Raw genomic sequence first — 55,620 nt, 5'->3', positions numbered from 1 at the left:
GCCGTCGCAGTACATCGCGACCCAGGGCGCCGCGCTGGGTCGCGCCGGCCGGGTGCACGTGGACGACGACGGCACCGACATCTGGGTGGGTGGTGATTGCGTCCGCGTCATCGACGGAACGGTCGACATCTGACTCTGTGACATCGTTGGGTTCATGACCGAGGAGACGTTGAGCAACAAGGCGGCCAAGAAGCGGCGTCGTCGTGAGCCGCCCCCGGATCCTCAGCCGCTGCCCGGGCTCGTCGACGCACACACCCACCTTGCGGCCTGTGGTGGCCGGGATGCGGAGACGGTCCACGCGATCCTCGACCACGCCGCGGCGGTCGGGGTGGGTCAGGTGGTGACGGTGGCCGACGACATGGTCGATGCGCGCTGGGCGGTTGCGGCCGCCGAATGGGACGACCGCGCGTTCGCCGCCATCGCCCTGCACCCGATGCACGCGGGTGACCTGAACGACGAGACCGCTGCGGAACTGGAAGAGATGGCGCGGCATCCGCGAGTGGTGGCGATCGGCGAGACCGGGCTCGACTACTACTGGCCGGCGCGATCGGAGGACTGTGCCGATCCGGCGATTCAGCACGAGGCGTTCCGATGGCACATCGACCTCGCCAAACGCGTCGGCAAACCCCTGATGATCCACAATCGGGAGGCCGATCGTGACCTGCTCGACGTCCTCGCGGACGTCGGGGCGCCGGAGACCGTGATCATGCACTGCTTCTCCGGTGACCGAAATGTTGCTTCCGAATGCATAGATCGCGGGTATCTGCTGAGCTTTGCCGGAACTGTGAGCTTCGCCAATGCCGGAGAACTCCGAGCGGCGGCCGAGATCGTGCCCGACGATCAAGTACTGGTCGAGACCGACGCGCCGTTCCTGACCCCGGATCCCTATCGTGGCCAGCCCAATCAGTCCTATTGCCTGCCGTACACCGCCCGCGCGCTGGCGCAGGTCCGGGGCGTCGACGACGCCGAGATGGCGCGGGTGCTGGGCGACAACGCCAGAAGAATTTACCGACTGCCTTTGCAGTAATCAGGCCGGTTCGTTATCGTACTGTGATCCACCAGGTGCTCCGGGTATCCCACCAGGATTCCGGGGAGACATTCCGGCCACGAGGGGCTTACGGCCGTCGGGGATGTGTTGTGTCTAGCGCGTTGGTGGACGCCCGTGTAGTCGATCAGGATGTTTCACCTTGTCTGTGCTCTCGAAGATCAACGAGTCCAAGTCCACCCGTGCGCGTGTGGCGCTCGGAGCTGTGCTCGCGACCGTCGCCGCCGGTGGTGTCATGGGCATCGCCATGCACAAGAACGTCACGATCGACGTCGACGGCTCCACTCAGAACGTGTCGACGATGGCGTTGTCGGTGGAATCGCTCCTCTCCTCACAGGGCATCGACCCGGTCGACGGCGACAAGGTGACCCCGGCGCTCGACTCCGGCTTCGACGACGGCCAGACGATCACCGTGCACCGGAAGAAGACCCTCACCCTCGACATCGACGGTCGTTCCGAGGTTGTTACCACCAACGCGGTCACCATCGACCAACTGCTGGCCGAGCGCGGACTCGCGCACGCCGCAGATCTCCCGAACTTCCAGCCGCACGCCGCGATGCCGGTCAAGGGCGGCGTCGTCGATCTGGCCATGCCCAAGAAGGTGCAGCTGACCGACGGCACCGCGGTCTCGCGACCGACCGTTGCCGCCCAGACCGTCGCCGATCTGCTCGCGACCCTGGGTAATCCGCTGGTCGCCACCGACAAGGTGGTGCCCCCGGCGAACACCCCGGTCAGCGCGAACATGAAGATCAACGTGACGCGCATCCGCACCGAGACGTCGACCGTCAACGAAGCTGTCGCACCGCCAGAGGTCAAGAAGAACGATCCGACCCTCATCAAGGACCGCAAGGTCGTGGTGAAGAAGGGCAAGCCGGGTCAGGCGCGGGTGACTTACAACATCACCACCGTCAACGGCAAGGTCGTCAAGCGTGAGCGCCTGCAGTCGGTCGTACTGGCTGCGCCGGTCGCCGCGACCGTCCGCGTCGGCACCAAGCCGGGTGCACCGTTCGTGCCGTACGGCGTCTGGGACGCCCTCGCGCAGTGTGAGGCCACCGGCAACTGGGCCATCAACACCGGCAACGGCTTCTACGGCGGCGTCCAGTTCGACCAGAACACCTGGGATCGCTGGGGCGGCCAGGAGTACGCGCCGCGCGCCGACCTGGCGACACGCGAGGAGCAGATCGCCATCGCCAAGAAGACTCAGGCCGCACAGGGCTGGGGCGCCTGGCCCTCCTGCTCGTCCCGACTGGGTCTGCGCTGACCGACTCCGACGCACGCAGGGTCGGTCTCCTCGGTCCTGTAGAGATCCGACGTCTCGCCGACGAGGTGGGGGTGCGCCCCACCAAGACACTCGGGCAGAACTTCGTTCATGACGCCAATACGGTGCGACGTATCGTCGCCGTCTCGGGTGTTGGCCCCGACGACACCGTCCTCGAGGTCGGTCCCGGGCTCGGATCACTGACCCTCGCGCTGCTCGAGGTCGTCGGCCGGGTGGTGGCGGTGGAGATCGATCCTGTTCTCGCCGAGCTACTTCCGAGGACTGTCGCAGACCGCGCGCCGTCGCGCGTGGATCACTTCGAGGTGATCACCGCGGACGCGCTGCGTGTGTCGAGAAGTGATCTGCCGGTGCTGCCGACCGCGTTGGTCGCGAATCTGCCGTACAACGTCGCCGTTCCGGTGTTATTGCACCTTCTGGCCGAATTTCCGGAGATCACAACCGCTTTGGTGATGGTGCAGGCGGAAGTGGCCGATCGGCTCGCCGCCGGACCGGGCAGCCGCAAGTACGGGGTCCCCAGCGTGAAGGCGCGCTACCACGGCACGGTCAGTCGTGCCGGAGCGGTGGGCCGCAACGTCTTCTGGCCCGAGCCGAAGGTCGAATCGGGGCTGGTGCGCGTCGAACGGACGTCCACCTACCCGCAGGATGCCGAGTTGCGAGCGGATGTCTTCGCGGTCATCGACGCAGCATTTGCGCAGCGCCGCAAGACGATGCGCTCGGCACTCGCCGGCTGGGCCGGCTCACCCGCCGAGGCCGAACGCCGACTGCGCGCCGCCGACATCGATCCCGGAATCCGTGGTGAACGGCTGTCCGTCGACGATTTCGTGCGCCTGGCCCAAACGAACTAGGGCGTGTCTCCCAATCCCTCGCAGTGGGATTGGGAGGCACGCCCTAATTCGCTCGCTTTGTCCGGTTCCGGCTCGTACCCTGTTGCAACACAAGCCGATACCGAAGGGAGAGCGCGATGACAGTAGACACGCACGTGAAGACCCTACGCACAGGACGACTCGTCATGCGCCTTCCCGAAGAGCGCGACATCGAGCCGATCTTTCAGGCGTGTCAGGACCCGCTCATCCAGCGATTCACGCTGGTGCCGGTTCCGTATCGACGCTCGGACGCCGAATGGTTCGTTCGGGTGAACGCGCCGAACCCCGCCTCGGCGACCTGGTCGATCGAGGCCGCCGACGGGCATCTCGCCGGGACGATCGGGGTGTCGTTGAAGGGCGACGGGTCGGGTTCGGTCGGGTACTGGTGCGCGCCCGCCGATCGAGGCAACGGCTATCTGGGTGAAGCGCTGCATGCCGTCGTAGAGCACGCGTTCGACGACGAGGACGGGCTCGGGCTGCGGCGGGTGACGTGGCGAGCTCTGTGCGACAATGTCGTGTCGGCCCGCATGGCTGCGGCGGCCGGGTTCCGCTACACAGGGGTACGCACCGACAACCTGCGTGATGGCGACGAACGGATGCACACCGCCGAGCTCTGGGCAGCCGATGATCGGTCGCCGCAGATCTGGCCCGCGGACGTGGTCGGAATCTCGAAGTCGGGTGCCTGACGTCGCCGGGCAGCCTCGGTTAGGCTGATTTCTTGTGCCTCGCTCGTCCCTGTCGGTGGTGTCCGACTCCGTCACGGCGCGGGCTCCGTCGAAGGTCAATCTGCACCTGGGCGTGGGTCCGCGCCGGGCAGACGGCTACCACGACCTCGTCACGGTCTTCCAGGCCCTGTCGCTGCACGACGACGTGCGGGTAGCGCCGTCCACCGGCCTGCAGGTGACGGTGCGCGGCGAGGGTGCGTCGTCGGTGCCCGCCGACGACTCCAACCTGGCCGCACGAGCAGTGATCGCGCTCGCGCAGTGGGCCGGACGCGAACCCCGCGTCGACATCGACATCGACAAATCGATCCCGGTGGCCGGCGGCATGGCCGGTGGTAGCGCCGACGCGGCGGCAGCCCTCGTGGCCGCCGCCACGATGTGGAAACTCGACATCGACCGGGCGGAGCTGTCGGAGATCGCGGCGACGCTGGGCAGCGACGTGCCCTTCGCTCTCCATGGCACCACCGCGCTGGGGACCGGCCGGGGTGAGCAACTCATGTCGGTGCTGTCGCGTGGTGAGTTCCACTGGGTGCTGGCGTTGGCCCGAGAAGGGTTGTCGACGCCGCAGGTGTACGGCGAACTGGATCGGTTGCGCGACAGCCGATCTGACGGTTCCGAAGACGATGAGGATTTGCTGCGTTCGCCCGACGAATTGATGGTGGCGTTGGCTGCCGGCGACCCGGAAGCCGTCGCCCCGCTACTGCACAACGATCTGCAGCCGGCGGCCCTGAGTTTGCAGCCCACGCTGCGTCGAACGCTGCGCGCCGGGGTGGACGCGGGTGCGCTGAATGGCATCGTGTCGGGCTCCGGACCGACCTGTGCGTTCCTGTGCGCGGACGAGGATGCCGCGGTCAACGTCGCGGCGGAACTCTCCGGGGCCGGGGTCGCGCGTTCGGTGCGCACCGCGTCGGGACCGGCGGTCGGTGCGCGGGTGGTCAGTCCGGGCGTGTGATTCCCTGCCTCTCCCTGAGGCGCCCCCTCCGCTCCCTGAGGTGCGAGCGAAGCGAGCCTCGAAGGGCCTGGTGAGACGACCAATGTCCTCTCGCCAGGGGGCTTCGAGGCTCGCAGGCTCGCACCTCAGCCATCGGTGGGGGCTGCTCGCACCTAGCTGGCGGGGGTGCGGTGACGCTCGGTGGATCAACTGCCGAAGACGTTGATGGCGTTTCCGTAGGCGCGCAGCGACGCGATCGAACCGTTGTAGCGGTTCAGGTCGACGCGGGTGGGGACGCCGGGCAGGCGACCCGACGAGGTGTACTGCCAGAACCGCCAGGTGCGCCAGCCGCCGCGCGGCATCTGTGGGGCACTGCGGCCGTTGTACGACGCGATCCAGAGTGGGTGGTCGGCGAACTCGCGGGTCCCGCCCATCGCGGTGTTCCAGAAGTTCGGGTAGGTGTACAGGATCGTCTTGCGTCCGGTGAGCGGCTCGAGCGTCGCGAAGAACTCCCGCGCCCACGCGGCGAGAGCCCGCGGCCCGAGGCCGCCGCTGTGCTCGAAGTCGAGTACCGGCGGAAGGTCGAGAATGCCGTTCTGGCCGAGCACGATCGTCGCGTAGAAGATGGCTTGCGGTGCAGCGGGCCGACTGGGGTCGGCGTAGTGGTAGGTCCCGCGAATCAGTCCGGCGGCGCGCATGGCGAGACTGTCGGTGATGAAATACGGGTTCACGTACCAGGTCGACTCGGTGGCCTTCACCATCGCGATCTGTTGCCCGGCCGCGCGAACCGCGAACCAGTTGATCGACGCACCGCCCGGATGCTGATGGCTCGACACGTCGGGACCGATGGTCTGCGGAGCCGCGTCCGCGCCCGGGACCTGCGACAACCCGCCCACGACGAGGGCAGCGGTGAGTGTGACGGCGACCACGATTCGTCGGACAACCACAGGTCAACGCTAGGTGATGCGGTGGACTATTACAGTTGTTTCGTGCGACCGACACTCATCCGGCCCGTGGTGGCAGCGATCGTGGTGCTGCTCGCCGCCGCCTGGGGGGTCGCCGTCGTGCCGCCGCAGGCGTCGGCCGCGGCACCCACCCCCGGCTTTGTCTTCTCGGCACGGCCCCTCGCTGCCGACCAGTTGCCCTCGGGTGCGGCGCAGGGCACCGACCTCGTCTACGCGACTCTCGATCAGAACGGCCGCCCTGCCATGGCGAGCGGGGTCTTCTGGACGCCGCGCGGCACCCCGCCTGCCGGTGGATGGCCGGTGGTGTCGTGGGCGCACGGAACCACCGGCATCGCCGATGACTGCGCACCGAGTCGAACTCGGCACGGCGACGGTCTCGAAGCTCCCGTCCGAAAGGCGCTCGACGCCGGATACGCCGTCACCGCCACCGACTACGCCGGGATGGGATCGGCGGGGGAGACCGAGTACCTCGGTGGCCGGGCGGCCGCGCACGCGATCGTCGACATCATCCATGCCGCACGGTCGATCGATTCCTCACTGTCGACGCGGTGGGTGTCGACCGGGCATTCGCAGGGTGGGCATGCCGCGCTGTTCGCGGCCCGGTTCGCCGGCGAGTACGCGCCGGATCTGTCGCTGCGCGCGGCCGTTGCCATCGCCCCGGTGTCGTCGATCGAGAACTACTTCGGCCTCTTTGGCCCGCGCACACCGGGATTGGGCCGATTCAACGGATTCAGCGGACTGTTCCTCTACATCTTGGCCGGCCTCGACCACGCCCGCCGCGACCTCGGCATCGCCGACCACCTCACCGACAACGGCCGCCGCTACCTCGACGCCGCCCGCGAACAGTGCTACGGCGACCTGAACGAGTCGCTGCGGTCGACCTCACCGGGATCGTTGGTGGCCAAGCCTTTTGACGACAGCGCGTTCCGCGACGCCCTGCGTGACTACGCGGCGGTACCGACCGGTGGCTACTCCGTGCCGGTGCGCATCGAACACGGCTTCCTCGACCCCGTTCTGCCGTACTTCCTGAGCCGCGATCTCCGCAAGGAAATGCGCGACGACGGCACCGACGTCACGCTGAAGACCTACCTGCGAGCCGACCACACGACCGTCGTCGACGAGTCACTCGACGACACGATGCGGGCCATCAAGGACGGGTTCGCGCGGGACTGATCAGCCGATCAGCCCCGTCAGCCGATCAGTTCCGACAACTCCAGCCAGCGTTCCTCGAGTTCGGCGGTCTCCACCTCGACCGCCCGCAACGAACCGGCGAGTTCGTGCAGACCGGTGTGATCGCTCTGATCGTGCTCGGCCATCCGCTGATGCAGACGCTCGACCTCGACGCCCAACTTGTCGAGCCGCCGCTCGATGGACGACGCCTCCTTTTCTGCCGCGCGACGATCGGCGCCCGACAACGCCGGTGCACCAGCCGTATCGGGTTTCGGTGAAGCCACAACCGATTCCGACGCCGAGGCCTCGGCCCGCCGCAGTCGCAGGAACTCGTCGACGCCGCCCGGCAGATGTCGGAGTCGTCGGTGGAGGATGCCGTACTGCTGATCGGTGACGCGTTCGAGGAAGTACCGGTCGTGGGAGACGACGATCAAGGTGCCGGGCCACGAATCGAGCAGGTCCTCGAGCGCGGCCAGCATGTCGGTGTCGAGGTCGTTGGTCGGCTCGTCGAGGATGAGGACGTTGGGTGCGTCGAGCAGGATGAGCAACAGTTGCAGCCGGCGCTTCTGCCCGCCGGACAGATCGCGGACCGGGGTGGACAGCTGTGCACCGTCGAAGCCGAGTCGTTCGAGGAGCTGCGACGGTGAGAGTTCCTGCGCCTTGGAGCCCGACCCGAAGGTGTAGGTGCTGCGCAGGTCGGCCAGCACCACCCGCACCGGGTCGTCGAGGAAGGGGTCGAGGTCGTCGAGACGCTGGGTGAGTGTCGCGACCTTGACGGTCTTGCCGCGCTTGACCCGTCCGCCCGTCGGTTCCACCGTGCCGGCGATCAGACCGAGCAGCGTCGACTTGCCCGCGCCGTTGGCCCCGAGGATGCCGGTGCGTTCACCGGGTGCCAGTCGCCACTCGACGTCGTGCAGCACCTCGCGACCGTCGTAGGACACCGAGGCGTCGAGAAGGTCGACGACGTCCTTGCCGAGGCGTGCGACCGCGAGCGACTGCAGAGCGACGTTGTCGCGGATCTGCGGGACGTCGGCGATGAGTGCGTTGGCGGCGTCGACGCGGAACTTGGGTTTCGAGGTCCGGGCCGGGGCCCCGCGTCGTAGCCAGGCGAGTTCCTTGCGGGCGAGGTTCTGCCGGCGCGCCTCGATGGCGGCGGCCTGCCGGTCTCGTTCCACCCGCTGCAGGATGTAGGCCGCGTAGCCACCCTCGAAGGGTTCGACGATGCGGTCGTGCACCTCCCAGGTGGTGGTGCACACCTCGTCGAGGAACCACCGGTCGTGGGTGACCACCAGCAGCCCACCGGCGTTCGGCGGCCAGCGTTTCTTGAGATGCTCCGCGAGCCAGGTGATGGCCTCGACGTCGAGGTGGTTGGTCGGCTCGTCGAGGGCGAGGATGTCGTGATCGCCGGCGAGCAGCCGGGCCAGCGAGACGCGTCGCCGTTGCCCGCCGGACAGCGATTCGACCGGGGCGTTCCAGTCGACGTCGCCGAGCAGACCGGCGATGACGTCGCGGATTCGCGGGTCCGACGCCCATTCGTGTTCGGGTCGGTCGCCGACCACCACGTCGCCGACCGTTTGATCGCCGTCGAACACATCGGCCTGATCCAGCACACCTACTCGGACCCCGCCGCGGACCGTCACGCGGCCCGAGTCGGGCTCGCGCCGCCCGGCCAGCATCGCCAGCAGGCTGGACTTGCCGTCACCGTTGCGTCCGACGATGCCGATCCGGTCGCCCTCGTTGACGCCGAGGGACACCGAGTCGAAGACCTTGGTCGTCGGATACTCCAGGCCGAGGGCTTCTGCCCCGAGAAGATGTGCCACCCGACAACGCTAACCGAGGTGCGATTACCGCCTGATGGCGCCGTTCACCATCATCGCGATGGCCAGTGCGCCGGCCTGGTTGAGGTGGAACGGATAGGCGATGGTGTTGGACAACGCGGATTCGTACCAGGGGTTGATGAGGTTGCACGGATCGTGCCCGGCAGAGAGGCGATTGGCGTCGACGAAGGTTCCGTTCACTTTCACCGTCGCCCGCCACAGTGCACCGTTCGCGCGGTTGAACACCCGGTTCATGTAGCGGGTGTCGGGGTCGCTGAGCGGCACCATCGGCCAGCAGCCGTGGTTGCCCATGAAGCCACCGATGCCGACGACGATGATCTGTGCGCGGGGCGCCTTGCGTCGGATCGCCTTGAGCGCAGGCGTGACCCGGTTCTCCATCGTAGCGATTCGCGCGCGGACCTCGTTCTCGACGCTACGGCTGTGCCGGCAGCGTCGATCCTGGAACGGCGCGGTGGTGCATCGGGCGTAGATCCGGCCCCAGGCCATGTCGTTGCCGCCGATGCTGACGGTGATCAGCTCGGCGTCGCGCGGGACCAGATACAGCTGCGGCACCTTGTATCCGGCGTTGGTGCGCTGCCCGTAGGCATAGAGGTTGGCCGACTTCGCGCCGGCGCAGGACGTGTCGACGTAGCGGCGGGGAAGGGTCATCGCGGCGACGTAGAGCGGGTAGTTCAGCAACGACCGTTTGCAGCCGAGGAAGTAGTCGGGCGTCATGGAAAAGAACGCGCCCGACGCGCGGGAATCGCCCATCGCGACATAGGGGCCGTGGTTGTAGCGGACGGGCTGGGCGACCGGTTCGGCGTTGGGTTCGGCTTGAGCCGGCGACCACGCGGCGGACACCAAGGAAAGGACGAAAGCGGTCACCAGGACCAACGTCACGCCGCGCCCGATCCCCCGATGTGTCCCTCCTCGACGTACCACCCGAACCACTCGTCCACTCACTTTCGCCAACCAACATCTGGCACCGGCCCCGGCGCTCAGCAGATTCTAAGGCACGACCCACTTTCTCGGGTCAACTATGGCGTACGCCACATTTGCTCACCTGTCGCGGTACTCCCGCAGCAGGCCGCGGCTGATGATCTGCTTCTGGATCTCGCTCGTGCCCTCGCCGATCAGCAGGAACGGCGCCTCACGCATGAGACGTTCGATCTCGTATTCCTTCGAGTAGCCGTAGCCGCCATGGATGCGGAAGCTGGCCTGGGTGACCTCGGCGCAGTATTCGCTGGTCAGGTACTTGGCCATGCCCGCGGCGACGTCGTTGCGTTCCCCGGAGTCCTTGAGGCGTGCCGCGTTGACCATCATCAGGTGTCCGGCCTCCACCTTGGTGGCCATCTCGGCGAGCGAGAACGCCACAGCCTGGTGTTCGGCGATGGGCTTGCCGAAGGTGCTGCGCTGCTGCGCGTAGCGGACGGCGAGTTCGAAGGCCCGCTGCGCCACCCCGCACGCCCGGGCAGACACGTTCACGCGGCCGACCTCGACACCGTCCATCATGTGGGCGAAGCCGCGGCCGCTGACCCCGCCCAGAATGTCGGTTCGCTCAGCCCGGTAGTCGTCGAAGATGAGCTCGGTGGTGTCGATGCCCTTGTAACCCATCTTCTCGATCTTCCCGGGGATGGTGAGGCCCGGTTTGATCTCGCCGAAGCCCGACGGTTTCTCGATCAGGAAGGTCGTCAGATTGTGGTGTGGTTTCTCGGCACCTTCGTCGGTGCGGACCAGGGCGGCGACCAGGGTGGACGATGCGCCGTTGGTCAGCCACATCTTCTGTCCGTTGATCCGGTAGCCGTCGCCGTCGGCCTTGGCGGTCGTCTTGATGGCCGCGACGTCGGAACCGAGGTCGGGTTCGCTCATCGAGAAGGCGCCGCGCACCTCGCCGGTGGCCATGCGCGGCAAGAAGTGCTGCTTCTGTTCGTCGGTGCCGTGCTGGCGGATCATGTAGGCCACGATGAAGTGCGTGTTGATCACCCCGGACACGCTCATCCAGCCGCGCGCCAGTTCTTCCACACACAGCGCGTAGGTGAGCAGCGACTCGCCGAGGCCCCCGTACTCCTCGGGAATCATCAGGCCGAACAGACCCATCTCGCGCATGTCGGCCACGATCTTCTCGGGGTAGGCGTCGGCATGCTCGAGTTCGTTTGCGGCCGGGATGATCTCGCGGTCGACGTAGGACCGGACGGTGGCGAGGATGTCGCGCTGGAACTCGGTGAGATCGAGGGTCTGGGCGATGCGGGCCATGTGGTCAGCTCCGTTGCTTCTCGGCAGTGATGGCGCCGTGTGAGTGTCACACATCGCGGGACCCGGGGGTGGCCCGGGATGTGTGACGTGTAGAACGATTCTCGTTGCCACAACTTGCCCGAGAGGACCCACCCCATGCGTGAGATCGTCATCTGCGAACCGCTCCGCACACCGATCGGCCGGTATGGCGGGATGTTCGCGTCACTCACGGCCGTCGACCTGGGTGTCGCCGTGCTGACCGGCCTGCTGGAGCGGACGGGCCTGCTCGCCGATGCCGTCGACGACGTGATCCTCGGGCAGTGCAATCCCAACAGTGAGGCTCCGGCCATCGGACGTGTGGTGGCGCTCGACGCCGGGCTCGGGGTGAGCGTGCCCGGTATGCACGTCGATCGTCGGTGCGGTTCCGGCTTGCAGGCGGTGATCCAGGCCGGTCTGCAGGTCGCCGCCGGCGCCGACGACGTGGTGATCGCCGGTGGGACCGAGTCGATGAGCAACGCGTCGTTCTACTCGCTGGACATGCGGTGGGGCGGCGCGCGGTCGGGTGTCGAGGTGCACGACAGCCTCGCGCGCGCTCGCACGACGTCCGGTGGACGGAATCACCCGGTCGCGGGCGGGATGATCGAGACCGCGGAGAACCTGCGCCGGGAGTACGGCATCGAGCGCGTCGAGCAGGACGAGTTGTCGCTGGCATCGCACGAGCGCGCGGTCCGCGCCCAGCGCGACGGCATCTTCGCCGAGGAGATCATCCCGGTGCGGGTGGCCGGGCGTAAGGGCGAGACGATCATCGACACCGACGAGCACCCGCGCCCCGACATCTCGATGGACGCGCTGGCCAAGCTGAAACCGATTCTGGCGTCCTCGGATTCGGAGGCGACGGTCACCGCGGGCAATGCCAGCGGCCAGAACGACGCGGCGTCGATGTGCGTGGTGACGACACCCGACGTCGCACACCGTCACGGCCTGGTGCCGATGGTGCGCCTGGTGTCGTGGGCGACGGCGGGAGTACCGCCGGAGACGATGGGCATCGGTCCGGTGCCGGCGACCGCCAAGGCTCTGGGACTCGCCGGTCTCTCGCTCGACGACGTCGGCCTCATCGAGCTCAACGAGGCGTTCGCCGCGCAGGCGCTCGCGGTGACTCGTGAGTGGGGGTTCGGGACATTCGGTGCCGGAACGGGTTTCGACCGGACCAACGTCAACGGCTCCGGAATCTCGCTGGGCCACCCGGTCGGCGCCACCGGTGGGCGCATGCTGGCGACGCTAGCCCGCGAAATGCGTCGTCGCTCAGTGCGTTACGGACTCGAGACGATGTGTATCGGTGGTGGCCAGGGACTTGCCGCGGTGTTCGAACTGGTGGATTGAGCCGCCGCAGCGTGGGCCCGCATTTCCGCTCCCTGAGCTGAGCGGGAGTAGCGCTTGCCGCCACCGCTCCCTGATCCGAAGAGTTCGGTGACCGACGCTCTGACCTGGGCAAATACGCTTGCATCGTGCCGAAAAATCTAGGGGAAGAACTTCCTCCCCTAAGTTCCAAGTCGTCCCCGCGAAAATTTGTGGGGAGGACTCCAAGGGTCGGGGAAGAAGTTTCTTCCCCTATTTTCTGTGCGGTCCCAGGCCGGACGACCACCCTTGTCTGGGTGCTCGTCGGCGTGTCGCGAACCGAGAACCGCGTTCTTCCCGCCTCCACGATCGCCGACGACGTCGGCGGGTGGGTCGCTGATACCCAAATAGCCCATTTGCCCTGGTCACGACGCCACCCCCGTGGCCGCAACACTGAGGTTCAAGGCTCTCGGCCGGCGCCTGGATCACCTAGCCAGCGGTGGACGGCGGCTTCGAGGCTCTCGGCCGGCGGAGTGGGGTGGGTGCGCAAACCGGCTCAAGCAACCGGCGGCAACCCCAGCGAGCACGACGACGCGAAATCGTCGATCAGCCGGCCCGTGCGTTCAGGCTGGATGAGCGGAAACAGGTGGCTCGCACCGGGGATGACGGTGAGTGCGGTGGCGTCGGATACGGCTTCGAATCGGCGTTCGTGCGCGCGGAACGGATCGCGTCCGCCGTTGACGAGTGCGATGGGACCCGGGAATCGCCCCAGTTCGCCCAGTGCGTCGAAATGCCGTACCTCGCCGACCACGTCGGAGATCGCGGCCAGGGCCAGACCGCCGATCTCCATGTCGTCGGACACCTGACGACCGACGGTCACCCGGGTGAGCCAGCGGCTGATGGCGGCCGCCTCTTTCGGTAGGAAAGCGGTTGCCGCACCGAAGATCTGGAACGGCAGCGCGAACACGCGGCCGGGTTGGACGGTGGCGCACATCGGCATCACCCCGGCGACGAGTTCGGGATGCCGGCCGGCGACGGCCATCGCCACGTAGCCACCCATCGACATCCCGGCGATCACAGCTGGCCGGCCGAAGCCCTCGATCGCCGCGACCGCGGTGGCGACTGCGCCGTCGAGCGTGAAGGTTTCGGCCTGGCGCGCCCCGTGCCCGGGGAGGTCGGGATGCACGACGCGGCGGTTGGGGATGGCGGCGGCGATGCGGTGCAACGACTCGCCGCTCACCCGGATGCCGTGCACGAGAACGACTGGTGTGGCGTCATGAACAGAGGTCACCCCAGGCAGCGTGCAGGTTGTGGCTGGCGTGGCGGTGGCCGGGAGGAAAACGTCGGGTGACAACCCCGTTCAGCTGTCGTCTCCCAGCGCAACAGTGCGGTCGATGCCGATCGCGTCGAGGAAACCACTGTCGTGCGACACGACGAGCAGTGCACCAGTCCAGTTGTTGAGGGCGTCGGCCAACTGGGTGACGGTGTCGAGATCGAGGTTGTTGGTCGGCTCGTCGAGGACTATCAGTTTCGGGGCGAGCGAAGCGACGGGGGATTGATGCGGGGCGAGCGAAGCGACGGGGGATTGATTCGGCGGAGACTCACGAAGGAGTGCCGACGCCAGGGCGACTCGTAGCCGTTCGCCGCCGGAGAGTTCATCGACCGCGCGCTCGGCACGTGCACCTCGAAACAGGAACCGGGCCAGGTGCGCACGGACCTGCTGTGCCGGAATGTCGGGATGTGCCGCGCTGAGTTCGTCGGCGATGCTGCGGTGCGGATCGTCGAAGCCGAATCGCTGTGGCACATAGGCAAACGGGACGACGATCCGCCCGGTGTCGATCAGTTCGGTGATGAGCGTGGACTTCCCGGACCCGTTGGGGCCCACGAGCGCGACCCGCTCTGGACCGTCGATGCGCAGTCGGTCGTCGGTGATGACCTGCGCGTGGGCTGCCAGTTCCACTGTCGGCACGGTGATTCGGGTAGTGCGATCGTCGCGGATGTCCGCACGTGCGGCGTCGAGCCGGGCGGATGCCGCAGTGACGTCGTCGCGATGGGCGTTGCGCAGCTTGCCGGCCGAGACTTGCGCTGCATCCCGCCGCAGGTGCGCGATGATCTTCGGGACCCGTTTCTCCCGTTCGGCCTTGTCGGCGGTGCGGGCGCGGCGGTCGAGCTTGATCTGTGCGTCGACGAGTTCGCGCTTCTGCTTGCGCAGATCCCCGGCCGCGGTCGTCGCGGTCGCGACCGCCGCGTCCTGCTCGGCGTCGACGACCTCCCGGTAGTGCGTGTACGGACCACCGAAGAGTCGGACCGAACCACGGTACAACTCGAGCGTGGCGTCGACCCGGTCGAGGAGTTCGAGGTCGTGGCTGACCACCACCACGGTTCCGGTGAAGGCATCGAGAGCATCGAAAAGCCTTGCTCGCGAGCGACTGTCGAGGTTGTTGGTCGGTTCGTCGAGCAACAGGACGGCCGGGCGGAGCAGCAGGCGGGCAGCGATCGCCAGCAGCGTGGCCTCACCGCCGGACAGACCGCCGACTCTGCGGTCGAGGTCTGTCGGCAACCCGAGTTTCGACAGCTCGGAGATCGCGCGATCTTCGATGTCCCACTCGTCTCCGACGACGGCGAAGTCGCGTTCGTCGACGGAGCCCGCCTCGATCCGACGGATCGCGTCGGCCACCGATGCCACGCCGAGGGCGGCGGCGATCGTCGTCGTGGGCTCGTCGAAGCTGTGCTGCGGAACAAGAGCCACGGCGCCGTGTGTGGTGACCGACCCGGAACTCGGCCGCAGTCGGCCGGCGATCAGTGCGAGCAGCGTCGACTTGCCCGCGCCGTTGGCGCCCACGAGCGAGTGCACACCCGTGCCGACGGTGAACGACAGGCCGTCGAACACCGGTGTGCCGTCCGGCCACGCGAAGGTGACGTCCGAGAAGGTGATGGGGGCCGACGATGGTGCGCCGAAATGAGATGCGGTCATGAAAACTCCCGAGATGGTGGCGGATCACGCGATGGGCGGTGTCCGCGGCGACGTGCGGACGCATCTCAGCTGTTCATGATGGCTCCACCGTAACGCCCGGGTGGGTCGGGATGTCAAGTTGGTTTCGCGCTACCGTGACGGCATGTCGCTTATTCGTACCTCGGTCGCCAACGGTGTCGGTGAAGTCATCCTCGATCGCCCCAAGGCGCTCAACGCGCTGGATCAGAGCATGATCGACGACATGCATGCGGTCCTCACCGTCTGGGCCGACGACGACTCGGTCGAGACGGTGCTCGTCACCTCGGCGAGCGACCGCGCATTCTGTGCGGGCGGCGACATCCGTGCGATCCGCGACCACGCCGTCGATGGCGACATCGACGCGATCACCCACTACTTCCACAGCGAGTACCGCCTCGACCAACTCGTCGCCGACTATCCGAAGGCCTATGTCAGCCTCATCGACGGCGCCGCGATGGGCGGTGGACTGGGAATCAGTGTGCACGGCGAGATCCGGGTGGTGACCGAGAAGGCCCTCATCGCGATGCCGGAGACCGCGATCGGCTTCTTCCCGGACATCGGCTCCACGTATTTCCTGCCGCGGCTGCCCGACGGCGTCGGAATGTGGCTGGGGCTCACCGGTGCTCGTATTCGCGGCATCGACGCGGTGGCGGTCGGCCTCGCCACCCATTTCGTCGCGTCCGCGGATCTGCCGGACGTCGCCGACGCGATCCGGTCCGGCGCGCCGCTCGCCGACGCCCTCGCGACGTCGGGAACCGACGAAACCAGCGACGTGCCACTACGCAAGATCGGGGAGTACTTCGCCGACGACAACGTCGTGGCGATCGTCGGCGGCCTGCGCGGCGCGGTCGGCGACGAGTGGGCCGCCGAGATGCTGGCGCTGATCGAGAACGCCTCGCCGACAAGCCTGTTGGTCACCGCAGCGATGGTGAAGGCGGGCGCGCGATCGGGTCTCGACGAATGCTTCGATCGCGAACTCCATGCAGCACAACGGATCACAACCACCAACGACTTCCTCGAAGGGGTCCGGGCGGTACTGGTCGACAAGGATCGCAACCCGCATTTCGACCCCGCCACCATCGAGGCGGTCGACCCGGCCGTCGTGGCCACGATCGTCGGGGACTGAAGTCCGGACGCACCTCACGGACGGATGTCGAACCACCCACTGAACGACACCGTGGCCGGTGGACCCGGCGTCGTCGTCGATGTGGTGGGCGGAAGAGTCGTCCCAGGAGCGGGAGGCGGTGGCGGTGGTGGCGCGCTCGACGACGACTCGTCGGCGTCGTAGGGCACCGCGTCGTCGGGTGCGATGGGGTTCGCGTCGGTGAGCGCGGCGGTCGGGCAGACGAAGGAGCCGGCCGCGCGGTCGTCGGACATCGCGGTGATCGTCAACGCGCACACCGCGGAATGGTGATAAGCGCCTCCCGCCGAGACGCCGACCTGGGCGTTGATCGGCGCGGTGAGCGGTCCGACCTTGGGTCGTACGGTCCCGATGTTCGGGAGGACGCCACCGGTGAGCTCGCCGATGAGAAACTCGAGCTGCGCGCCGTCGGTACCCGCACCCTTGAAGACGAACAGCAGGGAATCCGGCGGCACGTCCGGTTGCGCCGGACCCCATCTGGCGAATTCGTAGCAGGTCGTATTGTCCGGCCCCACCACCGCGACGCGCATGAATCCCTTGCGGAACGCCAGATCGTGTGCGGCGCGGTCGATCCTGCCCTGGGGTGCTTCGGCGAGGCACTGGTCGGTTTCGAGGGTGCGTGAGGTGGCGGGCGTCGTGGGGGCGGCCGTCGACGACGCAGCATCGTCGGTGGTTTCCGCCCCGCAGCCTACGACGCCAAGCGCAACGACAACGCCCAGCGCCGCGAACAACCGCATCCGAGAACGTGCGCTCATATCGGTTGTCCGCTCTCAATCCGCGGTCGCGACAAGGGGTTCCAGCGTGAGATCGGAATGCTCTTTCTCGATGTACTGCAGCCGCCACTTGTCGCTGAACAGCGCGAGGATCGCGCCGTCGGTACGAGTGAACACTTCGACGCCGCGCTGCCGATCGAGTTCGGGTGCGCTCTGCTCGTCGGTCCGTCGGGCCAGGGTGTAGCCGAGCGGGTCGATGACGGTGTCGACGTTGAACTCCGACTTCATCCGTGCGGTGACCACTTCGAACTGCATCGGACCCACCGCCGCGAGCACCGGCGAGGCGTCGCCTCGGGTGTCGTTGCGCAGGACCTGAACCACGCCTTCGCTGTCGAGTTGATCCATCGCCTTGCGGAACTGCTTGTACTTGTCCGCGGTGGTTGCCCGCAGCGACGAGAAGTGTTCGGGTGCAAAGGACGGGATCGGCGGGAACTGCACCCGTGGGCCGTCGAACAGTGTGTCGCCAGGGGCGAGTGCGGTCGCGTTGACCAGTCCCACCACGTCGCCGGGAAATGCCACGTCGACCGTCGAACGGTCCCGACCGAACACCGCCTGGGCGTACTTGGTGGCGAACGGTTTCCCGGTCTGCGCATGGGTGACCACCATGCCGCGCTCGAACTCGCCGGACACAATACGCATGTACGCCAAGCGATCTCGGTGACTCGCGTCCATGCCGGCCTGCACCTTGAACACCACCGCGCTGAACGGGTCGGTGACCTCACGCTCGCCGCCGTCGACGTCCGCGCGACCGGCGGGTGCGGGGGCCAGCTCGACGAGCGTCTCCAGCAGTTGTCGCACACCGAAGTTGAGCATGGCCGACGCGAAGATCATCGGGGACGTCTGCCCGGCGAGGAACATCTCCTGATCGTGATCCTGACCCATCTCGCTGAGCAGTTCGCTCTCCTCGACGGCGGCGATCCAGGCGTCACCTTCGCGTTCGGCCGCGTCGTCGGCAGTCACAAACTCCTCGGGTGCGATCTTGGCGCCGCCCGCGGTGCGGGTGAAATGCACGTACTCGCCGGTGCGACGATCGAGCAGTCCGCGGAAGTCGCCGGCGATGCCGACCGGCACGAACAACGGCGTCGGCGTGAGGCCGATGCGTTCGGAGATCTCGTCGATCAGTTCGAGGGGTGTGCGGCCGGGTCGGTCCCATTTGTTGATGACCGTGACCACCGGGATACCGCGATGCCGGCACACCTGGAACAGCTTCAGCGTCTGCGGTTCGAGACCCTTGGCTGCGTCGATGAGCATCACCGCCGCGTCGACCGCCGTGAGCACCCGGTAGGTGTCCTCGGAGAAGTCGGCGTGGCCGGGGGTGTCGACGAGATTGATGACGTGCGGCAGGTCGGGATTGTCGGGTGAAGTGGTCGGCGAACCCTGCGAGGTGTAGTTGAACTGCAGCGCGGTCGAGCTCACCGAGATGCCGCGAGCCTTCTCCATCTCCATCCAGTCCGAGACGGTCGATTTGCGTCCGGCCTTGCCGTGGATGGCACCGGCTTCGCTGATCATGCGCGCATGCAACGCCAGCGCCTCGGTCATCGTCGACTTACCCGCGTCGGGGTGGGAGATGATCGCGAAGGTCCGGCGGCGTCTCACTTCTTCGGCCACAGAACTCACCTGATGAGGCTACCCGTCGGTCCGACAGTGGCCCAAACCGGCGAGGTTGCCACGACGCTCGGAAACCGAGCGCGGTGGCAACCACTCATGCTGCGGGCCGTTTGAGTGCGTGCCGGACTTCTGCCGCGACCTTCATCGGCCGCAATGTGATGTCGTCCCACGTGAAGTGCAGTGCTCGCCAACCGTTGCCTGTCAGAACGTTGCGTTTGGTGCGATCACGCTGAAACACCTCGGAATCACGGTGGTACGCGAATCCGTCGATTTCGACGATGAGCTCGGACTCTTCGAACACGAAGTCCCACGGGTGACCATGGATCTCGAAGTTGGCGATCCATCCAGTGATGTCCGCGTCGCGAAACACCTCCGCGACGATGCGCTCGGCCTCGCTACGTGTTCCGTTTCGCATCGCGGCGAGGGTCTGCCGTGCCCACGGCGCACCGCGTCGTCGTGGATATCGCGCATGGGCCGCGTCGAGCTGGTCAAGTGTCACCCGCTTGCGCAACAGTGCGTTGTCGAGCACACGCACGCCCTGAACGGCGGCGGCCTCGAGCGCGGTCAGGGCCGGCGCTGTGACGCGCAGGCCGTCTACGACGACGACGTCGCACTCGTGAAGCCGTCGGCAATGGATGTCGATGTCGCTGCCGACGGTTCGATGGCGTCCTTTCGCCGGCGTCGTCACACTGAGCATGGCCGGCAGCCTGTCGATCAGGCCCAGCCACCATGCGGCGGAGACCCCGCTCAGCGCTGCGACTTTTCCCGCCGACGCCACCGCCGCGCGAACGCGCGTCCGGTCGGTCTCCGGGTGTGCCGCCGACCGGTAGACCCCCAACACAACTCGTACCCACTCACCGCGGGCGACGCGACGATTCGCTGGTGCCGAGCTCATGCCGCAGGCGCGGGCCTCGGCTATGGTGATGATGCCGTCGTGCGCTGCCAAGAAAGTGCGTATGTCCACATGAGATCAGACGCTCTGCACCGCCCGGCGGATCCCCCGGATCGAAAGTGGTTGCCACGACGCTCGGAAACCGAGCGCCTTGGCAACCGGAACTCACTCGAACGGCACCGGCGGCATCTTGACGACCTGCGCCGCGTAGGAGAGTCCGGCTCCATAGCCGAGCAGCAGTGCGGTGTCGCCGGGCTTGGCGCGCCCGGTGGAGAGCAGGTCTTCCATGGCGAGCGGGATCGAGGCGGCCGACGTGTTGCCGGTGTGCTTGATGTCGTCGGCGACGACAGCGTCCTCGCGGAGCTTGAGGGTCTTGGCGAGCAGGTCGTTGATACGCGAATTCGCCTGGTGTGGAACAAAGACGTCGAGGTCCTCGGCGCCGACCTTCGCGGCGTCGAGGGCCTTCTGACCGGCCTTGCCCATTTCGAACGCAGCCCAACGGAACACCGCGGTGCCCTCGAGACGCAGGTAGGGGCGCTGCACACGGTCGCCGTCGAGGAAGGTGATCCAGTCGATGTCCTGGGCGATCGCCTTGAACTGGGTGCCGTCGGAGCCCCACACCACCGGTCCGAGTTGCTGGTCCTCGGTCGGTCCGACGACAACAGCGCCGGCACCGTCACCGAAGATGAAGCAATTGGTGCGATCGGTCATGTCCATGGTGACCGACAGTTGCTCGGCGCCGATGACGAGTACGTGCGTCGCGCTGCCGCCGCGGACCATGTCCGACGCGATCGCCATGGCGTAGCCGAAGCCCGCGCAGCCGACGGTGACGTCGAAGGCCGGGACACCGTTCGCGCCGAGTTCGGTGGCGACCTTGACCGCACCCGCCGGGGTCAGGAGCAGGTGCGTATTGGTGGCCAGGATGACGGCGTCGATGTCGGACCCGGACAGCAGTGCGTTCGCGATCGCCTTGCGGCCCGCGTTGACCGCCATCTCCATCACCGTCTCGTCACGTCGGGCGAAGCGTCGGGTCTTGATGCCGGTGCGGGTGTAGATCCACTCGTCGGAGGAGTCGATGTTCTCGCAGATCTCGTCGTTGGTGACCACACGCTCCGGGCGGTACGTACCGATGCTGAGCATCCCGATGTTGTTGGTCCCCGTCTGTTCTGCGAGCACAGTCATGTCGATCCTTCCGTTATGTGACCCGCCATAGACCGTACTCATGTGCTGCGCTACTGGGAAGTAGGGGCCGACACGGTTGGCCTGCGGACCGCAGCTGTCCGCGATCCGGTGAATTCTGTCGGTGAACGAAGTCAGAATCGTCGGGCCGCAAAAGACACAACGAGGGGAGCGACATGATCCACGCGAGAGGTCTGGTGCAGACATTCAGCACCGGGCGGGGAAAGCAGAAACGTGAGGTGCGGGCCGTCGACGGCGTCGACCTCGACATCGCCGAGGGTGAGGTGGTGGGGTTCCTCGGACCCAACGGCGCCGGAAAGACCACCACGTTGCGCATGCTGACGACGCTGCTGCGGCCCACCGCCGGCACCGCGACCGTCAACGGGTTCGACGTCGTCAAGGACGCCGTGATGGTGCGCCGCAGCATCGGATACGTGTCGCAGGCGGGTGGGACGTTCAGTCAGGCGCAGGCCGGCGACGAGGTGGTCGACCACGGGATGCTCTACGGACTCTCCCGCGCGGAGGCAACCCGACGCGGCAAGGCGCTCTTCGACGAACTGCAGCTCGACGGCCTGTGGGAGCGGATGCCGAAGAACATGTCCGGCGGCCAGAAACGACGCCTCGACATCGTGATGGGCCTCGTCCACGAACCGACACTGGTGTTTCTCGATGAGCCGACCACCGGCCTCGACCCGCAGGCCCGCGCCAACCTGTGGGAACACATCCGACGGTTGCGCACCGAACGCGGCGCGACAGTGTTCCTGACCACCCACTACCTCGACGAGGCCGACGAACTCTCGGACCGGATCATCGTCATCGACAACGGTCAGATCGTCGCCGCCGACACCGCCGACAACCTCAAAGCCCAGGTGTCCGGCGATCTCGTCGACCTCGAGGTGTCCGACGACGCGCTCGTGGCGGTATCGGCGGAGAAGCTGGCGTCGATCGCGTCGTCGGTCGACACCGACGGTCGTCACGTCCGTGGTCGCGTGCAGCGGGCCGGACGTGCGGTGCCCGGACTGCTCCGCGATCTCGAATCCGCCGGCGTCGCACTGGATTCCATCGAGGTGATCCGACCCACCCTCGACGATGTCTTCCTCACCCTCACCGGCCGATCGCTGCGCGACGCCGAATCAGAAAAGCCCGCAGACGAGCCAACCCCGGCAGGAGCCCAACAATGACCACCTCCACGAAATCACCGGAATCCGCGGCAGCCCATCCGGTCAAGACACTGCCCAAGGGCAACTTCTTCCGGGAGAGCTACATCGTCTTCCATCGGCAGATCCGGATGAACCTGCGCAACCCGGCGTGGGTGCTGATCGGGGTCCTGCAGCCGGTTCTGTACCTGGTGTTGTTCGGGCCGTTGCTCAAGCCGATCGTGTCGTCATTTCCGGGTGGGGACGAGAATGCCTACACCTTCTTGGTTCCAGGTCTGCTCGTCCAGCTTGGGTTCTTCGGAGCGATGTTCGCCGGATTCAGCCTGATCGGGGAGTGGCGCGAAGGGGTCATCGAAGCAGAACGCGTGACCCCCGCAAGTCGTACCGCGCTACTGGTCGGCCGACTCATGCGCGACGTGCTGCAGTTGCTCGTGCAGTCGGTGATCCTTGTCGTGCTCGGTTTCGCCATGGGGATGCGTGGGTCGTTCCTGGGCATCATCGTCGGCATCGTGATCACCCTGCTCGTCGGCGGCGCCTGCGCGGCGGCGTCGAACGCGTTGGCTCTGACCACCAAGAGCGAAGACGTGATGGCACCCGTGGTCAACATGGTGATGATGCCGGTGCTGCTGCTCTCCGGCATCCTGCTGCCGATGACCCTCGGACCCACCTGGCTGCAGAAGCTGAGCGACTTCATGCCGTTCAAGTGGATCGTCGACGCGGTGCGTTCCGCATTCGGCGGCGACATCGCGACCGCGCAGGTGGCCTACGGTCTCATCGCGTCGATCGTGCTGGCCGCCCTCGGAACCTGGTGGGGCACATCGGTGTTCCGCAAGGAGAACGCCTGATTATTCCCGCTCACCCCATTCGTTCCCGCCTACTGGATCCAATAAGCGGCAACGAACTGGGTGAGCGGGAACTCAGTCGAGGTCGTCGAAGCTGGTCACCTCTGGTGCCGGGGGTAGCGTCACGGTGTCACCCCAGGTCGTCGAAGCTGGTCACCTCTGGTGCCGGGGGTAGCGTCACGACAGCTCCCGCGTACGACAGCCCCGCACCGAACCCGAGCAGCAACGCGGTCTGCCCGCCCTTCGCCTTACCGGTCGCGAGCATTTCTTCCATCGCCAGCGGGATCGACGCGGCCGACGTGTTGCCGGTGTTCTCGATGTCGTTGGCCATCGGGATGTCGTCGGCGAGCCCGAGATTCTGCTTCATCAGCTCGTTGATCCGGGCGTTGGCCTGGTGCGGTACAAACACTTCGATGTCGTTGACCGCGACGCCCGCGGTGTCGAGCACCGACGACAACGCCTTGGGCAAAGTGATTGCCGCCCAACGGAACACCCGTGGTCCCTGCATGGTGACCACCATCCGGCCGACGGGATCGGTTGCGGGGTCCTTGTGCTGATACTCCTGCGCGCGATCCATGTACTCGGGGATGTCGTAGTTCTGGCCGATGGCCTCGGCGTTCTCGCCGTCGGATCCCCACACCGTGGGGGAGATGCCGTTCTCCTCGCTCGGCCCGACGACGACCGCGCCCGCACCGTCGCCGAAGATGAATGCGGTGTTGCGGTCGGTGGGTTCCATCACCACAGACATCGTCTCCACCCCGACGACGAGCACGTACTGCGCCGAACCTGCGCGGACGGTGTCCGCGGCGATCCCCAGCCCGTAGCCGAAGCCGCCGCACCCGGCCGCGACGTCGTAGGCGGGAATGCCGTTGAGCCCGATGTCGTAGGCGATGATCGGCCCGCCGTGCGGGATCTTGGTCTTCCAGCTGTTGGTGGCGAGGATCAGCGCACCGATCTTCTCCTTGTCGATGCCGGAGTTGGCGATCGCCCGTTCGGCGGCAGTAGCGGCCATCGACCGTGCCGACTCGTCGCCGGAGATCCAGCGGCGATTGCGGATGCCGCTGCGCTCGAAGATCCACTCGTCGGTGGAGTCGAGCACCTTGCACACCTCGTGGTTGCTCACCAGCCGACTCGGTCGGCAGGCGCCGATGCCCAGCATCGCCACATTCTGATGTCCGGTGTTCGCCGCGATTTTCGCCACAGTCATCCGCCCCTTTGCAGAATTGTTCCCCGCGATTCTATTCCGTCCACGACGCGGCGTGAGTGAGCCCATGGTCCCGCGTGCGTCGCGTCACATCGCAGCGAACTGGGTCAAAGGACCAGATCAGCGACCCGCCCGCCGACATCGTCGGCGATCGTGGAGGCGGGAAGAGCGCCGTGGAGCGCGACGCGGCGACGATGATCCACGAAAAATAGGGGAAGAAACTCGTCCCCTACCCCTGGAGTCCTCCCCGCGAATTTTCTCGCGGACGACTCAACAAGCAGGGGCAGAAAGTAGGGGAAGAACCTTCCCCTACTTTCAGTGGTCCGGTGGCTCGCTGACGTGGCCCGTTCACCTGCCCTTCGAGGCATCATCCAACTCAACTCGAATTCGCGCAGCTCGACGCGGGATGAGGCCACACCCTGTGCCGAGTCGGCTCATCTGTGTGCTGCACCACACAGATTCTCCACCAGGACACAGAGTGTCCGGAGCACCTCCCCGGGCAGGCCGCGTTTCACCAGGTCAGAGAGTTAGTCACCGAACTCTTCGGATCGGCTTCACTCCGTCGGCGTGCCGACGGTCATGGAGGCGGGCAGAACTGGGGACGCCACGCGCGCGGCATGGATTCTCTGCGAGACCGGTACTCGCCACAACCGGTGCCGAGTTGGAGAATGCGAGTGCTGTAGCACTCGCATTCTCCAACTCAACTCGCGATCTCTCAGGTCGACGCCGGACGTGGCTTCACAGCGGCCAGATCAGCGGGATCAGGACGGTCGAGATCGCCAGCCAGCACACCATGATGACCGCGCCGAGCCGCCAGTAGTCGCCGAAGCGGTAGCCGCCGGGGTTCATCACGATCATGTTGGCGGGCGTGCCGATGGGGGTGAGGAATGCGGCCGCGGCGGCGACACAGACCAGCATCAGCACCGGGCGTGGGTCGACGCCCACATCGGTGGCCGCCGACACCGCGATCGGAATCACGATCAGCACCGTCGCCGCATTCGAGATGAACTGGCCCAACGCGGCAGTGAGGACGAACAGCGTCAGCAGCAGGACGTAGGGGCTGTGGTCGGCGACCAGGTCGACGATCGGCTTCGCCACCATGTCGGCGCCACCGCTGTCGGATACCGCCGTCGACATCGGAATGAGGGCGGCGATCAGCACCAGCGTCGGCCAGGAGATCGCCCGGTAGGCGTGTTCGGAGGTGAGCACCCGCGAGAGCACCATGGCCACCGCCGCGAGGAGTCCCGCGACGACCGGCGGCACCACCCCGGTCGCGAGCAGCACGATCATCGCGACCAGGATGACGGCCGCCCGCGGTGCGGTTCGACCCAGGCCGGCCGCCTGCCGTCGTACCTGCTCGGAGGATTCGACCACCAGCACTCGACGGTCGTCGGCGAGCGCGTCGATCGCCGTCCACGGCCCGTGGACCAGCATGGTGTCGCCCTCGGTGAGTTCGACGACGCGGGCCCCGACATCCTTGTTGCGTCGTCGGATCGACAGCACGAGCAGACCGTCGTCGGGCCGCACCATGCCCGGAAATGCTTGCGTGCCGATCCATTCCGACCGCGGCGGCACCACCACCTCGCTGATCCCGACGTCGCGGCCCAGCAACCGTCCGCCACCGCGACGCCCGGCAACGTCCTCGATGGTCAGTGATGCCTCGCGGGCCAGCGATTCGACAATCGCGCCCGGCCCGGACACCACGATCACGTCACCATCACCGAGTTCCGCGACGTCGTCGGCCACGCGCGGCCCCTGCTCGGTGGCGATCAGGGTGAGCGCTGCGTCGCCGACCACCTGCCGGGTGCTCCGACCGACGGATGCCGACCCGGCCTCCACGCGCAGCCGGTAGACGAGTTGGTCGAGTCCGTAGTGGTCGACGATGGTGCCGACGTAGTTGCGGAAATCGGCGGGCAACGACGTCGACTCGCGCACCGGCAACAAGCGGTGGCCCAGCACGACGGTCACCAGGACGGTCACCACCAGCAGCGGCGCACCGATCAGCGCGAACTCGAAGAAGCCGAATCCGTTTCCGGTGTAGTCACCCGCGGCCTCGTCGATGATCACGTTGACCGGGCTGCCGGACAGGGTGAGCAGCGCTCCGGCGCTCGCTGCGTAGGCGAGCGGGATCAGGACGCGCGACGGCGACATGCTCGCGTGTCGGGCGATCGCGGCGGTCACCGGCACCAGTGCGGCTGCTGCACCGTTCACGGTGATCAGGGCACTGAGGATGGCGCCGAGCAGCATGATCGAGCCGATGACCCGGGCCCGTGAGGTTCCGGCGGCGCGACTCATCAGACCACCCACCCAGCCGGTGATGCCAGATGCCTCGAGTCCTTCGCTGACCACGAACAGTGCCGCGATGAACGCGATCACCGACGCGCCGAGGCCACTGGTGAGGGTGTCGACGTCGATGAGGTCGAAGAAATACAGCGCGAGCGCGGAACTGATCGCCACGATGCCGACGGGCAGCCGGTTCCAGATGAACAGGGCAACAGTCACCCCGAGGATGACGAGGCTGAGCGTCGCATCGGACACCACCCAATCGTGGCATCGAGCTCAGCGCTTCGCAGGGAGAGGGCAGAACCCACTCACCATGCGTGGACGGTGTTCTGGGCGGCCTCGAGGCCACTGTCGATCAGCAACTCCACGGCGTCGCAGCCGTTGGTGATCAACAGTTCGACGTCGGCGCGGGCTGCCGACGGAAAGGGTTTCAGCACGAAGTCGGCGGGATCCTGTCGGCCCGGCGGTCGCCCGATGCCGAGCCGGACGCGGAGATAGTCACGCGTGCCGACGGCTTGACTGATGGATCGCAGACCATTGTGGCCGCCTTCACCACCGCCGCGCTTGAGCCGTACAGCCCCGAAGTCGATGTCGAGTTCGTCGTGCACGACGATCAGATCCTCGGGCGCCACCGAATAGAAGCTCGCCAGCGGACCGATCTGGCGTCCCGCGGTGTTCATGTAGGTGCGGGGTTTGGCGATGAGTACGGCCTGTCCGGCGAGGGTGGTCGAGGCGACGTCGGCGCCGGAGCGCTTGTGCACCTTCCACCGCTCGCCGGCCGAGGCGACGAGGGCGTCGGCGACCATTGCGCCGACGTTGTGCCTCGTCTTCTCGTACTTGGGACCGGGATTACCCAGTCCGACAATGAGTTTCACTGCTTGGGATTTTCACCACTCAGGGAGCAGCGGTCGGGTTACTCCGACTCTTCGGTCTCGTCGCTCTCGGTGGGCACCTCGGCGCCGGCCTCCACGGCCTCTTCCTCGAGATCGGCAGCGGTCGGGGCCTCGTTGACCGCGACGATGAGGGTCTCGGGGTCCGACACCAGTGCAACGCCCTCGGGCAGGTCCAGATCCGACGCGTGGAAGCTGGTGCCGGCCTCGACATCTTCGACGCTGACGGTGATCTGCTCCGGGATCGACAGCGCGTCGGCCTCGATCTCGACGGTGTTGGCGTCCTGGACGACGAGGGTGCCGCTGGCGGCGTCGCCCTCGACCACGATGGTCACCTCGACGGTGACCTTCTCGCCACGACGGATCACGAGCAGGTCGACATGCTCGATGTAGCTGCGGATCGGGTGAACGTCGATCTGCTTGGTCAGGGCGAGCTGGCTGGTGCCCTCGATGTCGAGGTCGATGATCGCGTTGGTGCCGTTGGCACGCAGGATCGTGGCCAGTTCACGCGACGGCAGGTTCAGGTGCTGCGGGTCGGTGCCGTGTCCGTACAGCACGGCCGGGACCAGGCCGTCGCGGCGTGCGCGGCGGGCGGCGCCCTTGCCCTTCTCGGTGCGGGTGGTTACCGCGAGCTTGGCGGTGTCGTTGGCCATGATGATCTCCTCGTGATCGATATCGGCGGTGGGTCGGTCACGACGAGCGGACACAACCAGCTTCACGCCATCGGGTTCAGACGCCCGAGAGGAGAACTGCGATGGTCGCGCCGATAACGGTGACCCAGGACTTTCACCCAGTCACCCTCGCCGAGACAACGGCAATCAGAATAGTCGACGGGGACGGTCGATGTCACATCGCTGCATGTCGGGTTCCCAGACCTTCCGTTGGCGCTGCGACAACCGGCATACTCGCCGGCATGACATCTCAGACCCCGATCGACATCACGACCGCTCTGCTCGATGGACTCGCCCGCGACGACATCGACGCCGCTCTGGGCGTCGTCGACGACGACATCGACTACACCAACGTCTCGATGCCGACGGTGCGCGGCAAGAAGAGGGTCGGCAAGATCTTTGCGCCGATGGCGCGCAACAGTCGGGTCGGTTTCAACTACCGCATGGTGAACGTGAGCGCCGACGGTCCGGTGGTGCTGACCGAACGGGTCGACGAGATCCGGATCGGCCGCGTCCACCTACAGTTCTGGGTGTGCGGGCGCTTCGAGGTCCGGGAGGGCCGGATCGTGGTGTGGCGCGACTACTTCGACTATCTCGACTTCACCAAGGCCATCGTCCGGGGTCTCGTCGGCGCCGTGATTCCCGCCGTCGTGCGTCCATTGCCGGTCCGCCGGCAGGTTGGCGGTGTTCAGTCGATCGGATGACGTCGGCGAGTATCGGAATCGGGTGATTTCCCATATGATTTCGCCCCATGAGCTACCAGCAGCCGGTTTACGGTGCACCCCCGAGCGGCGCCTACTACATCAACGTCCTGGGCCAGGAGCAAGGTCCTCTCGACGTCGGACAGCTTCACCAGATGGCCCTGGCCGGCCAACTGAAGAGTTCGACCATCGTCCGCTCCGCGGACAACCCGAATCAGTTCCCCGCAGGCCAGATCCCGGGTCTGTTCTCCGACAAGTCCAAGATGATCGCGGGCCTGCTCGAGATCTTCCTGGGTAGCTTCGGCGTCGGCCGGTTCTACCTCGGGTACACCGGCCTCGGCATCGCCCAGATCGCCGTTGTCTGGCTGACCTGTGGCCTCGGTGCCATCTGGCCGCTCATCGACGGCATCATGATGCTGCTCGGCAAGGTGCCGGACTCCGACAACCGACCGCTGATCGACTGACCCTCGTCGAAGACCTCGAGGCCGGATGGTTCACCGAACCATCCGGCCTCACTTATATTGAGGCTCAGATGATTTCGTCGAGCTTCTCGATCGGACGCGCGAGCCGGGTGCCGTTGTCGGTCACCACGAAGGGCCGCTCCACCAGAATCGGGTGCTCGACCATCTCGGCGAGGAGTTGCGCGTCGGTGGCCGAGTCGAGTTCGAGTTCTTTGTAGAGCGCCTCGCGTTTGCGTGCTGCTTGGGCAACGGTGAGTCCGGCGTCGGCGATGAGACGTTCGAGCTGGGCCCGGGTGTAGGGCTTCTCGAGATACTTGACGATCGTCGGTTCGATCCCGGCGTCGAGCAGCTTCTGCAGTGCCTTGCGTGAGGTCGAGCACTTCGGGTTGTGATAGATCGTCGCGTTCACCCGGACAGCTTAATGCGTGGCGGGGCGTCGTACGGGCAGCGTGATGGTCAGCAGGGCGGCGGCCACGCAACACAGCGCACCCACCGCGATCGGCGTGCTCGGGCCACCGCGGTCGATGGCGATGGCACCCACGAGCGCCCCGATCGCGATCGACGAGTTGAAGGTGGTGGCGTACAGGGTTGTCGCAGCTTCGCGGGCCTGCGGTGCGGCGCGGAAGACGGTGGTCTGCAAGCCGACCGGGATTGCCGCGTACGCCGCGGCCCACGCCAGCAGCATGACGATGGCGATCGCGGCGATCGGGGCGGTGATCAACACCAGGGCCAGTGCCCCGGCCAGCGACCCGACAAGTCCGGTCAGCGCCCAGCGCAACGACGTCGCGCGGGTCATGAAGGCGCCGGCCGCGAAGTTGCCCGCCACCCCGGCGGCACCCATCGCGAGGAGTACGGCGCTGACCAGATCGTCGTCGATGCCGATGCTGTCGACGATGAACGGTGTGACATACGTGTATGCCGCGTAGGCGCCGATGATCACCAGAGCTGTCACACCCAGCGTCGACGCGAGTACACGATTGCGCAGCACCGCGGGCAGTTTGCGCAGCGAGACGCTCCCGACCGGCGCGGTGGGACGCATGAACACCGCGAGCGCGACGAAGGCGATCGCGCTGAGCCCGGCCAGACCCCAATACGCCGCCCGCCACCCCAACGACTGCCCGACGAAAGTGCCCAGCGGCATCCCGGCGACCGATGCGATCGACACACCGGAGAACGCGATGGTGGTCGCACGAACCGATGCCGATGCAGGGACCAGCAGGACGGCGGTCGCAGCGACGATCGCCCACATCAAGCCGAGCGCACACCCGATGACCGCGCGCACCGCGACGAGCAGCACGTAGTTGCCGGCAAGTGCGGTGAGCGCGTTTCCGACCGCGAACATCGCGAGGACGGTCAGAAGGATGACTCGGCGGTCGAGCCGACGGGTCGCGGTGGCCAGTGTCGGCGAGGCGATCGCGGCGACGGCCGCGAAGAACGTCACGGTGAGCCCGATCATGCCCTCCGACACGTCGAGGTCGTCGGCCATCGGTGCGAGCAGCCCGATCGGCATGATCTCGGTGGTGGTGATCGTGAAGACCCCGAGCCCGAGTGTTGCGACCGCGGCCCAGTCGCGCCAGGTGGCCGGTGTCCCCATGCGACCCATTCTCATCCGCCGGCACTCAACGCGCTGATCGAGCGGGTGCCAGGTCCACCTTCACGCCGATCGAGCCCCTACCGCTGATCGAGCCGGGACCGAGCCGCTAAGCGAGGACCCGTGTCGAGATCACGTCGGCGCGCCAGTGGTCTCGACACGCCGCCTCGCCCTAGGGGCTCGGTTGCGGCTCGACCAGCGCGGGTTGTGCCAGATGGTGGTGGGCCCTACGCGACGCCGTCGAAAAGGCTTGTCACCGAACCGTTCTCGAAGACCTCGCGGATGGTCTGGCCGAGCAGCGGCGCGATCGACAGAACGGTGAGGTTGTCGAAGCGCTTCTCCGGGGGAATCGGGAGAGTGTCGGTCGCGATGACCTCGGTTGCGCCGCAGTTGGCGAGCCGCTCAGGTGCCGGATCGGAGAAGACGGCGTGGGTGGTGGCGATGATGACATCACCGGCGCCGGCGTCCTTGAGCTTGCTGACCGCGCCCGCGATGGTGCCGCCGGTGTCGATCATGTCGTCGATGAGGACGCAGGTGCGGCCTTCGACCTCGCCGACGACGCGGTGGGCGACCACCTGGTTGGCGACCATCGGGTCGCGCGTCTTGTGAATGAAGGCGACCGGGGCTCCGCCGAGTGCGTCGGCCCACTTCTCGGCCACACGCACACGGCCCGAGTCGGGGGAGACGATCGCGATGTTGTCGGTGCCGTACTTGTCGCGCACGTAGTCCGACAGCTGGCCGAGCGCGTGCATGTGATCGACCGGGCCGTCGAAGAAGCCCTGGATCTGGTCGGTGTGCAGGTCGACGGTGATGATGCGGTCGGCGCCGGCGGTCTTGAGCAGATCGGCGATGAGGCGAGCCGAGATCGGTTCGCGGCCGCGGTGCTTCTTGTCCTGGCGGGCGTACGGGTAGAACGGCAGGATCACGCTGATGCGCTTGGCCGATCCGCGCTTGAGCGCGTCGATCATGATCAGCGCTTCCATCACCCATTGGTTGAGCGGGAACGGGCAGCTCTGCAGCACAAAGGCATCCGAACCGCGCACGGACTCCTCGAACCGCACGAACAGCTCGCCGTTGGCGAAGTCACGCGCGGTCTGCGGGGTGACCTTGATGCCCAGTTCGTCGGCGACGGTTTCGGCCAGTTCGGGATGGGCGCGACCAGAGAACAGCATGAGGTTCTTCTGGTTGTCGGTGGTCCAGGTCATGAAAACTCTTCTACTCGGTTGGCTGCTGTCTGGCTGTGCGAGCGGCACGGGCGGCCGGGGTGTCCGGTCGCTTGCGTACCACCCAGTCTTCGATATTGCGTTGTTCGCCCGCCGAAACAGCCAGGGCTCCCGGCGGGACATCATGCCGTACGACGGTTCCCGCACCGGTGTATGCCCCATCCCCGACGTTCACCGGCGCGACAAACATGTTGTCAGACCCGGTACGGCAGTGGGACCCGATTGTGGTGTGATGCTTGGTCACACCGTCGTAGTTGACGAAGACACTCGATGCGCCGACGTTCGACTGTTCGCCGATCGTCGCGTCGCCGACGTAGGTCAGGTGGGGCACTTTGCTCCCGGTGCCGATGCTGGCGTTCTTGGTTTCGACGAAGGTGCCGATCTTCCCGTCGGCGCCGAGCTCGGTGCCCGGACGTAGATAGGCGAACGGGCCCACCGATGCGCCGTCGCCGATCACCGCGGAACTGCCGTGGGTGCGAATCACGTGGGCGCCCTTGCCGATTGACACGTCGGTGAGGGTGGTGTCGGGGCCGATGACCGCGTCGGTGTCGATGCGCGTGTAGCCGTGCAGTTGTGTGCCCGGGTCGATGCGCACGTCGGCCTCGATCGTGACGTCGACGTCGATCCAGGTGGTCGCCGGATCGACGACGGTGACGCCGGCCAGCTGATGGCGTCGGATGATGCGGCGATTGAATTCGGCGGCGAGGTCGGCCAGTTGCACCCGGTCGTTGCAGCCGGCAACCACCACCGGATCGGTGACGGTAAAGGCGCGCACCGGGTGCCCGCCGCGACGTGCGATCTCCACGACATCGGTCAGGTAGAACTCGCCCTGCGCGTTACCGGTGGACAATTGCGCCAGTGCGGCCCGCAGTGTGTTGACGTCGAAGGCGTAGATGCCGGCGTTCACCTCGGTGATCGCTCGCTGAGCGTCGGTGGCGTCCTTCTCTTCGACGATGGCCTGCACGGAGCCGTCGTTGGTGCGGATGATGCGCCCATAGCCGGTCGGCTCGTCGGCGATGAACGACGTGAGTGTGACGACCGCCGGGTTGTCGCCCGCGGTGTGTGTGGCAACGAGGCCGCGCAGCGTGTCGGCATCGAGAAGCGGAACGTCGGCCGCGGTGACGATGACGATGCCGTCGAAGTCGGCGGGCAGTGCCTCGAGCCCCACCCGCGCCGCGTCGCCGGTGCCGAGCGGCGCCTGCTGCCAGGCGGTGACGTACGGCAGGTCCAGATGGACGACGGCGGTGTCGACCGCGTTGGCCACTCGGTCGCCCTCATGTCCGACGACGGCGACGACATCGCTGGGACCGATTCCGGCTGCGGCGTGCAGCACGTGACCGACCAGAGACCGGCCCGCAATGGTGTGCAGGATCTTCGGTGTCTTGGATTTCATCCGGGTGCCAGCGCCCGCAGCGAGAACGATCACGGCAACGGGTGACGTGGTAGCCGTCATGACTTCGTCCGCCTTTCTGCCGCACCGGGTGCGATCCTACGCACCGCGTGCGTTGTGCAGGCACGCACCGGGCGAGTTCGGCGCCTGATAGAAAACAAGGTGAACCGCAACCCCGTGCGCGTGATCATCGTCTAGTTCCGAGGCGATTCCTACCGCATCAGGGGGCCGGGGACCAAAACGAACTCGCCGTGTCGACCGTCGGGCCGCCACAGCACAGTCACCAACGGAGGTAATTCGATGAGCACTCAGAAGACCGCGATCGTCACCGGGTCGGCCCGGGGAATCGGCGCGGCCGTCGCCAAGCGCCTGGCGTCCGACGGACTCGCGGTCGCCGTCCTCGACCTCGACGCCGACGCGTGCGCCGACACCGTCAAGGCCATCACCGACGCAGGTGGCAAGGCTATTGCCGTCGGCGCCGACGTTGCCGACGAAGCTTCGGTGCAGGCCGCTGTGGTGACCGTCTTCGATCAGCTCGGTGCCCCGACGGTGGTGGTCAACAATGCCGGCGTGCTCCGCGACAACCTGCTTTTCAAGATGACGGTCTCCGATTGGGACACCGTCCTGGCGGTCCACCTGCGTGGTGCCTTCAATGTGACCAAGGCCGCTCAGAAGCACATGGTCGACGCCGGGTGGGGTCGCATCGTGAACCTGTCGAGCACCTCGGCGCTCGGAAACCGCGGCCAGGCCAACTACTCGGCCGCCAAGGCCGGCATGCAGGGCTTCACCAAGACCCTCGCGATCGAACTCGGCAAGTTTGGCGTGACCGCCAACGCCATCGCCCCCGGCTTCATCGAGACCGAGATGACCGCCGCGACCGCCGCCCGCGTCGGCGTGCCGTTCGAGGACTTCAAGAAAGCCGCCGCGTCGCAGATCCCGGTCAACCGGACCGGCGTCCCCGAGGACATCGCGCACACCGCGTCGTTCTTCGTCAGCGAGGGCGCGGGCTTCGTCTCCGGCCAGGTCATCTACGTCGCAGGTGGTCCCAAGGACTGACCTGAGGGGTTCCTCAACGCTGTGGCACAATCGTGTCCGCAGTAATTGGAGCCCGCAGTATTCCCCCATGGTGTAATCGGCAACACTTCTGATTTTGGTTCAGGCATTCTAGGTTCGAGTCCTGGTGGGGGAGCAACGGTAAGCCAAGCAAGTCCTGAGTGGGCACTTCTGAACTGATCGCGACTACCCCGACCTCTGCGATGAGTAGCGAACCGGGGTATCGCCCAGCCCGTGCAAGAAGGTGTCGACGGCACGGGCCGATCGTCGGGCCAGGGAGTCGTCGGCTCCGAGTGGCACAGCAGCGGCCTTGACCAGCGTGAGGTAGACGGTCGCCGCCCAAACGAGATCGACGTCCGGCGCGAGGTGGCCGTGCGCCTCAGGTAGGTCATCCACACGATCGCTGAGGCCGGCACCGGGTAGCGATCGGTGTCGGGATTTCCGGACTCGAGATCGCGCAGCACCCAACCCCAGTCCACCTTCAGCAGTCGCAATGTCACCGAGTGCAGGCGAACCACCGGTGGCTCCTCGGCCAACATGCCGGACCGCAACTCGCCGCGCCCAACGCCGTCGCTTGACCCGCCGGCAGATCACGGCCCACCGATTAGGGACCAACTCCCATAGTCACGTCTCAGGCGCCTGGTTCATTCTGTAGTGGTGCAAGAAGCTGCAGCGCCGCAACAGGATGAACTCGACGACGCGTCCGTCCCGGAGTCCGTGGTCGAATCATGGACTCGAATCGTCGCGTGGACGCTGACTGTCGGAGGGCTGATCGCGTTCATCGCCTCGTTCACCCTGACGATCGAACGCATCGAGCTGTTGAAGAACCCCGACTACGTGCCGTCGTGCAGCTTCAACCCGGTGTTGTCCTGCGGATCGGTGATGAAGACGTGGCAGGCGGCGCTGTTCGGGTTCCCCAACCCGCTGATCGGTATCGCGGCCTTCGCCGTGGTGATGACCGTCGGTGTCGGGATCTTCGCCGGTGCTCGCTATGCGGGGTGGTTCTGGGCCGGTCTGCAGGTGGGGGTGACGCTCGGCATGATCTTCATCTGCTGGCTGATCTCGCAGAGCCTGTACAGCATCGACGCCCTGTGCCCGTACTGCATGGTGGTCTGGGCGATGATGATCCCGATCTTCGTCTTCGTCAGCGTTCGCAACGCGCACGCCAGCGGCTTGACCAGCCGTTCCGGGTTCGTCGCCTTCCTGGCGCGCAACCACGCACTGATCATCACGGTCGCGGTTCTGGTGATCATCGCGATGATCGGCCAGCGATTCTGGTCGTACTGGTCGAGCCTCTACTCATAGATTCCAACACGCCCGGGTCTCACCGTTTTCCGGTCGGATGACCTGACCAGGCAGCAGGATGGCCATATGACCCAATTGACGTACGAGGAGTTCGGACGCCGGTTCTTTGAGGTTGCGGTCACCGAGGAGCGCGTCGAGTCGGCATTCGCGTCCATAGTCGGTGATTCCTTCGAGGTCGGTCCCATCTCCTCCGGACCCGGCGGCATCGCCAAGGTGCTCGCACGCGTGCGCATCGACGAGCCGCGTATCACTCGCGACGTGGGGGAGCTGATCACGTTCGCGGTGGAGATCCCGCTGACGATCCGACTTCTCGTCGACCTCAAGCTCGACCGCATCAAGTACGACGTCGACGGCCAGGTGGCACTGTCGCTGACCGCGCGGGCCGCGGAGCCGCTCGAGCTACGCATCGAAGTGCAACCACCCAAGCCACGCGACGTGACGGTCGGCGTGGCATCGCACAATCTGCGCGGCGAGATCATCCGCATCGTCGGGCAGGTCGACGACGAGATCAAGCGATTCATCGCCCGTCATGTGGCCGCCGAGATCGACAAACCAGAGGTGCGCAAGGCCCGGATCATCGACGTCGCAACCGAACTCGGCCGCGCCTTCGAGTCGCTGTAGCAACGGTCGCCGTGACGTGTCTCCGAGGGCAATATTCCCTCGGTGGCACCTGAGGGCGACCGCTTCGGACGGCTCCGATCTTCCCGCCTCGACGACGTCGGTGGGTGTTGGCACCACCGATGCGTCGTCGGCGTGTCGCGATGTCAGAAACCGCGTGTCTGGTCAGAAACCCGAGGCGCACCAGCGGTTTCTGGCTACACCGGCGGTTTCTGGCCACGAATGCGGTTTCTGCGACGACGACCGCGATCTTCCCGCCTCCATGTCGTCGGCAACGCCGACGGAGGGACGCTGACTCGAAGAGTGTGGCGACCTGCGTCGCCACCTCGGCAAACGCAATGTCGACGATTCCGTCGCGCAGCAACACAAGACCCGGCATCGCACGGGGCGATGCCGGGTCCTCGGTGTTGCGATGTGGCGCGCGATTCCTCAGTGCGCCATGGCGACTGCTTCTTCGGACGCGACCGGCAGCTTGCCGCTACGCACCACCAGTCCCGCGATGACTCCGCCGACAGCGAAGACCGCGGCCGCCACCCAGAATGCTGTGGTGTAGGAGTGCACGGCAGCCAACTCGGCCAGTTGCTGTGGATTGCCAACGCGCGCAGCATTATCCGCCACATAGGCGGTCGCCGCGCTGGCGGCGATGGTGCTCAGCAATGCGGTGCCGATCGATCCGCCGACCTGCTGCATCGTGTTGACCGTCGCCGACGCCACGCCCGCATCCTCGGAAGACACGCCCGAGATCGCACCCTGCATGGCCGGTGCCATCGACGCGCCGATTCCGACGCCGAGGATGAGCAGCGCGGGCAGGATGTGCGTCGCATACGAGCTGGTCGGGGTGATCTGCGTCAGGTAGGCCATACCGAGCGATGCCACGATCATGCCGCCGGCCATCAACCAGCGAGGACCGAAGCGGGGCAACAGAACTCCTGTCGACGTGGTTGCGGTCACGATCAGCATGCCGATCATCGGCAGGAACGCAAGACCGGTCCGGATCGGCGAGAACATCAGGTTCTGCTGCATGTAGTAGGTGAGGAACAGGAAGATCCCGAACATGCCGATACCGGCGATGAACACCACGAGGTAGGAGCCCGCCCGGGTACGGTCGGTGATCACCCGCAGCGGCAACAACGCGTGATCGGTGCGGGCCTGCAGCCATACGAAAACCGCGAGAAGCGCTGCACCGGCGACCAGCCAGGTGATCGTCGCCCAGTCGGCCCAGCCGTTGGTCTCGGCGTTGGAGAAGCCGTAGACGATCGAGAAGAGCGCGACCGAGACGGTCACCACGCCCGGGATGTCCAGACGCGGACGGTGTTCGGAACGATGCGACCCGAGAAACAGGACGGCCCCGACCAGGGCGATCGCGGCGATCACCAGGTTGACGTAGAGGCACCAGCGCCAGTCGGCCCATTCGGTCAGCATGCCGCCGAGGAGGAGGCCCAGCGCGCCGCCACCGCCGGCGATCGCGCCGAAGATGCCGAACGCCCGCCCACGCTCGGCGGGATCGGTGAAGGTGGTCGTCAGCAACGACAACGCGGCAGGCGCGAGCAGGGCGCCGAAGACGCCTTGGCCGGCACGAGCGGCGACCAGCATCTCGAAGTTCACTGCTGCGCCGCCGATCGCGGACATCACCGCGAAGCCGATGAGGCCGGTGATGAAGGTGACCTTGCGGCCCAGCAGATCCGACAACCTGCCGCCGAGAAGCAGCAGGCTGCCGAAAGCAAGGGCGTAGGCGGTGACGATCCACTGCCGGTCCTCGTTTCCGAAGCCGAGTGACTCCTGCGCATGGGGAAGAGCGATGTTCACGATGGTCGCGTCGAGCACGACCATGAGCTGTGCGAGTGCGAGCACACCGAGAATCACCCAGCGCAGCCGGTGATGGCGGTCGGCGGGTGATTCGACGTCTGCCGACGAGGTGTCGAGCTCGTTGTAGGTGGTCGTCATCGCGCCTCCAATTCTGAGATCAGGCGGAGGTGTTTCCTCCGGTTCTTAGTAGCCAACGGGGGACAAGCGGAGATGATTCCTCCGATTGCTAGACTGTGACCATGACCACCGGATCGACGTCGAATGCCCGCGAGCGTCCGCTGCGCGCCGACGCCGAGCGCAACCGGCTGCGAATCATCGCAACCGCGCGCGAACTGTTCGCCGAACGCGGCCTCGACGTCTCACTCGACGACGTCGCAGCCGCGGCAGGTGTCGGCGTCGGGACGGTCTACCGGCGGTTCGCGAACCGCGACGAACTCATCGTCGGGGTCTTCGTCGAGCACCTCAAGCAGGTGAGCGCGCAGGTCGCCGGCGCCCTCGAGGACCCGGATCCGTGGGCCGGCGTGGTCAACCTCATGACCTGGTTCGGCACCATCACCGCAGGTGACCGTGGCTTGGCCGCGATCATCATGCGCATCGACCACACCGACCCGGAGATCGAGAAGGTGAAGGCGGGGATGAACGAGCGCATCCAACTCGTCTTCGATCGTGCGCAGGCGGCAGGTGTGCTGCGTCCCGACCTCGCGTCGACCGACTTCTTCGCCCTGTTCACGATGCTGTCATCGGTCGCCGAGGTCACCGAGCCGACGGTCCCCGGGGTGTGGCGTCGCTACCTCGAACTGATACTGCCCGGCATCCGCGCCGGCAGTGAGCAGATCCCCTTCACCGTGCCCGCGTTGTCGGAGGTGCAGATCCGCGCGGTGCAGCGGGATCGGGCGCAGCGTCGACGGACGTCTCCTTCCGGCTGAGCGGTGTGAGGAGCGGTGGGCTCACAGCATGTGCACCTTGCGATAGACCTTCGCGGCTGCCGGCGTGAGGAGTCCGACCTCGTCGAGGAAGGCCATCAGGTGCGCGCACCCGGTGCGCACCATCGACTGGAAATGGTGGTTGCGACGCATCTCGGCGACGGCACGGTACTTGTCGAGTCCGGCGTCGGAATATGCTTGTGGCCGAACAAGGCTGGTGAAGATGAACGACGCAGCGACGGCGGTGTGATACGCGCTCCAGCGCTGCTTGAGGGGTCCGGCTGCCGCCATCGCCTCGCGCACCTGCTCGCGGGCGTACTTCATATGCCGGGATTCTTCGAGGACGTGGATCTCGTTGACGGTCCGGATGAAGGGGAGGACTCGATCGTCGCGCATGCATCCGCGTTGGAAGACGTCGAGGATCTCCTCGGCGACGAGGATGCCCGCGTAGGCCACCTCGTCCTTCGCGGTGGCGCCGAAGAGTTTGGCGGCCTTGCCGATTCGCGGATGTGGCCGATAGGACGTGCCGACCATCTTCTCGGTCGCCTTGGCGAACATCAGCGAGTGGCGGCATTCGTCGGCGATCTCGGTGAGCGCGAACTGATACTCGGCGCGATGGTAGTCGCCGAGGTACTGGTCGCGTAATACCAACTGCTGCAACAACATCTCGAACCAGATGCCGATGCTCATGATCGACGCGAACTCGTGTCGGGTCAGCGTCACACGCTGCTGCTCGGTCATCTCGTCCCAATATGCGGTTCCGTACAGCGTCGACCACTCGGGGCTGCACCCGTAGTGCGCGGGGTCCATCGGCGCGTTCCAGTCGATCTCGGTCATCGCGTTACGCGAGAGGCGCGCCGCGGAGGTCAGTAGACGGCGTGATACTTCTTCGGTGTCCGAGAGCGTCGAACTCTGACATTGCATAATGGCAACGTACCATCACGCAATGGCATAGTCACGCGTCCGGGTCGTCCTCGACGACCAGTCCCTGACTCACGAGCCAGTCGTAGGCGACGTCGGCGGGGTCCTGTCCGTCGATGTCGACGCGGGCGTTGAGGTCGAGCATCACCTCGTTGGTGAGGCGCTTGGAGATGGTGTCGAGGAGGCCGCGCAGCTGTGGGTACTGACGCAGGATCTCGCCACGCACCACCGCGGTGCCGCTGTAGGGGAGGAAGAATTTCTTGTCGTCCTCGAGGAGGACGAGTCCGAGGTTCTTGACGCGGCCGTCGGTGGTGTACACCTCGCCGAAATTGCAGGGGTCGCTGTCGGCGGTGGCGGTGTAGATCACGCCGGCATCCATGCGCGTGACGTTCTGGATGGGCACACCGTCGGGGGTGTTGTACGGCATGCCGTAGGCGGCGAGCATCTTCACGAAACCGTCCGGCCGAGAGAAGAACTCGTCATCGACGCAGAAGGTGCGTTCCTTCACCGGGAGACGGGTGATGTCGGAGATGGTGTGCACGTTCAGTCGTTTGTGCACGGCAGGGGCGGCAGCGAAAGCGTAGGTGTCGTTGAAGTTGGCCGGCGCCATCCAGATGAGGTCGTGTTCGCTCTCCTCGATCGCGGCGACCTCTCGCCACAACTCCTGCGGATCTGCGATTGTCTCGGTCTGGTTGTGATAGTTCAGCCACGCGGTACCGGTGTACTCCCACACGATGTCGGCGTCGTTGTTGAGGATCGCCTGCCGCGACGACGCAGACCCGGGCGCGCCGGTCAGGTCGGTGATGTTGGCGCCGGCGGCCGCAAGGTAGGTTGCGGTGATCTTGCCCAGGATGACGCCCTCGGTGAAGCTCTTCGACGTGACGACGATGTCGGCGCCGTCGAGCGGGCGCGCACCGTCCGGCAGTGCGGCGCTCTGGAACGTGCCCGACGAACTGACCAGCCCGCAACCGGCCAGCAGCGCAATCGTGGCCAGGATGCTGATGGCCAGGGTGAGCAGGCGGCGTGGTCTCATCGCACACCTCGCGGGGTCGCGGCCAATTCGAACAGTCGGCCGAGCCAGTCGATGATCATCGCGAGGAGGGCCACCAGGATCGCCCCGGACACAAGGAGTTTGGGTAAGAAGAGGGTGATCCCGGTGTTGATCAGCGTGCCGAGGCTGGTGGCGCCGATGAAGACGGACAGCGTCGCCGTGCCGACCAGGATCACCAGCGCCGTGCGCACCCCGTTGAGAATCACCGGAACCGCGAGGGGCAATTCCACCTGGACCAGGGTGCGCAAACCCGAGTAGCCGATGCCGCGGGCTGCTTCGACGGTCCGCGGATCGACCTGTCGCAGACCGACGATCGTGTTCTGCAGGATCGGCAGCACGGCGTAGACCACGAGCGCGACGACGGCGGTCTTGAAGCCGGTACCGAGCCAGAAGGTGAACAGCACCAGCAGGCCGAGGGCGGGAGCAGCCTGACCGACGTTGGCGATGTTGACGACGATCGGGTTGAGCCGGCGCATCGACGGCCGGGTCAGTGCGATGCCGAGCGGAATGGCGATCACGATGACGATGAGCGTCGCGGTGAGGGTGAGTTTGATGTGGTCGAAGATGGTCGACTGCAACGTTTCCCAGGCCAGTGAGGTCTCCTCGACCTCGGTGAAATCGGTGGTGGCGTACCAGATGAAGTAGCCGACGCCGACCACCAGAATGACCAACGGCTCCAGCCACACATCCAGGGGCGTGCTCTTGAATCGTTGTTTCATCGCGGCGCGGACCCGTCGGGATCGGTCTCGGTGGGTACGTCGAGCACTTCGGTGACGTCGATGGGGCCGGTGCCCTCGGCGTGTTCGGCGTACGACGTGGAATCTTCCTGCGCGCGGGCTTCGGCGAGCTGCCCGCGGATGATGTCCATGACCGCGTCGATGTTGAGGGCTCCGACCACCGCGCCCTGCGCGTCGGCGACCAGCACGCCGCCCTGGCTGGCGGCCAGCATGGTGTCGAGTGCGTCATTGAGGGTCGACGACCGCGCGACCACCGGCAATCGCGCGTCGACGTAGTCGGAGACCTCCGGTTTGGAGGCGAGTTCGTCGAGCGACGGCCACGCGCGTGGCCGCCCGTGCTCGTCGACGACGACCACCCACGTGTGTCCGGCGGCGCGCGCTCGCGTTATCACCTGTCCGGCCGGCTCGCCGACCTTGGCGGTGACGATGTCGGCGTGCGCGACGTCGCGCACCCGGGTCAGCGTGAGCTGGGCCAGCGTCGCACCCGACCCGATGAAGTCCTCCACGAACGGCGTCGCCGGATTGGCAAGGATCTCTTCGGGAGTCGCGTACTGCTCGATGTGGCCGCCCTCGGAGAGGATGAGGACCTTGTCGCCGAGTTTGGTCGCCTCTTCGAAGTCGTGGGTGACGATCACGATGGTCTTGGCCAGCTCGTGCTGAATCGCGATCAGGCTGTCCTGCAACCGAAGCCGAGTGATCGGGTCGACCGCGCTGAACGGCTCGTCCATCAGCAGGACCGGCGGGTCGGCGGCCAAAGCGCGTGCGACACCGACACGTTGCTGCTGGCCGCCGGACATGTCCTTGGGCAGACGGTCGGCAAAGGTGGCGGCGTCGAGTCCGACGAGATCGAGGAGGTAGTCGGTGCGGTCGGCGATCTTCTTCTTGTCCCACTTGAGGACTCGCGGAATCGCGCCGATGTTCTTGGCGACCGACCAATGCGGGAACAGGCCACCGGACTGGATCACGTAACCGATGGATTGGCGCAGCTTGTCGGGATCCTCCTTGGTGACATCGCGTCCCCCGATGAAGATCCGGCCCTCGGTGGGTTCGATGAGACGGTTGATCATCTTGAGCGTCGTGGTCTTTCCGCACCCTGACGGTCCGACGAAGGCGACGATATGTCCGGCCTCGATGTCGAGGTCGAGCTGGTGAACCGCGGGTTCGGTCTGTCCCCGGTACCGCTTGACGATTTTGTCGAGGTGGATGTCGGCCCCGGTGACCGTGCGCTGGGCCGACGGCGCGGTCGGTTGGTCGGTGAGGTCGGTCATGACAGTCCCTTTGAGATCGTGAGGCGGCCGAGCAGTACCAGCAGTGCGTCGAAGACGAGTGCGATGATGACGATGAGAATTGTTCCGGTGAGCGCCATTTCGAGGGCATTCGCGCCGCCGAGGCGCGAGAACCCGTTGAAGATCAACGATCCGAGTCCCGGTCCGAGGACGTAGGCGACGATCGCCGCGACGCCGACGATCATCTGGGTGGACACCCGAATGCCGGTGAGGATGACCGGCCAGGCGATGGGAAGTTCGACGGTGAACAAGATGCGGAATCTGGAAAGACCGATGCCACGCGCGGATTCGACGACCGCCGGTGGCACCGAACGTAGTCCGACGACCGCGTTACCGATCACCGGCAGCGCCGCGAAGAAAGCCAGCATGATGAACGACGGCACCACGCCGAGCCCGAACGGGACGATCAGCAGCGCCAGTAAGGCGAGCGAGGGAATCGTCAGCGCGATGCGACTCGTGGTGAGTGTCAGCGACGACACCAGCGGCAACCGATAGACGCCGATCGCGATCGCTATGGCCACGAGCGTGCCGACGAGAACGGTCTGAAAGGCCAAGGACGCATGTTGATACGTCAGGAACGTGAGCCTGTCGGCATGGTCGGACACGTAGTTCCACAGCTGCACGATCGTCCCATCGTCAGGGGTGCTTGGATCTGACCTTACGCATACCGAACGGCCATGCGGTGCTCTTTGGACGTCGTTGTTGTCGGCGCGAACTGCGGTAGACCTGCTGATCAGGCGATTCCGCCTGCCCCCCGGCTTTTACTCGCGATGATGAAATGTCACGCGACCCGGGCGTCGAAGCACTTCTCCAACGACCGGGCGGTGATTCGCCAGCCGTCGTCGGTCAGAATCCACGCGTCGCGGTACCAGAGTCCCAACAGATGCGTCGAGGAGTCGGTCTGCATCGGATTGAGACACAGGGTTCGCGTCCGTGCACGAGTGCCGTCGACCGTTATGTCGTGATTGCCCACCAAGTGGCAGTAGGCGGTGAAGGCGGGCAGAACCTCGCCCAGCCACGCCTGCACTTCGGCCAGGTCACCGACGATTCCGCCCATCGCGCTGTAGTCGATGCGTGCGTCGGCGGTGAACACCCGGTCGAGGTCACCGAACCGTCGTGCGTCGACGGCGGTGGAGTAGTCGGTCAAGGCCTGCGTGATCTCCAGGCGGGCAGAAATCTCCTCGATGCTCAGCATCCGTGCAGTCTGACACCGTAGTGCAGCGCTTGGGAGAACCTTCGGAGTACTAGTCTGTTGCCATGGCAGTCAGTCGTCCCACTGATGGTGGCGCCGAGGTGCGACGCGCCCCGCGGGCCCGGATGACCGGTGCGCAGCGTCGCCTGCAGCTGATCGAGGTGGCCCGCGGATTGTTCGCCGAACGCGGCTTCGAGGGCACGTCCATCGAAGAGATCGCGCAGCGCGCCGGTGTGTCCAAGCCGATCGTCTACGAGCACTTCGGTGGCAAAGAGGGTCTGTACGCGGTGGTCGTCGACCGCGAGATGGAAACCCTTCTCGAGATGGTGACGTCGTCGCTGACGAAGAACCGGTCGCTGTACCGCATCCAACAGGTGGCGCTTGCGTTGCTGACCTACATGGAGGAGCGTACCGACGGCTTCCGTATTCTGGTTCGCGGCGACAGCACCGCGTCGACCGACGAAACAGCCACGTACTCAAGCCTTTTGAACGATGCCATCAGCCAGGTCGAGCACATCCTGGCCGGCGATTTCGAACGCCGCGGCTTCGAGCCGGGGCTTGCACCTCTGTATGCGCAGGCGCTGGTGGGCATGGTGTCGGTCACCGCGCAATGGTGGCTTGATGTCCGCGAACCGTCGAAAGAGGTTGTCGCAGCACATCTTGTCAACCTGTGCTGGAACGGACTGACCCGCCTGGACCCGAATCCCGAACTGGTGGGACCCGACTATGTGGAACCCAAGGAGCGCAGGTCCTCCGACGAGTGACTTGGTGCGCCGCCTGTGGATCGTCGTCGACCACAGTGCTGAACCGGTGTTAGCGTGACGCGAAACAACCAGGGGGGAAGCGCATGTCAGATCTTGTCGTGGATCCATCGTCACTCACATCGGCTGCCGTCGAGATCCAGCAGTGCGCTGCGCGGTTGCGTGCGCTCAAGTTGGCGGCCGGCTTCCGAAGTGGTTACTCGACAGCGACCTTCGGTCAGCTCGCGGGCGCGTTCAAGGGTGCGACCACCGACATAACGGATGTCGCCGGCGCGGCCGACCAGCAGATCGCCAGATCGTTGGCCAATACGTCCGCCCGGCCTTTGTGCATGCAGCTTCGGCAGTCGAAACCCAGTCCGTCATCGTGGCAGTTGCGCTGGTGGTGGCGCGCGCAATCGCTGCACCGCGTCGCCCCACCGCCGTCCGCTGGGCATTGGTAATCGCGGTTGGTGCGTGTGTTGGTGGTCTGACCTCCGTGTTGCTGCCGGTGTGGCACTGAACATGGGCGGTCGATTCTTCGGTCCCGCAACACCATTCGCGGCGATGGTTGCACTGGGTGCGGCAGTGATCGCGGTGACCTACCTCTGGGTGGTCGGTTTCCTTGTGATCGTAGCGTTCGCGCTGGTTGCGGCAGCGTGCGCAATTGCCCCCGGCAAGCAACGCCAGTTCGGAGTAGGGGCAGTCATCGGATGCGCGGTCTGCGTGAGTGGACTCGCGGTGGCGATTGCCACGACGTTCTAGCGCGCTACGTCAGTACAAGACTCCGTTTGGCCAACCCCATCCAGAAGCCGTCGATCACCTGGTCCGGGCGTTGTTCTGGGTCCGTACTCGCGCCGAGGGTGACGAACAGCGGTGAGAAGTGCTCGATGGTCGGGTGGGCGTACGGCATTCCCGGGGCCTTGATGCGAAAGTCGATGAGCGACTCCACATCTCCGGCGGTGAAACGTTCGTGTGCCCAGGCGTCGAATTCGGCGGACCACGTCGGAGGTGTCGCGTCGGGCCGCGGATCGGTGAGGTAGGGAAGTCCGTGCGTGGTGAACCCGGACCCGATGATCAGCACGCCCTCGGCGCGCAGCGGCGCCAGTCGACGGCCGAGGTCGAGAAGTCGCTCCGGGTCGAGTGTCGGTAGGGAGATCTGGAGAACCGGAATCTCGGCGTCCGGGTACATGACGGTGAGCGGGACGTAGGCACCGTGGTCGAGCCGGCGATTCGGGGCGTGCGCGACGGGCTCGCCGTCGGGCATCAACGCCGCGACGCGTCGGGCGAGCTCCGGGGCGCCGGGTGACCAGTAAGTGGTCTCGTAGAAGCGGTCCGGGAAGCCCCAGAAGTCGTAGGTCAGCGGGGTGTGCGGGTCGGTGGACCCGATGGTCAGTGGTGCGGCTTCCCAGTGCGCGGACACGACGAGGATCGCGGTCGGGCGCGGGAGGTCTGCGGAGAGGCCGGCAAGTTGCTCGACCCATATCTCGCTGTCGACCAGCGGCGGGGCGCCGTGGCTGAGGAACAACGCGGGGATGCGATCCGACTGGGGGGCGTCGGTGGGCTCTGACATGGACATATCTTACTAAACAGAACTGCGGTCCGGTTTGTTTCCACAGGTGGCCGGGGTGATCGTGGCCGTCCCGGCGTCCCACCTACAATTGCTGGAGTGTCGACTCCGCGCGCCCTCGTCGGGCTTTCAGAACTTGCCTGCGCCGACACGGCGATCCACGGACTCGTCGCACGACGCGACGAACGCCGCCTCGACATCACCGCTCCCGACGCCGCACGACCGTTCGTGGTGTCCTGCCTGGCCAAGGATTCAGCGGCCCCGCTCCTCGTCGTCTCCGCGAACGGACGGGAGGCCGACGACCTGACCGCCGAACTCGGCGAGCTGCTCGACGACCCCGAAGCGGTCGCCCAGTTCCCCTCCTGGGAGACGCTCCCGCATGAGCGGCTGTCGCCCAGCGCCGACACCGTCGGCCAGCGACTCGCAGTTCTCCATCGGCTCGCCGATCCCGGCGATCGCCCGCTCGCAGTCGTGGTCACCACGGTGCGCTCGCTGGTGCAGCCGATGGCACCGGGACTTGGTGACGTCACCACGATCACTCTCCGTGAGGGTCTCGAGATCGACTTCGACCGCTTGCTCGTCGACCTGGTCGAGATGGCTTACGAGCGGGTCGACATGGTCGGCCGCCGCGGCGAGTTCGCGGTACGCGGCGGCATCCTCGACGTCTTCGGCACCACCGCCGACTTCCCGGTGCGCGTCGAGTTCTGGGGCGACGAGATCACCGAGATGCGCGCGTTCTCCGTGGCCGACCAGCGCAGCCAGCCCGAGGTCGACGCGTCCACAGTGATCGTCCACCCGTGCCGCGAGTTGCTCCTGACCCACCAGATACGCAGTCGGGCAGCCGAACTCGCCGAGAAGTCCGAGGGTGACCCGACGCTCACCGAGATGCTGACCAAGCTGGCCGAGGGTATTCCGGTCAACGGCATGGAAGCTCTCATCCCGGCACTCGTCGACGGTGAGATGCAACTCCTCACCGAAGTGGTGCCGGACGGGACGCGGGTACTGATCCTCGATCCCGAGAAGGTGCGCACGCGCGCAGCCGATCTGGCCAAGACGGGTGCAGAGTTCCTCGAGGCGTCGTGGACCGCTGCGGCGATGGGCGCCTCGGCCCCGATCGACGGGCGTTCGTCGCAAACCCTCGGAGTGGATCTGCAGGCGAGTGCCTACCGGCCGCTCGACGGGGTGGAAGAGTCCACGTTGGCGGCGGGGCGGTCGTGGTGGACGATGAGTCCGCTGTCCACCGGCTCGGGTGACGAGGTGGAGCTCGATCTCGCGGCGGGCCCGGCTCCACGCGGCAACAACGACGAGATCGCCGCGGTGTTCGCACAACTGCGCGCGCATGTGACGGGTGGTAAGACGGCAGCGATCGTGGTGGCGGGCAAGGGAACTGCCCAGCGCGTCGGCGAGCGGCTGGCCGACGCCGAAGTTCCGCACGTGCTTGCCGAACCCGGGTACCGGCCCCAGCCGGGCGAGGTGACGGTGTTCGGCGGCACCTTGCGTCAGGGGCTGGTGTGTCCCGACGCCGGGTTGGTCATCGTCACCGAATCCGATCTCACCGGCACCCGGGTCGCGAATGTCCGTGACGGGCGCCGACTTCCGGCCAAGCGTCGCAACCAGGTCGATCCGCTGGCGCTGACCGCAGGCGATCTCGTCGTCCACGACCAGCACGGCATCGGCAAATTCGTCGAGATGATCGAGCGCACGGTGTCGGGTGCGCGGCGGGAGTACCTGGTGCTCGAGTACTCACCGTCGAAGCGTGGCCAGCCGGGCGACCGATTGTATGTCCCGATGGATGCCCTCGACCAGCTCTCCCGCTACGTCGGCGGCGAGCAGCCGTCGCTGTCCAAACTGGGCGGATCGGACTGGCAGAACACAAAGCGCAAGGCGCGCAAGGCGGTCCGTGAGATCGCCGGCGAGCTCGTGCAACTCTACGCCGCGCGGCATGCCGCTCCCGGTCACGCGTTCGGGCCCGACACCCCCTGGCAGCAGGAGATGGAAGACGCCTTCGACTTCACCGAGACCGTCGACCAGCTCACCGTCATCGCCGAGGTCAAGTCCGACATGGAACGACCGGTGCCGATGGACCGGGTGATCGTCGGCGACGTCGGCTACGGAAAGACCGAGATCGCGGTCCGCGCCGCTTTCAAGGCGGTGCAGGACGGCAAGCAGGTTGCCGTGCTGGTCCCGACGACGATCCTTGCGCAACAACATCTTCAGACCTTTTCCGAACGGATGACCGGGTTCCCGGTGCGGGTTCGCGGCCTGTCGCGGTTCACCGACGCCAAAGAGTCCAAAGAGGTCATCGGCGCGATGGCGAGCGGTGAGGTGGACATCGTGATCGGCACCCACCGCCTGCTGCAGACCGGCGTCACCTGGAAAGATCTGGGTCTGGTGATCGTCGACGAGGAGCAGCGCTTCGGCGTCGAACACAAGGAACACATCAAATCCCTTCGGACGCATGTGGATGTGCTGACGATGTCGGCGACGCCGATCCCGCGCACACTGGAGATGTCGATGGCCGGGATCCGGGAGATGTCGACGATCCTCACCCCGCCGGAGGAACGTCATCCCGTCCTCACCTATGTCGGCGCCTACGCGCCGAAGCAGGTCGCCGCCGCCATCCGGCGCGAACTCCTGCGTGACGGCCAGGTCTTCTACGTGCACAACCGGGTGTCGACCATCGACAAGACCGCGCGCGACATCTCCGCGATGGTTCCGGAGGCGAAGGTTGTTGTCGCGCATGGTCAGATGAACGAGGATCAGCTGGAACGAACGGTGTCGGGGTTCTGGAATCGCGAGTTCGACGTGCTGGTGTGTACCACGATCATCGAGACCGGCCTGGACATCTCGAATGCCAACACGCTGATCGTCGACCGTGCGGAGAACCTCGGGCTCTCCCAGTTGCACCAGTTGCGTGGCCGTGTGGGCCGCAGCCGCGAACGCGGGTATGCCTACCTGCTGTACAGCCCTGAGCGGCCATTGACCGAGACGGCTTACGACCGCCTTGCGACGATCGCGCAGAACAACGAGCTCGGTGCCGGAATGGCGGTGGCGCTCAAGGATCTCGAGCTTCGCGGTGCCGGTAATGTGCTCGGTGCGGAGCAGTCCGGGCATGTGGCGGGCGTGGGTTTCGACCTCTACGTCCGGCTCGTCGGGGAGGCCGTGGAAGCCTACCGCGCAGCCGCCGACGGGCGTGAAGTGACCACCCAGGAAACCGGGGAGGTGCGCATCGACCTGCCGGTCGACGCGCACATTCCGGTCGAGTATGTCGACTCCGACCGCCTACGACTCGAGGCCTACCGCAAGCTCGCGTCGGCCACCGACGACGCCGCAGTCGACGGCGTGATCGCCGAACTCACCGACCGCTACGGCGAGCCCCCGGTCGAGACAACACGATTGGCGTCGATCGCGCGCCTGCGGTTGCGTTGTCGCGAGCGTGGCGTCACCGAGATCGGCTTGGCCGGAACAGGAATGAAGATCTCGCCGCTGCCGCTGCTCGACAGCGAGCAGGTGCGCCTGAAGCGCCTCTACCCGGCTGCCACCTTCCGCGCGACCACATCCGTTGTGACGCTGCCCATCCCACGCACCGGAGGCGTGGGATCAGCACGCTTGCGCGACGACGAGCTCATCGTCTACCTGACGACTTTCCTGACGCAGCTCAAGCCGACTCCCGCTGCCGACTGATCCGAAGAGTACTGCTTTCGGCCTCCTTGAACTGGGGTTATGTGGAGCCTCCGCTGCGGCTGTCCCACCGAAAGTAGGGGAAGTGGTTTCTTCCGCGAGGTTCGGAGTCGTCCCCTAGAAATTCATAGGGCAAGACACCAAGGGTAGGGGACGAGTCTTCTTCCCCTACTTTCTTCGGTGACGCGGGAAGCCTTCTCCTCTCGTCGGGGCGTGGTCCTCGACGCCGTGACCAGGATCGGGCCGCTGGGGAGCGTCCTCCGGAATATTCCCGGCGGACCACCCTGAGGGGCCCGCTCTCAGTCATCCGAGGGGCCAGGGGGTACAGAGTTTCCGACGGGGGTGGCAGTGTGCTCCCGTGGTCTGACCGGTTCGCTGCTGACTCGAAGAGTTCGGTGGCGAGCGCTCTGACCTGGGCAAACGCCGCAGCGCTCTGCCCCTGAAAATAGGGGAAGAACTTCTTCCCCGGGGTTCGAAGTCGTCTCCTAGAAAATCTGCGGGGAGGACACCAAAGGTAGGGGACGAGTTTTCTTCCCCTGATTTCTGCAGCGACCGCGCACCCCTGCGCTACGACGAGCCTCTTCCCGCGTCCATGATCGCCGCCGCAGACGGCGGGTGGGTCGCTGATCCGAAGTGTTCGGCGACCGGCCCCGGACCGGGAAGTCTCCACTCGGTCTACCTGCGGACCCCAACCACCAATCGTCTCGACACACGTTCTTTGTCGCCCACCCGCGTGGCGGCGCTGCGCCCTGCGAATGACCGCACGTATGGTTTAAACATTCCGACGTGCATCGATCGTGGGGGTTCGAGTGAAAGGCGCACTGCCGAGATGACCGTGGTTCTGCTGGACCCCAGCCGCCCCGACCTGATCCCGATCCGGGCCCGCACCCTGCTGTCCGGGCGGGTGATGGTCACCGAGGACGTGTCGGCCGCGACGCTCTGGGAGTTCGATCACGTGGAACCCGCGGTCGACGCCCCACCCGGCTCGGACGGGTCCGACGCAGTGGCCGTGCTGGTCAGCACCGATCCGGCCCACCCGCTCGTACGCACCCGGATCGCTCGGGGTGAGGAGGTGATCGCCGCCGAGCGAGTGTCCGGTGCCGTGCTGCTCGAGGCCGTCGCGCTGATGGACACCCTGCGCCGAAACGGGCCGTGGGAGAGTCAGCAAACCCACGCATCACTGCGCCGATACCTCCTCGAGGAGGTCTACGAACTCCTCGACGCCATCGAACTCGACAACCCGGACGAACTGCGCGAGGAATTGGGAGACCTGCTGCTGCAGGTGCTCTTCCACGCGCGGATCGCCGCCGACGATCCGGATACCCCGTTCGACATCGACGACGTCGCACGCAGTTTCACCCAGAAGGTGACCGGGCGGACACCGGGCGTGCTGTCGGGTGCGCATTCCGACCTCGAAACACAGATCCGCGAATGGGAGGAGCGCAAGGCGGCGGAGAAGCAGCGCGGATCGGTGCTCGACGGCATCGCCACCACCGCGCCGGCACTCGCCCTCACCCAAAAGGTGCTCGAACGGCTCACCGCCGCGGCCTATCCGGTCGAGACGATCGATCCGCAGGTCCTGACGATCACCGTGACGGCCGACGGCGACAGCGTCGAAGACACCGCCCGCCGTCGTGTCCTCGCCTTGATCGACCAGGTGCGAGCCGCCGAGGAACGCGCCAAGAGCGCCGACGTGACACTCGACACCGCCGACGCCTGGCACGGGGTGCTAGTCGACGTTAGTCGAGAAGACTGATGGTATCTCCGTTGACCGCGAGCGACGGTCACGAGCGATTGACCCGATCGGCGGTAGACGCGTATGGGTCTTTGTCGGCGGGGCAGATTCGGGACGGCAAGGCTCGGGCCTGGGGAGTATGGAGGTACGCATGACGATCGCCGACGGCGACGATGGGGATGCGAGCACCGAATGGGTGTGTGTTCATTTTGCGCTGGTGGTCCCAACGAGGGTTGGCGACCTACTTGTTCCAGAGGGATGGTCTGCCGGCGCGTACCCCGGGGCGGACCATCCCTACGCTGGAGCGTTGCAGCGCAATGGAATCGGTGGTGGTGGAGATCCTGCGGAGTGGTTCCCCGGGCGACTGGCTGACGCCACCGCGAACAGGAACAGCGGTAATCGATCCGCGAGGGCGTACAAGCGTCTGGACGCGCCGGGCTATACGCGCGGCAACGTGGCTGTGATAGCGCTGGAATTGCTGACCTTTACATGTGACAGTGACGCGCAGGCAAACGATTTCGTCATCGCCCACATTTCGGTCGATCGGCCAGATGCGACTCAACTGATGCTGATCTCTCAGAATCTTCGTCGACCCTGGGTCGATCCCTTCGGAGATGTGGAGGAGCGGAGCTATTACGATCCGATGGGGATCGTGGTGCGAGCAATAGAGGTCGAGTTGCATGCGGCGGTCGGAATCGATCTGGTGGCGATCGGTGCCAGCGGACGGGTGAGGTTCGCCCGTCCGCTGCAGCAACAGAACCCCGTCAACGACAGAGCGCCCCTTTCGGTGTCCGTATCCGGTGTGGCGACACGTCTGCCTGCGGTTTCGGCGCTGGGTGTCCAGTATGGCGACACTGCTTGGTCGCCGCAGCAACTGTGGGCATTTGCCCTTGCTTATGGACTTGCGCCGGGCATGCAATGGCCAGGCGACACGCTTTCGGCAGCCGAGGAGGTTACTGTCGACTGTCCGAAGGATTGGACGGGTGTCGTCACTGAGATCGGGCAGGCATTCATCTGTGTCGATCCAAGCCCGGACGATGTGCGGTTTCGAGGATTCTGGAATTTGGGCCATACGCGTTTCGTGGACCTGCTCATTCTGGGTTCCCGCCAGACTCACCTGCTCGAGCTCTTGTCCGAAGACCTCGTGGCGCTAGGACGGGACGCATTCGAGAAGACGCGCCGCATCGATGACATGACGATCTCTGGCGTTTCCGAGCTTCGTTTGGAGGTTGAGAGGTTTGGGCAGCGATATGCCGAGTTTCGTAACGACAACTGGTTCACCATCATCCCTAGGCGGAATCGCGCTACTGTAATCTTGCAGCAGATCCAACGCCGGCTGTATGCGCAGCAGTTGTTGGACGATATCGACGCGGAGCTCCGCAGGATGTCCGAGATCATCACTGTTGCCGCCGATCGGCGTCATGAGGCCCATGAGCAGGCTTTGCGTGAGCGTGTCGAGGCGCGAAATGCATTGGTTCAGGAAGAATCTCGGGCTCGAGAACTCGAGCGGGCAAAGCGTGACTGGCTCATATCCGTGATTTCGGCATTAATCGGTCTTCCATCGATCACTTACGCTCTGGCCGCGATATCAACTCCTTCAGGTGCATGGAACGGGGCGCTGTGGAGCATCGTCTGGATGGTCTTGGCGGTTCCGACAATACTATTCGTGCATTGGTTGATAACACGCAGGGGATCGGGAGGTCGGTAATGAGCTCACCTGAGATCGCCGTGATAACAACGGTTGACCCTTCGCGGACCGATCACCTGATGAGCACCTATCAATCACTCCAAGAACAGATCGATGTAAATTGGGAATGGTGCGTTTACTTTGACGGACCGGGGGTGCAGCACCCGCTGGAGTCCACGTCAGATTCGCGAGTGAAGGTTAGACGCGGAGATAGGTCCCGCGGAGCCGCATTCGGTAGAAACTGCGCGGTGCTCATGTCCAGGTCTGAGTTCTTGAGGAACCTTGATGCCGACGACCTGCTGATCGGAACCACCGCATTGTCGCTCTGCTTGAACAATCTGATGAGGCCGGGGATTGGATTCTGTGTAACCGTCACGGCCGACCAGAAGCACGATGGGTCATTGACGAACTTTGAATCGAGGTTTACGCCGTACGGCGTCCTTCCGCGGGGGTACTGGGGATCAGCGTGGATCGAGCATCGGTTCTTGGATATGCGCGCCCACACGCTAGGTTGTCGAAAGGACCTGTACTGGGTCTGCGGGGGGTACCGTGCAATGCAGTTTGCCGAAGATGTGACGCTCATCGTTTCGATGAACGAACTCTGTGAGGGTTGGTTCGAGCGCACGCCGTCTTCGATCTATCGACTGTGGTCGGGTCAGATGTCCGCTGCGCCCGAGCGTCCCTGGGAGCTCGACGCAACTTACCGTGAGGTGACACAGTCCGTTGGATCCTTGCGACGCTGGCTGGGTCCGCACTGATTCCCTAAGACTCGAACAACCCCTGACCCCACCACTCGCCGTCGGCCAGTCCGGGCGGAACCGCGAAGATCGATGAGCCGTTGGGGATCAGGTATTCGGTCATGGCGTCGCGTCGTGAAAGTTCTTGCTGCATCGGGATGAACTGGGTCTGCGGGTCCCGGTTGAAGGCGATGAAGAACAAACCGGCGTCGAGGTGGCCGAATCCGTCGGAACCGTCGGTGAAGTTGTATCCGCGCCGGAGGATCTGCACACCGCCGAGGTTGTCCGGATGTGCCAGGCGCACATGGGCATTGCGCGGGATCATGGGTGCGCCGTAGGAGGTGATCTGGAAGTCGGGGGTGTCGAATTCCTTCTTCTGGCCCAACGGTGCGCCGCTGTTCTTCTCTCGGCCGATGATCTGCTCCTGCTCAAGGAGGTTGGCGCGGTCCCACGGCTCGATGTCCATCCGGATACGACGGGCAACCAGATAGCTGCCGCCAGTCATCCATTGGGCTCCCGGCGGATTGTCGGCGGCGTCCACCCACACCCAGCGGTCGAGCAGGTCGGTGTCCTCCGCGCGCAGGTTCGCGGTGCCGTCCTTGAACCCGAACATGTTTCGCGGGGTCTCCTGGGCCTGCGTGGTGGAGGCGGTGCGACCGAAGCCGAGCTGCGACCATCGCACGGCCACCACCCCGAAACCCATTCGGGCGAGGTTGCGGATCGCGTGGACGGCGACTTGCGGGTCGTCGGCGCAGGCCTGCACGCAGATGTCGCCGTAGGAGCGCAGCGGATCGATGCGCTCGGCAGCGAAGATGGGAAGGTCCTGCAGCACAGCCGGTTTCCGGTCGGCGAGACCGAATCGGTCGCCGCGGCCGGGAAATGCTGCGGTGGGTCCGAACAGTCCGGGACCGAATCCGATGGTCAGGGTGAGCTTTGACGGCGAGAGTCCCAGCGCCTCACCGGTGTCGGCGGGTGGGACGTAGTTGCCCAACCCGGTCGCGCCGTTCTCGACGGTCTCTTCGCCGCGCGTCATCCGCTCCGCGGCAACCGTCCACGCTTTGAGCATGGCCACCAGATCGTCACGCGACTCGGTCACGACGTCGAAACTGGCGAAATGCAGACGATCCTGGGCCGCGGTCACGATGCCGGCCTGTCGCTCGCCGCGGAACGCGACGATCTCCGACGACTCCTCCGGCTCGGGCGCAGTCGCCCGGCCGACGGCCA

At 65.9% G+C, this 55,620-nt stretch carries 51 protein-coding genes, 1 tRNA gene and 1 pseudogene; 25 read left to right on the top strand and 28 right to left on the bottom strand.

Annotation, left to right across the window (positions count from 1 at the left end):
* The 6 genes and pseudogenes from ABZW74_RS11620 to ABZW74_RS11595 form a co-directional block, all read left to right on the top strand.
* A pseudogene (locus ABZW74_RS11620) lies at window positions 1–133 on the top strand (phenazine biosynthesis protein PhzF); the annotation flags it as partial.
* Window positions 134–154: 21 nt separating this feature from the next.
* Complete coding sequence (locus ABZW74_RS11615) at window positions 155–1,027, top strand: TatD family hydrolase (RefSeq protein WP_355276316.1); 873 nt, start codon at window positions 155–157, stop codon at window positions 1,025–1,027.
* Window positions 1,028–1,187: 160 nt separating this feature from the next.
* Window positions 1,188–2,306, top strand: coding sequence for a resuscitation-promoting factor (locus ABZW74_RS11610; RefSeq protein ID WP_240856469.1), 1,119 nt, complete (start codon window positions 1,188–1,190; stop codon window positions 2,304–2,306).
* Entirely contained in the window at window positions 2,270–3,169 is a 900-nt protein-coding gene (rsmA, locus tag ABZW74_RS11605; protein ID WP_355276324.1) for a 16S rRNA (adenine(1518)-N(6)/adenine(1519)-N(6))-dimethyltransferase RsmA, read from the top strand. The genes ABZW74_RS11610 and rsmA overlap by 37 nt, the downstream gene beginning before the upstream one ends.
* Before the next feature lie 116 nt (window positions 3,170–3,285).
* On the top strand, window positions 3,286–3,873 hold the full coding sequence (locus ABZW74_RS11600) for a GNAT family N-acetyltransferase (protein ID WP_355276314.1): 588 nt from the start codon (window positions 3,286–3,288) through the stop codon (window positions 3,871–3,873).
* Between the two features lie 34 nt (window positions 3,874–3,907).
* Window positions 3,908–4,861: a 4-(cytidine 5'-diphospho)-2-C-methyl-D-erythritol kinase gene (locus ABZW74_RS11595; protein WP_240856471.1), complete on the top strand. Its 954-nt coding sequence runs from the start codon at window positions 3,908–3,910 to the stop codon at window positions 4,859–4,861.
* A 185-nt stretch (window positions 4,862–5,046) separates the two neighbouring features.
* Here ABZW74_RS11595 and ABZW74_RS11590 read toward each other — a convergent pair whose 3' ends face one another.
* Entirely contained in the window at window positions 5,047–5,787 is a 741-nt protein-coding gene (locus ABZW74_RS11590) for a glycoside hydrolase family 25 protein (protein ID WP_240856472.1), read from the bottom strand.
* Between the two features lie 66 nt (window positions 5,788–5,853).
* Between ABZW74_RS11590 and ABZW74_RS11585 the strand changes: the two genes are divergently transcribed.
* Window positions 5,854–6,978 (top strand): lipase family protein, encoded by a 1,125-nt coding sequence (locus tag ABZW74_RS11585; protein WP_355276322.1) that lies wholly within the window; start codon window positions 5,854–5,856, stop codon window positions 6,976–6,978.
* Between the two features lie 17 nt (window positions 6,979–6,995).
* On the opposite strand, the gene ABZW74_RS11580 is transcribed toward ABZW74_RS11585, so the two are convergent.
* The 3 genes from ABZW74_RS11580 to ABZW74_RS11570 all read right to left on the bottom strand — a co-directional run bounded on the left by ABZW74_RS11580 (window position 6,996) and on the right by ABZW74_RS11570 (window position 11,045).
* Window positions 6,996–8,795 (bottom strand): ABC-F family ATP-binding cassette domain-containing protein, encoded by a 1,800-nt coding sequence (locus ABZW74_RS11580; RefSeq protein WP_355276311.1) that lies wholly within the window; start codon window positions 8,793–8,795, stop codon window positions 6,996–6,998.
* Between the two features lie 24 nt (window positions 8,796–8,819).
* Window positions 8,820–9,686 (bottom strand): SGNH/GDSL hydrolase family protein, encoded by an 867-nt coding sequence (locus ABZW74_RS11575; protein WP_355276320.1) that lies wholly within the window; start codon window positions 9,684–9,686, stop codon window positions 8,820–8,822.
* Between the two features lie 165 nt (window positions 9,687–9,851).
* Complete coding sequence (locus tag ABZW74_RS11570) at window positions 9,852–11,045, bottom strand: acyl-CoA dehydrogenase family protein (protein ID WP_355276309.1); 1,194 nt, start codon at window positions 11,043–11,045, stop codon at window positions 9,852–9,854.
* Between the two features lie 135 nt (window positions 11,046–11,180).
* On the opposite strand from ABZW74_RS11570, the gene ABZW74_RS11565 reads away from it, so the two are divergent.
* Window positions 11,181–12,404, top strand: a complete 1,224-nt coding sequence (locus ABZW74_RS11565; protein WP_355276307.1) for an acetyl-CoA C-acetyltransferase — start codon at window positions 11,181–11,183, stop codon at window positions 12,402–12,404.
* Between the two features lie 511 nt (window positions 12,405–12,915).
* On the opposite strand, the gene ABZW74_RS11560 is transcribed toward ABZW74_RS11565, so the two are convergent.
* Both ABZW74_RS11560 and ABZW74_RS11555 read right to left on the bottom strand, forming a co-directional pair.
* Window positions 12,916–13,650 (bottom strand): alpha/beta hydrolase, encoded by a 735-nt coding sequence (locus tag ABZW74_RS11560; protein ID WP_355276305.1) that lies wholly within the window; start codon window positions 13,648–13,650, stop codon window positions 12,916–12,918.
* A gap of 69 nt (window positions 13,651–13,719) precedes the next feature.
* Window positions 13,720–15,333, bottom strand: coding sequence for an ATP-binding cassette domain-containing protein (locus ABZW74_RS11555; RefSeq protein WP_355276303.1), 1,614 nt, complete (start codon window positions 15,331–15,333; stop codon window positions 13,720–13,722).
* Window positions 15,334–15,475: 142 nt separating this feature from the next.
* On the opposite strand from ABZW74_RS11555, the gene ABZW74_RS11550 reads away from it, so the two are divergent.
* Entirely contained in the window at window positions 15,476–16,477 is a 1,002-nt protein-coding gene (locus ABZW74_RS11550) for an enoyl-CoA hydratase/isomerase family protein (protein ID WP_240856479.1), read from the top strand.
* Window positions 16,478–16,491: 14 nt separating this feature from the next.
* On the opposite strand, the gene ABZW74_RS11545 is transcribed toward ABZW74_RS11550, so the two are convergent.
* From ABZW74_RS11545 to ABZW74_RS11530, 4 genes are all read right to left on the bottom strand, one after another.
* Window positions 16,492–17,247, bottom strand: coding sequence for a hypothetical protein (locus ABZW74_RS11545; protein WP_355276300.1), 756 nt, complete (start codon window positions 17,245–17,247; stop codon window positions 16,492–16,494).
* Between the two features lie 15 nt (window positions 17,248–17,262).
* Window positions 17,263–18,882 (bottom strand): peptide chain release factor 3, encoded by a 1,620-nt coding sequence (locus ABZW74_RS11540; RefSeq protein WP_240856481.1) that lies wholly within the window; start codon window positions 18,880–18,882, stop codon window positions 17,263–17,265.
* An 85-nt stretch (window positions 18,883–18,967) separates the two neighbouring features.
* Window positions 18,968–19,819 (bottom strand): DUF559 domain-containing protein, encoded by an 852-nt coding sequence (locus tag ABZW74_RS11535; protein WP_355276298.1) that lies wholly within the window; start codon window positions 19,817–19,819, stop codon window positions 18,968–18,970.
* 111 nt (window positions 19,820–19,930) lie between these two features.
* Window positions 19,931–20,947: a beta-ketoacyl-ACP synthase III gene (locus ABZW74_RS11530; protein WP_240856483.1), complete on the bottom strand. Its 1,017-nt coding sequence runs from the start codon at window positions 20,945–20,947 to the stop codon at window positions 19,931–19,933.
* Window positions 20,948–21,120: 173 nt separating this feature from the next.
* Here ABZW74_RS11530 and ABZW74_RS11525 point away from each other — a divergent pair, with 173 nt between their 5' ends.
* Together ABZW74_RS11525 and ABZW74_RS11520 are read left to right on the top strand one after the other, a co-directional pair.
* Window positions 21,121–22,125, top strand: coding sequence for an ATP-binding cassette domain-containing protein (locus ABZW74_RS11525; RefSeq protein WP_240856484.1), 1,005 nt, complete (start codon window positions 21,121–21,123; stop codon window positions 22,123–22,125).
* Entirely contained in the window at window positions 22,122–22,946 is an 825-nt protein-coding gene (locus ABZW74_RS11520) for an ABC transporter permease (protein ID WP_276614618.1), read from the top strand. The genes ABZW74_RS11525 and ABZW74_RS11520 overlap by 4 nt, the downstream gene beginning before the upstream one ends.
* Before the next feature lie 127 nt (window positions 22,947–23,073).
* On the opposite strand, the gene ABZW74_RS11515 is transcribed toward ABZW74_RS11520, so the two are convergent.
* The 4 genes from ABZW74_RS11515 to ABZW74_RS11500 all read right to left on the bottom strand — a co-directional run bounded on the left by ABZW74_RS11515 (window position 23,074) and on the right by ABZW74_RS11500 (window position 27,973).
* Window positions 23,074–24,144: a beta-ketoacyl-ACP synthase 3 gene (locus ABZW74_RS11515; protein WP_240856541.1), complete on the bottom strand. Its 1,071-nt coding sequence runs from the start codon at window positions 24,142–24,144 to the stop codon at window positions 23,074–23,076.
* 741 nt (window positions 24,145–24,885) lie between these two features.
* Window positions 24,886–26,685 carry an SLC13 family permease gene (locus ABZW74_RS11510; RefSeq protein WP_355276295.1) on the bottom strand — a complete coding sequence of 600 codons (1,800 nt, stop codon included), beginning with the start codon at window positions 26,683–26,685 and terminating at the stop codon, window positions 24,886–24,888.
* 53 nt (window positions 26,686–26,738) lie between these two features.
* Window positions 26,739–27,305 (bottom strand): aminoacyl-tRNA hydrolase, encoded by a 567-nt coding sequence (gene pth, locus ABZW74_RS11505; protein ID WP_355276293.1) that lies wholly within the window; start codon window positions 27,303–27,305, stop codon window positions 26,739–26,741.
* Window positions 27,306–27,343: 38 nt separating this feature from the next.
* A complete protein-coding gene (locus tag ABZW74_RS11500) occupies window positions 27,344–27,973 on the bottom strand; it encodes a 50S ribosomal protein L25/general stress protein Ctc (RefSeq protein WP_240856487.1) in 630 nt (209 codons plus the stop codon).
* Between the two features lie 260 nt (window positions 27,974–28,233).
* Between ABZW74_RS11500 and ABZW74_RS11495 the strand changes: the two genes are divergently transcribed.
* Complete coding sequence (locus tag ABZW74_RS11495) at window positions 28,234–28,695, top strand: limonene-1,2-epoxide hydrolase family protein (RefSeq protein WP_240856488.1); 462 nt, start codon at window positions 28,234–28,236, stop codon at window positions 28,693–28,695.
* 47 nt (window positions 28,696–28,742) lie between these two features.
* Window positions 28,743–29,156, top strand: coding sequence for an NINE protein (locus ABZW74_RS11490; RefSeq protein WP_240856489.1), 414 nt, complete (start codon window positions 28,743–28,745; stop codon window positions 29,154–29,156).
* Window positions 29,157–29,220: 64 nt separating this feature from the next.
* Here ABZW74_RS11490 and arsC read toward each other — a convergent pair whose 3' ends face one another.
* The 4 genes from arsC to glmU form a co-directional block, all read right to left on the bottom strand.
* Window positions 29,221–29,562, bottom strand: a complete 342-nt coding sequence (gene arsC, locus ABZW74_RS11485) for an arsenate reductase (glutaredoxin) (protein WP_355276290.1) — start codon at window positions 29,560–29,562, stop codon at window positions 29,221–29,223.
* A 9-nt stretch (window positions 29,563–29,571) separates the two neighbouring features.
* On the bottom strand, window positions 29,572–30,747 hold the full coding sequence (locus ABZW74_RS11480) for an MFS transporter (RefSeq protein ID WP_355276288.1): 1,176 nt from the start codon (window positions 30,745–30,747) through the stop codon (window positions 29,572–29,574).
* Between the two features lie 224 nt (window positions 30,748–30,971).
* A complete protein-coding gene (locus tag ABZW74_RS11475; RefSeq protein ID WP_240856492.1) occupies window positions 30,972–31,949 on the bottom strand; it encodes a ribose-phosphate diphosphokinase in 978 nt (325 codons plus the stop codon).
* A gap of 10 nt (window positions 31,950–31,959) precedes the next feature.
* Window positions 31,960–33,420: a bifunctional UDP-N-acetylglucosamine diphosphorylase/glucosamine-1-phosphate N-acetyltransferase GlmU gene (gene glmU, locus ABZW74_RS11470; protein WP_355276285.1), complete on the bottom strand. Its 1,461-nt coding sequence runs from the start codon at window positions 33,418–33,420 to the stop codon at window positions 31,960–31,962.
* Between the two features lie 237 nt (window positions 33,421–33,657).
* On the opposite strand from glmU, the gene ABZW74_RS11465 reads away from it, so the two are divergent.
* Together ABZW74_RS11465 and ABZW74_RS11460 are read left to right on the top strand one after the other, a co-directional pair.
* On the top strand, window positions 33,658–34,413 hold the full coding sequence (locus ABZW74_RS11465; RefSeq protein ID WP_240856494.1) for an SDR family oxidoreductase: 756 nt from the start codon (window positions 33,658–33,660) through the stop codon (window positions 34,411–34,413).
* Window positions 34,414–34,474: 61 nt separating this feature from the next.
* Window positions 34,475–34,546: transfer RNA gene (locus tag ABZW74_RS11460), tRNA-Gln, on the top strand.
* Window positions 34,547–34,596: 50 nt separating this feature from the next.
* Here the strand turns inward: ABZW74_RS11460 and ABZW74_RS11455 are convergent.
* Window positions 34,597–34,806 carry a hypothetical protein gene (locus ABZW74_RS11455; protein WP_240856495.1) on the bottom strand — a complete coding sequence of 70 codons (210 nt, stop codon included), beginning with the start codon at window positions 34,804–34,806 and terminating at the stop codon, window positions 34,597–34,599.
* Between the two features lie 321 nt (window positions 34,807–35,127).
* Here ABZW74_RS11455 and ABZW74_RS11450 point away from each other — a divergent pair, with 321 nt between their 5' ends.
* Window positions 35,128–35,715 (top strand): vitamin K epoxide reductase family protein, encoded by a 588-nt coding sequence (locus ABZW74_RS11450; protein ID WP_355276318.1) that lies wholly within the window; start codon window positions 35,128–35,130, stop codon window positions 35,713–35,715.
* A 66-nt stretch (window positions 35,716–35,781) separates the two neighbouring features.
* On the top strand, window positions 35,782–36,336 hold the full coding sequence (locus ABZW74_RS11445) for a hypothetical protein (protein ID WP_240856496.1): 555 nt from the start codon (window positions 35,782–35,784) through the stop codon (window positions 36,334–36,336).
* A gap of 426 nt (window positions 36,337–36,762) precedes the next feature.
* Here ABZW74_RS11445 and ABZW74_RS11440 read toward each other — a convergent pair whose 3' ends face one another.
* Window positions 36,763–38,277 (bottom strand): DHA2 family efflux MFS transporter permease subunit, encoded by a 1,515-nt coding sequence (locus tag ABZW74_RS11440; protein WP_355276282.1) that lies wholly within the window; start codon window positions 38,275–38,277, stop codon window positions 36,763–36,765.
* 101 nt (window positions 38,278–38,378) lie between these two features.
* Between ABZW74_RS11440 and ABZW74_RS11435 the strand changes: the two genes are divergently transcribed.
* Window positions 38,379–39,065, top strand: a complete 687-nt coding sequence (locus ABZW74_RS11435; protein ID WP_240856498.1) for a TetR/AcrR family transcriptional regulator — start codon at window positions 38,379–38,381, stop codon at window positions 39,063–39,065.
* A 21-nt stretch (window positions 39,066–39,086) separates the two neighbouring features.
* Here ABZW74_RS11435 and ABZW74_RS11430 read toward each other — a convergent pair whose 3' ends face one another.
* The 6 genes from ABZW74_RS11430 to ABZW74_RS11405 all read right to left on the bottom strand — a co-directional run bounded on the left by ABZW74_RS11430 (window position 39,087) and on the right by ABZW74_RS11405 (window position 44,252).
* Window positions 39,087–39,986 carry a diiron oxygenase gene (locus tag ABZW74_RS11430; protein WP_355276280.1) on the bottom strand — a complete coding sequence of 300 codons (900 nt, stop codon included), beginning with the start codon at window positions 39,984–39,986 and terminating at the stop codon, window positions 39,087–39,089.
* 31 nt (window positions 39,987–40,017) lie between these two features.
* Window positions 40,018–41,016 (bottom strand): glycine betaine ABC transporter substrate-binding protein, encoded by a 999-nt coding sequence (locus tag ABZW74_RS11425; RefSeq protein WP_240856500.1) that lies wholly within the window; start codon window positions 41,014–41,016, stop codon window positions 40,018–40,020.
* A complete protein-coding gene (locus ABZW74_RS11420) occupies window positions 41,013–41,753 on the bottom strand; it encodes an ABC transporter permease (protein ID WP_240856501.1) in 741 nt (246 codons plus the stop codon). The genes ABZW74_RS11425 and ABZW74_RS11420 overlap by 4 nt, the downstream gene beginning before the upstream one ends.
* Window positions 41,750–43,039 (bottom strand): ABC transporter ATP-binding protein, encoded by a 1,290-nt coding sequence (locus tag ABZW74_RS11415; protein ID WP_240856502.1) that lies wholly within the window; start codon window positions 43,037–43,039, stop codon window positions 41,750–41,752. Before ABZW74_RS11415 ends, ABZW74_RS11420 begins: the two co-directional genes overlap by 4 nt.
* Complete coding sequence (locus tag ABZW74_RS11410; protein ID WP_240856503.1) at window positions 43,036–43,680, bottom strand: ABC transporter permease; 645 nt, start codon at window positions 43,678–43,680, stop codon at window positions 43,036–43,038. The genes ABZW74_RS11415 and ABZW74_RS11410 overlap by 4 nt, the downstream gene beginning before the upstream one ends.
* Window positions 43,681–43,838: 158 nt before the next feature.
* Window positions 43,839–44,252, bottom strand: coding sequence for a nuclear transport factor 2 family protein (locus ABZW74_RS11405; protein WP_355276276.1), 414 nt, complete (start codon window positions 44,250–44,252; stop codon window positions 43,839–43,841).
* Between the two features lie 62 nt (window positions 44,253–44,314).
* Here ABZW74_RS11405 and ABZW74_RS11400 point away from each other — a divergent pair, with 62 nt between their 5' ends.
* From ABZW74_RS11400 to ABZW74_RS11390, 3 genes are all read left to right on the top strand, one after another.
* On the top strand, window positions 44,315–45,013 hold the full coding sequence (locus ABZW74_RS11400; protein ID WP_355276274.1) for a TetR/AcrR family transcriptional regulator: 699 nt from the start codon (window positions 44,315–44,317) through the stop codon (window positions 45,011–45,013).
* An 83-nt stretch (window positions 45,014–45,096) separates the two neighbouring features.
* Window positions 45,097–45,450: a hypothetical protein gene (locus ABZW74_RS11395; RefSeq protein WP_355276272.1), complete on the top strand. Its 354-nt coding sequence runs from the start codon at window positions 45,097–45,099 to the stop codon at window positions 45,448–45,450.
* 103 nt (window positions 45,451–45,553) lie between these two features.
* A complete protein-coding gene (locus tag ABZW74_RS11390) occupies window positions 45,554–45,751 on the top strand; it encodes a hypothetical protein (protein WP_240856507.1) in 198 nt (65 codons plus the stop codon).
* Window positions 45,752–45,755: 4 nt separating this feature from the next.
* Here the strand turns inward: ABZW74_RS11390 and ABZW74_RS11385 are convergent, their stop codons facing one another.
* Window positions 45,756–46,559 carry a class III extradiol ring-cleavage dioxygenase gene (locus tag ABZW74_RS11385; protein WP_355276269.1) on the bottom strand — a complete coding sequence of 268 codons (804 nt, stop codon included), beginning with the start codon at window positions 46,557–46,559 and terminating at the stop codon, window positions 45,756–45,758.
* A gap of 96 nt (window positions 46,560–46,655) precedes the next feature.
* On the opposite strand from ABZW74_RS11385, the gene mfd reads away from it, so the two are divergent.
* From mfd to ABZW74_RS11365, 4 genes are all read left to right on the top strand, one after another.
* Window positions 46,656–50,240, top strand: a complete 3,585-nt coding sequence (gene mfd / locus ABZW74_RS11380; protein WP_355276267.1) for a transcription-repair coupling factor — start codon at window positions 46,656–46,658, stop codon at window positions 50,238–50,240.
* An 826-nt stretch (window positions 50,241–51,066) separates the two neighbouring features.
* Window positions 51,067–51,993: a MazG family protein gene (locus ABZW74_RS11375; protein WP_355276265.1), complete on the top strand. Its 927-nt coding sequence runs from the start codon at window positions 51,067–51,069 to the stop codon at window positions 51,991–51,993.
* A 130-nt stretch (window positions 51,994–52,123) separates the two neighbouring features.
* Entirely contained in the window at window positions 52,124–53,680 is a 1,557-nt protein-coding gene (locus ABZW74_RS11370) for a hypothetical protein (protein ID WP_355276263.1), read from the top strand.
* Window positions 53,578–54,417: a glycosyltransferase gene (locus ABZW74_RS11365; RefSeq protein WP_355276261.1), complete on the top strand. Its 840-nt coding sequence runs from the start codon at window positions 53,578–53,580 to the stop codon at window positions 54,415–54,417. Before ABZW74_RS11370 ends, ABZW74_RS11365 begins: the two co-directional genes overlap by 103 nt.
* Window positions 54,418–54,421: 4 nt before the next feature.
* Here the strand turns inward: ABZW74_RS11365 and efeB are convergent.
* The coding region (gene efeB, locus ABZW74_RS11360; protein WP_355276259.1) for an iron uptake transporter deferrochelatase/peroxidase subunit at window positions 54,422–55,620 on the bottom strand (1,199 nt) is incomplete at its 5' end.

This window comes from Gordonia sp. NPDC003585 (assembly GCF_040610755.1).
GTDB lineage: Bacteria > Actinomycetota > Actinomycetes > Mycobacteriales > Mycobacteriaceae > Gordonia.
This window is presented reverse-complemented; position numbering and strand designations above follow the sequence as displayed.

Coding starts and splice junctions, on each gene's coding strand:
- ABZW74_RS11500 (WP_240856487.1), bottom strand. CDS start 27,973: ATGGCCAACGACACCGCCAAGCTCGCGGTAACCACCCGCACCGAGAAG.
- ABZW74_RS11600 (WP_355276314.1), top strand. CDS start 3,286: ATGACAGTAGACACGCACGTGAAGACCCTACGCACAGGACGACTCGTC.
- ABZW74_RS11425 (WP_240856500.1), bottom strand. CDS start 41,016: ATGAGACCACGCCGCCTGCTCACCCTGGCCATCAGCATCCTGGCCACG.
- ABZW74_RS11405 (WP_355276276.1), bottom strand. CDS start 44,252: ATGCTGAGCATCGAGGAGATTTCTGCCCGCCTGGAGATCACGCAGGCC.
- ABZW74_RS11400 (WP_355276274.1), top strand. CDS start 44,315: ATGGCAGTCAGTCGTCCCACTGATGGTGGCGCCGAGGTGCGACGCGCC.
- ABZW74_RS11390 (WP_240856507.1), top strand. CDS start 45,554: ATGGTTGCACTGGGTGCGGCAGTGATCGCGGTGACCTACCTCTGGGTG.
- ABZW74_RS11525 (WP_240856484.1), top strand. CDS start 21,121: ATGATCCACGCGAGAGGTCTGGTGCAGACATTCAGCACCGGGCGGGGA.
- ABZW74_RS11385 (WP_355276269.1), bottom strand. CDS start 46,559: ATGTCAGAGCCCACCGACGCCCCCCAGTCGGATCGCATCCCCGCGTTG.
- ABZW74_RS11475 (WP_240856492.1), bottom strand. CDS start 31,949: ATGACCTGGACCACCGACAACCAGAAGAACCTCATGCTGTTCTCTGGT.
- ABZW74_RS11520 (WP_276614618.1), top strand. CDS start 22,122: ATGACCACCTCCACGAAATCACCGGAATCCGCGGCAGCCCATCCGGTC.
- ABZW74_RS11530 (WP_240856483.1), bottom strand. CDS start 20,947: ATGACTGTGCTCGCAGAACAGACGGGGACCAACAACATCGGGATGCTC.
- ABZW74_RS11440 (WP_355276282.1), bottom strand. CDS start 38,277: ATGACGACCACCTACAACGAGCTCGACACCTCGTCGGCAGACGTCGAA.
- ABZW74_RS11490 (WP_240856489.1), top strand. CDS start 28,743: ATGAGCTACCAGCAGCCGGTTTACGGTGCACCCCCGAGCGGCGCCTAC.
- ABZW74_RS11555 (WP_355276303.1), bottom strand. CDS start 15,333: ATGACCGCATCTCATTTCGGCGCACCATCGTCGGCCCCCATCACCTTC.
- ABZW74_RS11430 (WP_355276280.1), bottom strand. CDS start 39,986: ATGCAATGTCAGAGTTCGACGCTCTCGGACACCGAAGAAGTATCACGC.
- ABZW74_RS11550 (WP_240856479.1), top strand. CDS start 15,476: ATGTCGCTTATTCGTACCTCGGTCGCCAACGGTGTCGGTGAAGTCATC.
- ABZW74_RS11565 (WP_355276307.1), top strand. CDS start 11,181: ATGCGTGAGATCGTCATCTGCGAACCGCTCCGCACACCGATCGGCCGG.
- ABZW74_RS11395 (WP_355276272.1), top strand. CDS start 45,097: ATGTCAGATCTTGTCGTGGATCCATCGTCACTCACATCGGCTGCCGTC.
- ABZW74_RS11495 (WP_240856488.1), top strand. CDS start 28,234: ATGACATCTCAGACCCCGATCGACATCACGACCGCTCTGCTCGATGGA.
- ABZW74_RS11570 (WP_355276309.1), bottom strand. CDS start 11,045: ATGGCCCGCATCGCCCAGACCCTCGATCTCACCGAGTTCCAGCGCGAC.
- glmU (WP_355276285.1), bottom strand. CDS start 33,420: ATGACGGCTACCACGTCACCCGTTGCCGTGATCGTTCTCGCTGCGGGC.
- ABZW74_RS11375 (WP_355276265.1), top strand. CDS start 51,067: ATGACCGTGGTTCTGCTGGACCCCAGCCGCCCCGACCTGATCCCGATC.
- ABZW74_RS11415 (WP_240856502.1), bottom strand. CDS start 43,039: ATGACCGACCTCACCGACCAACCGACCGCGCCGTCGGCCCAGCGCACG.
- ABZW74_RS11435 (WP_240856498.1), top strand. CDS start 38,379: ATGACCACCGGATCGACGTCGAATGCCCGCGAGCGTCCGCTGCGCGCC.
- ABZW74_RS11370 (WP_355276263.1), top strand. CDS start 52,124: ATGACGATCGCCGACGGCGACGATGGGGATGCGAGCACCGAATGGGTG.
- ABZW74_RS11545 (WP_355276300.1), bottom strand. CDS start 17,247: ATGAGCGCACGTTCTCGGATGCGGTTGTTCGCGGCGCTGGGCGTTGTC.
- ABZW74_RS11465 (WP_240856494.1), top strand. CDS start 33,658: ATGAGCACTCAGAAGACCGCGATCGTCACCGGGTCGGCCCGGGGAATC.
- ABZW74_RS11365 (WP_355276261.1), top strand. CDS start 53,578: ATGGAACGGGGCGCTGTGGAGCATCGTCTGGATGGTCTTGGCGGTTCC.
- ABZW74_RS11615 (WP_355276316.1), top strand. CDS start 155: ATGACCGAGGAGACGTTGAGCAACAAGGCGGCCAAGAAGCGGCGTCGT.
- ABZW74_RS11480 (WP_355276288.1), bottom strand. CDS start 30,747: ATGGGGACACCGGCCACCTGGCGCGACTGGGCCGCGGTCGCAACACTC.
- ABZW74_RS11420 (WP_240856501.1), bottom strand. CDS start 41,753: ATGAAACAACGATTCAAGAGCACGCCCCTGGATGTGTGGCTGGAGCCG.
- ABZW74_RS11445 (WP_240856496.1), top strand. CDS start 35,782: ATGACCCAATTGACGTACGAGGAGTTCGGACGCCGGTTCTTTGAGGTT.